Annotated in this window: 73 protein-coding genes, 2 tRNA genes, 1 pseudogene and 1 riboswitch (2 of these 77 cut by a window edge); of the genes and pseudogenes, 61 read left to right on the top strand and 15 right to left on the bottom strand. The window is 37.3% G+C overall.

Annotation, left to right across the window (positions count from 1 at the left end):
* On the bottom strand, positions 1-46 hold the 5' portion of the coding sequence (locus FHR85_RS02510; protein ID WP_167260745.1) for a hypothetical protein. Its footprint begins 515 nt before the window's first position; only the first 46 of its 561 coding nucleotides appear in the window; it begins with the start codon at positions 44-46; its stop codon lies beyond the left edge, outside the window.
* 313 nt (positions 47-359) lie between these two features.
* Between FHR85_RS02510 and FHR85_RS02515 the strand changes: the two genes are divergently transcribed.
* Entirely contained in the window at positions 360-761 is a 402-nt protein-coding gene (locus FHR85_RS02515; RefSeq protein ID WP_167260747.1) for a DUF3888 domain-containing protein, read from the top strand.
* 47 nt (positions 762-808) lie between these two features.
* Here FHR85_RS02515 and FHR85_RS02520 read toward each other — a convergent pair whose 3' ends face one another.
* On the bottom strand, positions 809-1609 hold the full coding sequence (locus tag FHR85_RS02520; protein WP_167260749.1) for a helix-turn-helix domain-containing protein: 801 nt from the start codon (positions 1607-1609) through the stop codon (positions 809-811).
* A 141-nt stretch (positions 1610-1750) separates the two neighbouring features.
* On the bottom strand, positions 1751-2728 hold the full coding sequence (locus FHR85_RS02525) for a tyrosine-type recombinase/integrase (protein ID WP_167260751.1): 978 nt from the start codon (positions 2726-2728) through the stop codon (positions 1751-1753).
* 476 nt (positions 2729-3204) lie between these two features.
* Between FHR85_RS02525 and FHR85_RS02530 the strand changes: the two genes are divergently transcribed.
* Entirely contained in the window at positions 3205-3777 is a 573-nt protein-coding gene (locus FHR85_RS02530; RefSeq protein ID WP_167260753.1) for a sce7726 family protein, read from the top strand.
* On the opposite strand, the gene FHR85_RS02535 is transcribed toward FHR85_RS02530, so the two are convergent.
* On the bottom strand, positions 3772-4794 hold the full coding sequence (locus tag FHR85_RS02535; protein ID WP_167260755.1) for a beta family protein: 1023 nt from the start codon (positions 4792-4794) through the stop codon (positions 3772-3774). The genes FHR85_RS02530 and FHR85_RS02535 overlap by 6 nt on opposite strands.
* A 111-nt stretch (positions 4795-4905) precedes the next feature.
* Entirely contained in the window at positions 4906-5625 is a 720-nt protein-coding gene (locus FHR85_RS02540; RefSeq protein WP_167260757.1) for a DUF4352 domain-containing protein, read from the bottom strand.
* Between the two features lie 195 nt (positions 5626-5820).
* Between FHR85_RS02540 and FHR85_RS02545 the strand changes: the two genes are divergently transcribed.
* Positions 5821-6009 carry a hypothetical protein gene (locus tag FHR85_RS02545; RefSeq protein WP_167260759.1) on the top strand — a complete coding sequence of 63 codons (189 nt, stop codon included), beginning with the start codon at positions 5821-5823 and terminating at the stop codon, positions 6007-6009.
* On the opposite strand, the gene FHR85_RS02550 is transcribed toward FHR85_RS02545, so the two are convergent.
* Genes FHR85_RS02550 through FHR85_RS02560 form a run of 3 tightly spaced genes read right to left on the bottom strand, consistent with a single transcriptional unit; the run spans position 5998 to position 7273 of the window.
* Positions 5998-6399 carry a FlgT C-terminal domain-containing protein gene (locus FHR85_RS02550; protein ID WP_167260761.1) on the bottom strand — a complete coding sequence of 134 codons (402 nt, stop codon included), beginning with the start codon at positions 6397-6399 and terminating at the stop codon, positions 5998-6000. The two genes, FHR85_RS02545 and FHR85_RS02550, sit on opposite strands and share 12 nt — an antisense overlap.
* On the bottom strand, positions 6374-6823 hold the full coding sequence (locus FHR85_RS02555) for a hypothetical protein (protein ID WP_167260763.1): 450 nt from the start codon (positions 6821-6823) through the stop codon (positions 6374-6376). Before FHR85_RS02555 ends, FHR85_RS02550 begins: the two co-directional genes overlap by 26 nt.
* A 39-nt stretch (positions 6824-6862) precedes the next feature.
* Positions 6863-7273: a helix-turn-helix domain-containing protein gene (locus FHR85_RS02560; protein WP_167261108.1), complete on the bottom strand. Its 411-nt coding sequence runs from the start codon at positions 7271-7273 to the stop codon at positions 6863-6865.
* Between the two features lie 151 nt (positions 7274-7424).
* On the opposite strand from FHR85_RS02560, the gene FHR85_RS02565 reads away from it, so the two are divergent.
* The 15 genes from FHR85_RS02565 to ssb all read left to right on the top strand — a co-directional run bounded on the left by FHR85_RS02565 (position 7425) and on the right by ssb (position 14764).
* A complete protein-coding gene (locus tag FHR85_RS02565; protein ID WP_167260765.1) occupies positions 7425-7667 on the top strand; it encodes a helix-turn-helix transcriptional regulator in 243 nt (80 codons plus the stop codon).
* Positions 7668-7693: 26 nt separating this feature from the next.
* Positions 7694-7885, top strand: a complete 192-nt coding sequence (locus FHR85_RS02570) for a helix-turn-helix domain-containing protein (protein WP_167260767.1) — start codon at positions 7694-7696, stop codon at positions 7883-7885.
* Between the two features lie 54 nt (positions 7886-7939).
* Positions 7940-8464, top strand: coding sequence for a helix-turn-helix transcriptional regulator (locus tag FHR85_RS02575; protein ID WP_167260769.1), 525 nt, complete (start codon positions 7940-7942; stop codon positions 8462-8464).
* A 13-nt stretch (positions 8465-8477) separates the two neighbouring features.
* Positions 8478-8672, top strand: coding sequence for a hypothetical protein (locus FHR85_RS02580; protein ID WP_167260771.1), 195 nt, complete (start codon positions 8478-8480; stop codon positions 8670-8672).
* A complete protein-coding gene (locus FHR85_RS02585; protein ID WP_167260773.1) occupies positions 8672-8932 on the top strand; it encodes a hypothetical protein in 261 nt (86 codons plus the stop codon). Before FHR85_RS02580 ends, FHR85_RS02585 begins: the two co-directional genes overlap by 1 nt.
* A gap of 96 nt (positions 8933-9028) precedes the next feature.
* Complete coding sequence (locus FHR85_RS02590) at positions 9029-9223, top strand: hypothetical protein (protein ID WP_167260775.1); 195 nt, start codon at positions 9029-9031, stop codon at positions 9221-9223.
* On the top strand, positions 9223-10164 hold the full coding sequence (locus tag FHR85_RS02595) for a YqaJ viral recombinase family nuclease (RefSeq protein ID WP_167260777.1): 942 nt from the start codon (positions 9223-9225) through the stop codon (positions 10162-10164). The genes FHR85_RS02590 and FHR85_RS02595 overlap by 1 nt, the downstream gene beginning before the upstream one ends.
* A gap of 1 nt (position 10165) precedes the next feature.
* Positions 10166-11032, top strand: coding sequence for a recombination protein RecT (gene recT / locus FHR85_RS02600; RefSeq protein WP_167260779.1), 867 nt, complete (start codon positions 10166-10168; stop codon positions 11030-11032).
* A complete protein-coding gene (locus FHR85_RS02605; protein ID WP_167260781.1) occupies positions 11025-11201 on the top strand; it encodes a hypothetical protein in 177 nt (58 codons plus the stop codon). Before recT ends, FHR85_RS02605 begins: the two co-directional genes overlap by 8 nt.
* Positions 11198-11980 (top strand): hypothetical protein, encoded by a 783-nt coding sequence (locus FHR85_RS02610; RefSeq protein ID WP_167260783.1) that lies wholly within the window; start codon positions 11198-11200, stop codon positions 11978-11980. Before FHR85_RS02605 ends, FHR85_RS02610 begins: the two co-directional genes overlap by 4 nt.
* A 12-nt stretch (positions 11981-11992) precedes the next feature.
* Positions 11993-12802 (top strand): ATP-binding protein, encoded by an 810-nt coding sequence (locus FHR85_RS02615; protein WP_167260785.1) that lies wholly within the window; start codon positions 11993-11995, stop codon positions 12800-12802.
* Position 12803: 1 nt separating this feature from the next.
* On the top strand, positions 12804-12980 hold the full coding sequence (locus FHR85_RS02620; protein WP_167260787.1) for a hypothetical protein: 177 nt from the start codon (positions 12804-12806) through the stop codon (positions 12978-12980).
* The gene (locus FHR85_RS02625; protein WP_167260789.1) at positions 12981-13505 is read left to right on the top strand and encodes a RuvC family protein; all 525 of its coding nucleotides are present in this window, start codon (positions 12981-12983) and stop codon (positions 13503-13505) included.
* Positions 13506-13768: 263 nt separating this feature from the next.
* Positions 13769-14107, top strand: a complete 339-nt coding sequence (locus tag FHR85_RS02630; RefSeq protein ID WP_167260791.1) for a MazG-like family protein — start codon at positions 13769-13771, stop codon at positions 14105-14107.
* Between the two features lie 204 nt (positions 14108-14311).
* Entirely contained in the window at positions 14312-14764 is a 453-nt protein-coding gene (gene ssb, locus FHR85_RS02635) for a single-stranded DNA-binding protein (protein ID WP_167260801.1), read from the top strand.
* Positions 14765-14951: 187 nt separating this feature from the next.
* On the opposite strand, the gene FHR85_RS02640 is transcribed toward ssb, so the two are convergent.
* Entirely contained in the window at positions 14952-15314 is a 363-nt protein-coding gene (locus FHR85_RS02640) for a response regulator (RefSeq protein ID WP_167260803.1), read from the bottom strand.
* A gap of 35 nt (positions 15315-15349) precedes the next feature.
* Positions 15350-15432, bottom strand: a riboswitch (cyclic di-GMP riboswitch).
* A 93-nt stretch (positions 15433-15525) separates the two neighbouring features.
* Between FHR85_RS02640 and FHR85_RS02645 the strand changes: the two genes are divergently transcribed.
* The 26 genes and pseudogenes from FHR85_RS02645 (at position 15526) to FHR85_RS02775 (ending at position 36662) form a co-directional block, all read left to right on the top strand.
* Entirely contained in the window at positions 15526-15723 is a 198-nt protein-coding gene (locus FHR85_RS02645) for an XtrA/YqaO family protein (RefSeq protein ID WP_167260805.1), read from the top strand.
* Positions 15720-16247, top strand: a complete 528-nt coding sequence (locus FHR85_RS02650) for a hypothetical protein (protein ID WP_167260807.1) — start codon at positions 15720-15722, stop codon at positions 16245-16247. Before FHR85_RS02645 ends, FHR85_RS02650 begins: the two co-directional genes overlap by 4 nt.
* A gap of 94 nt (positions 16248-16341) precedes the next feature.
* The gene (locus tag FHR85_RS02655; protein ID WP_167260809.1) at positions 16342-16500 is read left to right on the top strand and encodes a hypothetical protein; all 159 of its coding nucleotides are present in this window, start codon (positions 16342-16344) and stop codon (positions 16498-16500) included.
* On the top strand, positions 16481-16942 hold the full coding sequence (locus FHR85_RS02660) for a helix-turn-helix domain-containing protein (RefSeq protein ID WP_167260811.1): 462 nt from the start codon (positions 16481-16483) through the stop codon (positions 16940-16942). Before FHR85_RS02655 ends, FHR85_RS02660 begins: the two co-directional genes overlap by 20 nt.
* Positions 16943-17123: 181 nt before the next feature.
* A complete protein-coding gene (locus FHR85_RS02665) occupies positions 17124-17480 on the top strand; it encodes a hypothetical protein (protein WP_167260813.1) in 357 nt (118 codons plus the stop codon).
* A 259-nt stretch (positions 17481-17739) separates the two neighbouring features.
* Positions 17740-17973: a hypothetical protein gene (locus FHR85_RS02670; protein ID WP_167260815.1), complete on the top strand. Its 234-nt coding sequence runs from the start codon at positions 17740-17742 to the stop codon at positions 17971-17973.
* A gap of 61 nt (positions 17974-18034) precedes the next feature.
* Positions 18035-18370 carry an HNH endonuclease gene (locus tag FHR85_RS02675; protein WP_167260817.1) on the top strand — a complete coding sequence of 112 codons (336 nt, stop codon included), beginning with the start codon at positions 18035-18037 and terminating at the stop codon, positions 18368-18370.
* 107 nt (positions 18371-18477) lie between these two features.
* On the top strand, positions 18478-18807 hold the full coding sequence (locus tag FHR85_RS02680; protein ID WP_167260819.1) for a P27 family phage terminase small subunit: 330 nt from the start codon (positions 18478-18480) through the stop codon (positions 18805-18807).
* The gene (locus FHR85_RS02685; protein ID WP_167260821.1) at positions 18808-20454 is read left to right on the top strand and encodes a terminase TerL endonuclease subunit; all 1647 of its coding nucleotides are present in this window, start codon (positions 18808-18810) and stop codon (positions 20452-20454) included.
* 3 nt (positions 20455-20457) lie between these two features.
* A complete protein-coding gene (locus FHR85_RS02690; protein WP_341770919.1) occupies positions 20458-21606 on the top strand; it encodes a phage portal protein in 1149 nt (382 codons plus the stop codon).
* Positions 21603-22355 carry a head maturation protease, ClpP-related gene (locus FHR85_RS02695; protein WP_243864132.1) on the top strand — a complete coding sequence of 251 codons (753 nt, stop codon included), beginning with the start codon at positions 21603-21605 and terminating at the stop codon, positions 22353-22355. Before FHR85_RS02690 ends, FHR85_RS02695 begins: the two co-directional genes overlap by 4 nt.
* A 19-nt stretch (positions 22356-22374) precedes the next feature.
* Positions 22375-23548: pseudogene (locus tag FHR85_RS02700) on the top strand (phage major capsid protein).
* 58 nt (positions 23549-23606) lie between these two features.
* Positions 23607-23870: a phage gp6-like head-tail connector protein gene (locus FHR85_RS02705; protein ID WP_167261114.1), complete on the top strand. Its 264-nt coding sequence runs from the start codon at positions 23607-23609 to the stop codon at positions 23868-23870.
* Between the two features lie 4 nt (positions 23871-23874).
* Complete coding sequence (locus FHR85_RS02710) at positions 23875-24243, top strand: phage head-tail adapter protein (RefSeq protein ID WP_167260823.1); 369 nt, start codon at positions 23875-23877, stop codon at positions 24241-24243.
* Positions 24240-24632, top strand: a complete 393-nt coding sequence (locus FHR85_RS02715) for a hypothetical protein (RefSeq protein ID WP_167260825.1) — start codon at positions 24240-24242, stop codon at positions 24630-24632. The genes FHR85_RS02710 and FHR85_RS02715 overlap by 4 nt, the downstream gene beginning before the upstream one ends.
* Positions 24632-25000: a hypothetical protein gene (locus FHR85_RS02720; protein WP_167260827.1), complete on the top strand. Its 369-nt coding sequence runs from the start codon at positions 24632-24634 to the stop codon at positions 24998-25000. The genes FHR85_RS02715 and FHR85_RS02720 overlap by 1 nt, the downstream gene beginning before the upstream one ends.
* A gap of 12 nt (positions 25001-25012) precedes the next feature.
* Complete coding sequence (locus FHR85_RS02725) at positions 25013-25648, top strand: major tail protein (protein WP_167260829.1); 636 nt, start codon at positions 25013-25015, stop codon at positions 25646-25648.
* Between the two features lie 894 nt (positions 25649-26542).
* Positions 26543-26722, top strand: a complete 180-nt coding sequence (locus FHR85_RS02735) for a hypothetical protein (protein ID WP_167261116.1) — start codon at positions 26543-26545, stop codon at positions 26720-26722.
* 10 nt (positions 26723-26732) lie between these two features.
* Positions 26733-27089 (top strand): phage tail assembly chaperone G, encoded by a 357-nt coding sequence (gpG, locus tag FHR85_RS02740; RefSeq protein WP_167260831.1) that lies wholly within the window; start codon positions 26733-26735, stop codon positions 27087-27089.
* Between the two features lie 44 nt (positions 27090-27133).
* The gene (gene gpGT / locus FHR85_RS02745; RefSeq protein ID WP_167260833.1) at positions 27134-27271 is read left to right on the top strand and encodes a phage tail assembly chaperone GT; all 138 of its coding nucleotides are present in this window, start codon (positions 27134-27136) and stop codon (positions 27269-27271) included.
* A 15-nt stretch (positions 27272-27286) separates the two neighbouring features.
* Positions 27287-30676, top strand: a complete 3390-nt coding sequence (locus tag FHR85_RS02750) for a phage tail tape measure protein (RefSeq protein ID WP_167260835.1) — start codon at positions 27287-27289, stop codon at positions 30674-30676.
* Between the two features lie 16 nt (positions 30677-30692).
* Positions 30693-32123 carry a distal tail protein Dit gene (locus FHR85_RS02755; protein WP_167260837.1) on the top strand — a complete coding sequence of 477 codons (1431 nt, stop codon included), beginning with the start codon at positions 30693-30695 and terminating at the stop codon, positions 32121-32123.
* Positions 32124-32143: 20 nt separating this feature from the next.
* Positions 32144-35575 carry a phage tail spike protein gene (locus FHR85_RS02760; RefSeq protein WP_243864141.1) on the top strand — a complete coding sequence of 1144 codons (3432 nt, stop codon included), beginning with the start codon at positions 32144-32146 and terminating at the stop codon, positions 35573-35575.
* Between the two features lies 1 nt (position 35576).
* Positions 35577-35999: a DUF1617 family protein gene (locus FHR85_RS02765; protein ID WP_167260841.1), complete on the top strand. Its 423-nt coding sequence runs from the start codon at positions 35577-35579 to the stop codon at positions 35997-35999.
* Positions 35992-36207 carry a hypothetical protein gene (locus FHR85_RS02770; protein WP_167260843.1) on the top strand — a complete coding sequence of 72 codons (216 nt, stop codon included), beginning with the start codon at positions 35992-35994 and terminating at the stop codon, positions 36205-36207. Before FHR85_RS02765 ends, FHR85_RS02770 begins: the two co-directional genes overlap by 8 nt.
* Positions 36208-36239: 32 nt before the next feature.
* Entirely contained in the window at positions 36240-36662 is a 423-nt protein-coding gene (locus FHR85_RS02775; RefSeq protein WP_341770920.1) for a phage holin family protein, read from the top strand.
* 166 nt (positions 36663-36828) lie between these two features.
* Here the strand turns inward: FHR85_RS02775 and FHR85_RS02780 are convergent, their stop codons facing one another.
* On the bottom strand, positions 36829-37032 hold the full coding sequence (locus FHR85_RS02780) for a hypothetical protein (RefSeq protein WP_167260845.1): 204 nt from the start codon (positions 37030-37032) through the stop codon (positions 36829-36831).
* A gap of 76 nt (positions 37033-37108) precedes the next feature.
* Between FHR85_RS02780 and FHR85_RS02785 the strand changes: the two genes are divergently transcribed.
* Genes FHR85_RS02785 through FHR85_RS02795 form a run of 4 tightly spaced genes read left to right on the top strand, consistent with a single transcriptional unit; the run spans position 37109 to position 38783 of the window.
* A complete protein-coding gene (locus FHR85_RS02785) occupies positions 37109-38014 on the top strand; it encodes a peptidoglycan recognition protein family protein (RefSeq protein ID WP_167260847.1) in 906 nt (301 codons plus the stop codon).
* Positions 38014-38259: a phage holin family protein gene (locus FHR85_RS02790; protein ID WP_167260849.1), complete on the top strand. Its 246-nt coding sequence runs from the start codon at positions 38014-38016 to the stop codon at positions 38257-38259. The genes FHR85_RS02785 and FHR85_RS02790 overlap by 1 nt, the downstream gene beginning before the upstream one ends.
* Before the next feature lie 18 nt (positions 38260-38277).
* Positions 38278-38412 carry a hypothetical protein gene (locus FHR85_RS14475; protein ID WP_279588340.1) on the top strand — a complete coding sequence of 45 codons (135 nt, stop codon included), beginning with the start codon at positions 38278-38280 and terminating at the stop codon, positions 38410-38412.
* 53 nt (positions 38413-38465) lie between these two features.
* Positions 38466-38783, top strand: a complete 318-nt coding sequence (locus FHR85_RS02795) for a hypothetical protein (RefSeq protein WP_167260851.1) — start codon at positions 38466-38468, stop codon at positions 38781-38783.
* Between the two features lie 139 nt (positions 38784-38922).
* Here FHR85_RS02795 and FHR85_RS02800 read toward each other — a convergent pair whose 3' ends face one another.
* Complete coding sequence (locus tag FHR85_RS02800; RefSeq protein ID WP_167260853.1) at positions 38923-39666, bottom strand: DUF5677 domain-containing protein; 744 nt, start codon at positions 39664-39666, stop codon at positions 38923-38925.
* Positions 39667-39767: 101 nt separating this feature from the next.
* On the bottom strand, positions 39768-40028 hold the full coding sequence (locus FHR85_RS02805) for a hypothetical protein (protein ID WP_167260855.1): 261 nt from the start codon (positions 40026-40028) through the stop codon (positions 39768-39770).
* A gap of 171 nt (positions 40029-40199) precedes the next feature.
* On the opposite strand from FHR85_RS02805, the gene FHR85_RS02810 reads away from it, so the two are divergent.
* Both FHR85_RS02810 and FHR85_RS02815 read left to right on the top strand, forming a co-directional pair.
* Complete coding sequence (locus FHR85_RS02810) at positions 40200-40703, top strand: ImmA/IrrE family metallo-endopeptidase (RefSeq protein WP_167260857.1); 504 nt, start codon at positions 40200-40202, stop codon at positions 40701-40703.
* Between the two features lie 15 nt (positions 40704-40718).
* Positions 40719-41894, top strand: coding sequence for a tyrosine-type recombinase/integrase (locus tag FHR85_RS02815; protein ID WP_167260859.1), 1176 nt, complete (start codon positions 40719-40721; stop codon positions 41892-41894).
* 120 nt (positions 41895-42014) lie between these two features.
* Here the strand turns inward: FHR85_RS02815 and FHR85_RS02820 are convergent.
* Together FHR85_RS02820 and FHR85_RS02825 are read right to left on the bottom strand one after the other, a co-directional pair.
* Positions 42015-42087: transfer RNA gene (locus tag FHR85_RS02820), tRNA-Arg, on the bottom strand.
* A gap of 13 nt (positions 42088-42100) precedes the next feature.
* Positions 42101-42174: transfer RNA gene (locus tag FHR85_RS02825), tRNA-Gly, on the bottom strand.
* Between the two features lie 278 nt (positions 42175-42452).
* On the opposite strand from FHR85_RS02825, the gene FHR85_RS02830 reads away from it, so the two are divergent.
* The 10 genes from FHR85_RS02830 to FHR85_RS02875 all read left to right on the top strand — a co-directional run bounded on the left by FHR85_RS02830 (position 42453) and on the right by FHR85_RS02875 (position 55423).
* Positions 42453-43286: a lipoate--protein ligase family protein gene (locus tag FHR85_RS02830; protein ID WP_167260861.1), complete on the top strand. Its 834-nt coding sequence runs from the start codon at positions 42453-42455 to the stop codon at positions 43284-43286.
* 4 nt (positions 43287-43290) lie between these two features.
* A complete protein-coding gene (gene lipA, locus FHR85_RS02835; RefSeq protein ID WP_167260864.1) occupies positions 43291-44223 on the top strand; it encodes a lipoyl synthase in 933 nt (310 codons plus the stop codon).
* 385 nt (positions 44224-44608) lie between these two features.
* Positions 44609-45883: a C40 family peptidase gene (locus tag FHR85_RS02840; RefSeq protein WP_167260866.1), complete on the top strand. Its 1275-nt coding sequence runs from the start codon at positions 44609-44611 to the stop codon at positions 45881-45883.
* Positions 45884-46054: 171 nt separating this feature from the next.
* A complete protein-coding gene (locus tag FHR85_RS02845; RefSeq protein WP_167260868.1) occupies positions 46055-46912 on the top strand; it encodes a fructosamine kinase family protein in 858 nt (285 codons plus the stop codon).
* Between the two features lie 108 nt (positions 46913-47020).
* Positions 47021-48016, top strand: a complete 996-nt coding sequence (locus FHR85_RS02850; protein ID WP_167260870.1) for a tetratricopeptide repeat protein — start codon at positions 47021-47023, stop codon at positions 48014-48016.
* Positions 48017-48146: 130 nt separating this feature from the next.
* Complete coding sequence (gene tig / locus FHR85_RS02855) at positions 48147-49433, top strand: trigger factor (protein ID WP_167260872.1); 1287 nt, start codon at positions 48147-48149, stop codon at positions 49431-49433.
* A 316-nt stretch (positions 49434-49749) separates the two neighbouring features.
* Positions 49750-51027, top strand: a complete 1278-nt coding sequence (gene clpX / locus FHR85_RS02860) for an ATP-dependent protease ATP-binding subunit ClpX (protein WP_167260874.1) — start codon at positions 49750-49752, stop codon at positions 51025-51027.
* 204 nt (positions 51028-51231) lie between these two features.
* Positions 51232-53562 carry an endopeptidase La gene (lon, locus tag FHR85_RS02865; protein ID WP_167260876.1) on the top strand — a complete coding sequence of 777 codons (2331 nt, stop codon included), beginning with the start codon at positions 51232-51234 and terminating at the stop codon, positions 53560-53562.
* Positions 53559-54140 (top strand): ribosome biogenesis GTP-binding protein YihA/YsxC, encoded by a 582-nt coding sequence (gene yihA, locus FHR85_RS02870; RefSeq protein ID WP_167260879.1) that lies wholly within the window; start codon positions 53559-53561, stop codon positions 54138-54140. Before lon ends, yihA begins: the two co-directional genes overlap by 4 nt.
* A gap of 158 nt (positions 54141-54298) precedes the next feature.
* Entirely contained in the window at positions 54299-55423 is a 1125-nt protein-coding gene (locus tag FHR85_RS02875) for an MFS transporter (protein ID WP_167260880.1), read from the top strand.
* Between the two features lie 222 nt (positions 55424-55645).
* Here FHR85_RS02875 and FHR85_RS02880 read toward each other — a convergent pair whose 3' ends face one another.
* On the bottom strand, positions 55646-56125 hold the full coding sequence (locus FHR85_RS02880; protein WP_167260882.1) for a LiaI-LiaF-like domain-containing protein: 480 nt from the start codon (positions 56123-56125) through the stop codon (positions 55646-55648).
* A 197-nt stretch (positions 56126-56322) separates the two neighbouring features.
* Here FHR85_RS02880 and hemA point away from each other — a divergent pair, with 197 nt between their 5' ends.
* Positions 56323-56383: the start of a glutamyl-tRNA reductase gene (gene hemA / locus FHR85_RS02885; RefSeq protein ID WP_167260884.1), read on the top strand. 1304 nt of this gene lie beyond the right edge of the window; only the first 61 of its 1365 coding nucleotides appear in the window; it begins with the start codon at positions 56323-56325; its stop codon lies beyond the right edge, outside the window.

Genomic DNA, 56383 nt, shown 5'->3' on the forward strand with positions numbered 1-56383 from the left:
CAAGAGAAATGAGTAGGACTAATGTCACAATGCTTAACTTTTTCATTTAATCATCCTTCTATAATATTTTTGTTGTATTATTTTGTCCATTATATTCTTTTTTATAAAAAAGAAAATTAGGTCTTCGGCCAACACGAGCAATATATTACTTCTGAAACACAAAGGATATTTACATTGGGGTGACTAAGTTTGAAATTTGTTCTGATACGGCCTTTTTTCTTCAACTAAAAGCGTTAATTTAACAAGCAAATACATAAGCTGGGCGAGTTTAACGACTTGTCCAGCTTTTTACGCAGAGGACCGTGTAAAGTATTGAATATTATCAGTTTAGGATCAAACACTAAACTGAGGTGAAATACATGAAAAAACTAATTATTATTCTTATTATCGTGATGTTTTTAGCAGGCTATGAACCACCATTATTATCACAAACCAAAAATGAAGCGGATACTGAAATATGTGAAACCTTTAAATATGCACTAATAAATAGCTTGCGAGAACCAATTGATAAAGCAATACATGAAATTTATAAAGATGATGAAAATGCACCAAAAAACCTTATGTGGGCTCCATATAATACAGAACTATTAAATATTAGGCAGTTGCACGGTGTTGGTGGATCATATGAAATTAAATTGGAAATAAAGCCTTATTATCGCGCCCATATTACTTATGGTGAAGATATTGTTGTAATAAGCACAGATGGTACGTTAATTAGTTATGAACATTTAAAAACGTATCCAAGAGTAGATTTTAACTAGCTGATAAGCTGGGCAAGTTTAACAACCTGCCCGGCTTTTTTCGTCTACTATTCAGCCAGCCAATCGAAATAGACGTCACTCACTTTGTCGCCGTTGACCGCCAGTTCACGGTCTATTTCTACCGTTAGATCGCGCCAGCTTGCGTAAAGTATGCCTGTTAAACTTCTCACTTCACCACGTTTGTACTTCCTTATGACATTCTGAAATACTTCCGCATATCGTTCGCCGTGATCTTCAAGCATAATATTGCGATTTATTTGCGCCTTAGCACGTAATAGCACACCATACACTTCGTAAAGTTCATTCGCATTAAAAAAGGGTTTGAACGCTTTGAAAATTGGCGCAGGGATAGCCCGAGCCAGTGCGCTAGCAGGTGGTGGCGCCGTTTCTAGTACGTGATTATTATGAGTATTGCTAGGAGTATTTGCAGGAGTTTCTTCGGTGTGACATTCCGGTGTGACAACACGGTGTGACACTACGTTTTCGTCCGCCTTTTCGTCCGTTTCTTTAACCGGTTTAATTACGATCGCGTTCGCTGATTGTCTACGGTCGCCTGCTGGTCGGTGTAACTCATATTGCTCGATCATGTCCGCTTCTTCTAAATGCTTACATAAACGAATAATCGTTCGCCTAGTCACGCCAAGCATTGACGCAAGCTGGTTTTTACGCAAATAGCATACGCCGAGATATTTAGCCGCATAACGACTAATGACGTCTAATAGTTCGCGAGCGTTGCCTGTTAAGTTTTCTTTGCGTTCGCTAACAGTTTCATTAAGTGTTTCGAGCGTATCGAATGTACTTAATTGTTGATACGTTTTTTCATTTGCAAATCGTTTTGTCGTTTCCATACAGTTGGTTTCTCCTCTCGGTTTAACCAACCGCAAAAACGCTACACTTGCTGAATTTAATTCTCTACGTTATAATGAACGTACCTTATGAGAGTGGTCAGCCGTGGTTTTTTGCGGTTGGCTACTTTTTTATGGTTTAATTTAATCCAAGTAACCGCGCAAAGCGGCTGCCACTTCTTCTTTATCCATTTGTAAATAACGCGTTGTCACGCTTAAATCCTTATGCCCCAACGCCTTACTAATTAAGTCCACACTTGCGCCTTTTCTCATCAATCGTTTTGCAAAAGCGCGGCGGATTGCGTGCGCCGATAGATTTTCCAGTCCAAATTCGTTTGAGTACTTGACTAAACGTTTGCCGATCGTGTTATTCGTTGGCGTTGTGTCTAAGTTGCGCCCACGCCGAGATATAAACAAGTAGTCATTTTCAGCATTCGCCACGCGACGTACTTTATCATTTTGCTTGATTAAAGCGTCTAGTAGGCGATTAGTTATGTCGTCAAACGGTAACATCATAGACTCATGGTTCTTAATTAAACCACCGTCAATTTCGAGTTGGTTGTGCGTTAAATCAACGTGACTTTCTTTGAGTTGGCATAACGTACGCAACCGAATACCTGTCCGATACATAACCATAACAGCAGCGGCGTCACGCAACTGAACAAAGTCTGATAAATCAAGCATACGCAACAAGACGTGTATATCGTTTTCCGCTGTGCCTTTCTTAATTGGCGTGTCCACTTTGACGTTAATGTCGCGCCAAAAATTGTGCGATAACCAGCCGTTTCGATAACACTTGTTTAAAAACGCTTTGAGGCACTTTAAGCGCGTTAATTTCGTTTGATTACTGACGTCCATACTCGATAACCACGCGTAAATGTGGTCGTTTTTAAGATCGGCCAGCCTTTTCACGTCAATAAATTCCGCAAATTTACTTACATAATGCTCATAATCGACTATCGTACGTTCGCGGTAGTTGCTGATTTCCATTTGACGCTTAACTCGAGCCAGCGCTTGTTCAATCGTCAGTGCATGCGTTTCTCGATCGTTAACCGGCTCGGATTGCGTAAATATATCGTTTAGTTGATCGGTAACATCTAGGTGTCCTTTACGTTTAGTCATAAAAAAGACGCCTCCCATAACGGAATGTTTGACCGGTTCAATGACCGAGATCAATTTCCGCTATGAGAGGCGTCATGATGCGATTTTAGAGTGTCCCGAGCAGGAATCGAACCTGCGACCGACAGCTTAGAAGGCTGTTTAACAGGGGTTATTGCTTAATACTAAAGGCAACCTAGGCCTTGTTTATATGCGGGTTTGCGAATTGATAAGATACACTATAATACTTAACCATATTACAAAATGCTAAAATTCTGCCCCATTTCTGCCCCAAATTATTTCGACATTGGTTACAAAGTCTTCAAGTGCCGTGGTTTGATAATTGATCATTTTATCACTCTTCCTTAACGACGTCATACGAACAAATGTTCTAATTAGCAACTTGTTTTTTTATAAAAAAGGGTTTAATATTCTTTTTGTGGAATATAGCACTTGAAAAGCAGGCTTTAATATTAAATAATATTGTTTAGGTGATAATTATGTTATTAAATGAAGCAGAAGTAAGGAACTTATTGCTTGAGGATCTTAATAATGAGTTGAAAGAAGATGAATATACTAGAATAATCAATGAGTTGGGTATTGATTATGGAGCATCAAGAGTTGATGTAGCAGTGGTGAACGGGATAATTCATGGCTATGAAATCAAGAGTGACTTAGATACTCTCGATCGCTTACCAAATCAAATTTCTTATTATAATAGAGTTTTTGAACGAATGACTATTGTTTCATCTAGAAAGTATTATGAGAAAGTAAATGAATTAGTCCCAAAATGGTGGGGAATAAAAATTATAAGTGCTGATGGTAGCCGTTTGATTTGTAAAAGAACAGGAAGAAGAAAAAACAAAAACCAAGATAAAAGTTTATTATTAAAATTACTTTGGAAAAAGGATTTAGAAAATTTTGTAGACATAATGGGGTTTGATAAAAAGATTAAAAAATTGCGAAAAAAACAGCTTCTTGAATTATTTCTTCAAGAAGCTGAAATTGATCTTGTTAGAAATTACGTTTACGAAGTTCTAAAAAATCGAGAGTTTTGGAGAGAAGAATCATAATTCATCAACTGTGAATTCCAAATGGTGATTTATAGATAGCTCTATGGCTTTTTTGTGATCGGTAACTTCTTCGTTTCTATTTGAGAGGCTGTCTATAAATTCATCCCCAAAACTGTAATTTTTTCCGGAATATAGAGGAGAACTAACTATTATCTTACATAAGTCTTGAAAGTTTTCTGGCTCATTGTCGTCGAACCTTTTTGATAGACCAAGAAAATAACCCTCTTTAGTAGTATAAAGAATTTTTAGATAAGAGTTATTCATATTAAAACCCTCTTTTACATCAGGCTCAGGAGTTAATCTGGTGGTATAATCTGAAAACAGAATACTAGGCTCCTCCGCTTGGATTTTCTTAAAGAACTGGATCTCATTTCTATTAGATTTTTTCTCGAATTTCATTTGTCTCTTAGTATCTACCGTCTCGTCTACTGAGCTTGTTGCCAATATACAGGTGTAATTCGAAAAATATTTAACACACTTAATTGCCTCATCTTGATTAAGTTCATCAAGGAAATCTAAGATGATTATAACTTCCTTATCTTTAAAATAATCATTAATAATTTCTTCAACACGGGTGTTCATAAGATGATATATGGTGCTTTCAACTTTATGGTATTCAATCCTTATGGCAACTTTATTTTTATCAATAGAAGAAATTGTATTAATAATCCAGTCTGGAGCATCGCTACTCAGACATGGAATAAAGTTTAGTGACGATTCTTCAAACTTAGAACATAAAAATTCAATTTGATTCTTTCCGTCTTTTTTCTCTTCAGTTTTCGATTTCATATTAGCAAAAATGTAGTCAAAACAATATATGAATTCGTTACTTCCAATTCTCTGTTTTAAATAATTACCAGCAGAATTAAAATTCTCATACCATGCCTTTTTTGCTGATTTCTTTACCGATATTCTTTTTCCTTCAATAATCGGTATTATTTTCTTCTTGGTTTCCTCAGATGTCTCTTGAAATGCATTCATTTCTGAATCCGAATGTCTAAGTATTGGATAATACATATACTCTCTCCCTTTAAAATATTTATGTTAATCGAAATCAACATCAAGTTCCTGAAAATTTTGCTACATGATTAAAAATAAAAGACACACTAATCCTAGTGTGCCTCAAAACTATTCTTTCTTAAGTTCAATCTCGAAGTCCAATTCTTCGCCAATCGCCTCAAAATCTTGGTCCGTTGGTGCACTGAAAACTAAGCGAGCAGATTCAACATCTTCAGCATTTGAATTTTCTAATACATAGAAGAATGTTCCACTAGCCTTAGTGTTTGCCATCATTTCACCCTCAATATGATCACTCATGAACATGTCAGGATCTAACTGCTCACCAGTGCTCGTAGCCATTTTACCTTGTGAAGAATAGAAAGTAATATCTTCTTCAGATGTATTTTCAACAGAAAGGTCGACTTGGATGTAATCAATTTCATCCGTTTCCATCATTGTAGCTAATTCTTCATTCAATTCACCTGAAGCAGCAACAACTTTCTCAATTGTAAGCTTAACAGGACCTGTTTCAAATGTTTGCGCTTCTTGATTGCGTGAATGGAGGGTGAATGTTCCACCTTCATTTTCAACCGTTGCTCCTACTTCGGTTTCAGTTGTTCCTTCAGAAGCTTCTTCTGAATCGCTATTACCTTCTTCATCAGATGATTCATCATTACTAGAATCGTCACTAGAACCATCTTCAGATTCTTCATCGCTTTGCGTTTCTTCTTCTTGTTGTTCTTCTGAACCTTCACCATTACTTTCGCTGTCAGCATCTGATTCTTCGCCACACGCTGATAAGAAAGCGACCATTGCTATGATCCCCAACATAATTAAGAACCTTTTCATTTAATTCTCCCCTTATAATAGATTAGTCTATGTAAATTGGTACAATCACCAATTAACAACAAAATTTGCCACAGATTTAATAATTAAAACGCACAGTATCTAAGTGCGCTTTTACACAACATATTTATTGGAACGCATGTTCCTCTTAAGTTATAATAAAATTATATATTATCTTTATAATAATGAGGTGTTCCTATGAACTGTGATAAAGCAATAGAAGAGCTTGCTGAAAAAAGAACTAAAGAACTCCTTGGATTAAAAGACCAAGAAGTAAATTTAGCGAAATTATTTGAAACGACAAAGCAGTGTGAAATTATTGAAATAAAAAGAGAGCAAAAACGGTATAACAAAGAATATAGTGTTTTACGATCTCTATTCTTCTGACGTTTTGATTAAATTAACTTCGTCTCCAATTTTTATTTTTTCATCAGATTTTCTTAATCCGCCAGTTACTTCATTTAAATCGATGTTTAGCTTTTGTTGTTCTATAAATTGATCTTTTAAATAAAGAGGTGCATTGAGTATGTTGTTTTGTTTAATAACAGATTTGCTACTACAGACTGACATTTTCTCATAAACTTCAGTTACAGTAACAGTATCTTTTATTAAGTCTAATTTTCCTATTACTTCTTTTGTATCTGGATCTATAACTTTGTTACCTTTTTTATCTAATATCTGAAATTTATCATCGATATTAACACCATCATTCGAACCAGCGTTGATAATTAATGTATATTCATCAATAATTTTAACTATCTTGAATGTGTTTGACAATTTCCTCCACCTCGCTATCATTCTCTGCACTCATAGTTTTTCTCACTATTTCTTTATCGTTTTTCCCTTTTTCAACCTGCATATTCAGAAGGAGATTCTGAATATGTGTGATTAGTCTAAATCTATCATTTTTATAAAACTCTAATTCTTTACTATTTTCCTCATACATGGTACGTAATGTGTTTCTATTATCTGCAACCACTTCATACGCATCTAATAACTTTCGGTATTTCATAATAGTATAAGCAAGTATTACTGCTATTACCAATAAGCTCAATGATAAGATCGCAACTACCAATTCTATCCCATTAAAAATAGAGAAAACTTGATATATGGTAAAAAAACTAGCAACAAGACCAAAGGTGTAACTTATAACTGTACCGATATTTAAATCAAATTCTTCTTTAGGCGACTCATTCCTCAAAATTAACACCAACCAATAACATTAGCTGTACGACTTCAACTATTCATCATTATTCTTCTTCTGAGATTGCTCATATATAAATTGAAAGTAACTCTCAAGCTGTTTAAGTTCCTCAGGACCCATCTGCTTCCACTTCTCAATATCAAAAAATCCCGAATCCTCAATGCCGTACTTTTCAAGTAATCGGTTATGTTCTGCTATGGGATCGAAGTCGTCCTCGTTTTCATCGTGAGGGTTGTTAGTTCGTCCTAATAAGTAATCGACCTTCACATTGAAGTAATCAGCTAGTTTTCGTATAAGTTCTATATCAGGCTCGACATGATTATTTTCGTAATGAGAATACCTAGCTCTAGATATACCAACACCACTCGCTACATCTTCTTGATTCCGACCTTGTTTTTTCCTTAATAACTTCAAACGATCTCCGAAAATTTCTTCTTGAGATTCCATTAACAACACCTCTATAACCTCCATTATAAATTATATCCGATAAAATTGTTATCATTGTTAAGTTTTTTATCATAAAACTGTTGACGATAAAAAGTTTATCGTGTAGTATTAAAAATGTGATAAAAAACTTATCAAAAAGGCGGTGAAATAAATGGTACGTAAACTTCTTTTAGAATTACGAAACGAAAAAGATTTAACCCAACAACAACTAGCTGAGAATTTGGATTTATCAACTGTTTATGTTCGAAAGCTTGAAAAAGGGGTTGTTAACCCTGGACGAGAAACAATGCTTAAATATGAGAGTTATTTCAATCGAGACATGAGAGAGTTGTTTCCAGATCTTTTTTTTAACCACAATGATAAAAAATTTATCAAAGAACAAGAAGTATCCTGACTTAATCTTTTGAAGGAGGTGATCAAATGCAAGACCGCATGACTGCTCAACAAACAGCTGAATATTTAGGTTTGAATCGAGAGACTGTCTATCGTATGGCTCGTCGAAAGGAAATTCCACACTTCAAACTTGGCAATCGCATTCTATTTTCAAAATCATCAATCGAAGAATGGATCCGAGAACAAGAAGAAGCCAACATGTCTGCAAGTTCTTACTAAATTCATCTTATCAATCAAATCAATCAAAAAAGGTATAAAGGGAGAGGAAAAATTGTGACAAACGGTAGAGGACGTACCTCAAAACGACTCAGGGAAGCAAGGAAAGCGAAAGGTCAGACTCAATTACAGCTATCACTAGATACTTATCAATCGAGAGAGTCAGTCACTAAGCAGGAAAATGAAGAATTTAGGGTTCAACCACATTTAGCAAAACACTTCACTGAAGAATTCAATGATCCAAGGGTTGCCATGGAAGCAGCATATGAGTACACAGGTTGGGGATCACCTTGGTTAGATGGCGCAGCGTTTGATGAACACAGAGCATCAGTTCTGTTACAAACCAAACGAGAAGTTCAAGAAGCACTAGACAAAATAGATGATGTGAATGTTGCTAAGAATCCGAACACAATTGCTGAATACGAAAGAAGTGAAATAAGAGATTTACTAGTCGAGTCAGCTGAGGCTATGACATTTATCAAGCAAGAAATAGCAATCATGTGTAAGGACTATCGATTTGACTGGATGGAGCTTTGGAACGAGGTCAACAACCGTCTTAAGTCACGCCAGTATATTAAATAAAGGAGGCATTCAAATGAGTTTAGGTGAGTTGTCGAAATGGGAGAAGCGATTAGAAGAGGCGTTGAAAAGTCCATTTAAGATTTATCGATTAGATAACATTTTGAGAGATATGAGAGACGCTTACGATTTGCAGAATCCAAAGAATCATCGTGAATTGAAATTCTATCGCAAGGCTGAACAACACTTACTAGATGCGGAGGTAGCTTAATGGAGCGTGAACAACAATTAGAAGCAGAGATCAAAAAAGAAGAAAGCTGCATTGACTATTTATTTAGCCGATTAGATATCGAACTTGACCATCGGAATTACGATAACGCATTAGCGCTTAATGAGGACCTAATCAAATCTATGAGACGTGCTCGTAAGTTAAAACATGAATATAACTACATGAAGCATTTGCAAATTGTAGCACAACAAATGCAAGCCGATGGGATTAACGCACAAATGATTTTTTGGCCAAAAAAATAGACCGCTTGGCAGAGCGGTCATTAGAAAGTCTGAATAAAAAACTTCTATCACGTTTATTATAAGCTTTTTGCGTGATGGGAGCAAGGAGGAATTGACGTGGAAAATCGTATGGTACTTGAAATGGAACGTCACTTATCAAGACAGCCTGTTGCCGAATGTTCGAATTGTCACACGGAATTTTACCAAGGGGATGCAGAAATAGTCATTTATGACAGTGAACACTTCTGTGATCGCCAGTGCTTATCTGAGCACTTACTAGAAAACGCTGATTTCTGGGAGGTTGATTTGTAATGGCAGAAGTATTAGCGAGTACAAAAGATATGAGTCGAGAAGAGTGGTTACATTGGCGTCAAAAAGGCATTGGTGGTTCAGACATTGCTGCCATTGCTGGCTTAAATAAATGGAAGTCACCAGCTCAAGTTTTTATGGAAAAAATCGATGAAGCGCCTGAAATTACCAATAACGAGGAAGCGATGTATTGGGGCAATGTGATGGAAGATGTTGTTTTGAAAGAGTTTGCCAATCGAAGTGGACTCAAAACACGTAAGCGAAACGCGATTATTCAACATCCACAATATCCTTATATGTTGGCTAACGTTGACAGCTTGGTTGTTGGTAAACATGAAGGTGTTGAAGCTAAAACAGCAAGTGAGTACGTGAAGGATCAATGGGAAGGTGACGAGATTCCAACACCTTATTTATTGCAGTGCCAATGGTATATGGCAGTGCTCAATTATGATGCATGGTGGATTGCGGTTCTAATCGGGGGCAACAAATTCGTTTATAAGAAGATTGAACGAGACGAGGAACTTATTGAGCGGCTCATCGAGATTGCTAAAGACTTCTGGAACAATCATGTTTTAGCGGACAACCCACCTGAAATTGACGGTACAGACGCATCAACGAACTTACTCAAAGCGATGTATCCTGAATCAACTAGCGATGAAGAAGTTGACTTAGAGAATGAATTGAATGGTTACTTTGATGCTTTGCAAGTGATTAAGTCAGAAATGGACGATTTAACGCAGCGCAAGAAAGAATATGAAAACAAGATTAAAGAGCAATTAGGTGAACATGAAGAAGGCTCGAGCGATCGTTTTATAGCTAAATGGAAAACAGTCAACTCCACGAACTTTGATAAGAAGAAACTGAAACAGGATTATCCTGATCTATACGAACAATACACGAAAGAGTCGAGTTATCGACGCTTTACATTCAAGGAGGTTAATTAATATGGCGACAAATGAAGCGGTTAAAAACCAATTAAATCAGAAGAAACAAAGTGAAGTGGAAGGGCAAAACAATAGCCCGAAAACGATTGAGGATTATTTGAAAAAGATGGCTCCAGCTATGGAGCAAGCACTACCTAAACACATGGATGCCGATCGTTTAATGCGATTGGCAACGACAACGATTCGAACAACTCCCGAATTGAAACAAGCTGAAGTTGGCAGTTTGCTAGGTGCGGTTATGCAAGCAGCGCAATTAGGACTTGAACCAGGATTGATTGGTCATTGCTACTTGCTTCCATTCAAGAACAATAAAAAAGGTACAACTGAGGTTCAATTCATTATAGGTTACAAAGGCATGATTGACTTAGCACGACGTTCTGGCCAAATTCAAAATATTTACGCTCACGCTGTTTATGAAAACGACACATTCGATTATGAACTAGGTTTAGAACCGCGATTAGAACACAAGCCTACAATGGATAGTGATAAAGGGGCCTTTGTTGGCGCTTATGCTGTAGCCCACTTCAAAGATGGTGGTTATCAATTCGAGTTTATGCCAAAGGCGGACATTGAGAGACGCAAGCAACGTTCTAAAGCAGCTAATTCTAAGTATAGCCCTTGGGCTACCGATTACGAAGAAATGGCAAAGAAAACGGTTATCCGTCACATGTGGAAGTACCTACCGATTTCTGTCGAGATTCAAAAAGCAGCATCAGAAGATGAAACGACACGACAAGATATCACAGACGAAGCAAAATCCGTCTACGATCAAGACTATATTGATGTAAATATTAACGAATCCGTTCAAGAGGAAGCACAACAAGCTTTAGATGATGCAAACCAAGCGGACGAGGATAGCAATGAGTAGAATCATAGACATTCCACATGATTACAAGTGGATGGCTAAACAAGCTAAAGAACCTGGAGCGTTTTTTAAACGGTATGTGGCGGCTTACGTCCGTCACAACCATCCAGGTTATGAGTTAGTCAAGATTAACAAAATGAAGGCTGAAATCAAGAAGGTGAATAACGAATGAATTACCTTAAAGAGCTTAATACGTTTCATGAGTGGCTTGATACGAATCCTTTACCCAGTGGGGCTATTGTTTTGTGGTACGCATTGATGGCTATAAACAATAAAACTAACTGGCAGGATGAGTTCACGGTTGCGAATGCAACGTTGCAAGCTAAAACGGGTTTATCAAGACAACAATTACATCGTGCAAGAACAGATTTAATTAACGTAGGTCGTATTCAATACAAAAAATCAAATCGTGTGAATCAAGCTGGAAAATATTCGATTGTGAGTTTTGATACACGAGCCGAGCACAAAGCGGACACAAAAGAATACACGAGCCGAGCACAAAGCGGACAAGAATTGAACACATTAGTTAGACATAAACAAGACGTAAACGAGACTAATTATCCGCCGCATAACGTGCGCGGGGAAAACGACACATCGAACGACACTAAAACCGAACGTGAATTCGAGCCAACCATCTTGGAGAAGTATATGCAATTCCGTGCTCAATATTTCCAAAAGGGCGGTTTTCAGACGAGCCCTACTGATCAACAAGCAGCTAAGGAACTTTACGAAAGTGGTATTCCGTTAGACGACGCCCTGTACTGGCTTGAAAAGCGGTTCGAAACCTACACACCTAAACATTCAAGAGACTCGATCAATTCGTTAGGCTACTGCGTTGGGTTTATATTAGATCGCTATCACGAAGAACAAGAGAAGCAAAGCAAAGTCACTCAGATATCCCAAGCACAAGATAAACAAAGCGATCAACAGCAATACAATTACGGTTTTTAAGGCGGTGAAGACATGAAGTCAGCTGAAAAGATTCTAAACGTAGATACGCAACCTCAGCTTTTGAACGACTATATGTGTGACGGTTGCGGTGAGCAAGTGCAAGAGAAGTCAGTTGTGATACCAGTTGGCCCCAAAAAAGGTGAGCGAACAACGGTTCATGACGGTTGCCGATGCGAAGATAGAGAATTGGCTAAAAAAGCAATTCAGAATCGACAACAAGCCATTGAGCGCAAAAACCAAACGATATTTAAGCAGCAATCATTGCTCAACCAGTCGCTTTGGAACGCAGCATTTGAAAACTATGAAGCTACTAACGACGATCTAGCCAAGGCGAAAGAGAGATTACAAGATTTTGCTGAAACGTTTACGCGAGATAATCCGCAGAGTTTTATTATCAATGGCAATTATGGCACTGGTAAAAGCCATTTATCCGTTGCCGTGACAAAACGTTTGATGGAAAGAGGTTATAGCTGTTTATTCCTGTCTGTTCCCAAACTACTAAGCAAGATTAAGGAAACGTATAACCGCAACTCTGATTTTTCCGAGTATGAAGTCATGGAGTTTGTTCAGTCTGTTGACTTACTTGTCTTAGACGATCTGGGAGCAGAATATACGAACTTACGAAAAGAAAATGACAACTGGACCCAAACAAAGTTATTTGAAGTGATCGATAGTCGAGCAGGCAAGAGCACGATCTACACGACGAACTTAGATAGCGAGGAACTCGTGAAAAAAATTAACGAACGGAATCTATCACGCGTTATGGATAATGTCGAAGTTGTAAAGATGTTCGGCAAGGATTACCGACGGAAGGAGTTTTAATATGTGTAACGGAAATGGCGTTGTCTGGGTGGAAGTGCTTCCAGGCGCCTATGATTTACAAAGATGCGACTGTGAAAATTGCGAAGGCGTTCAGCTGCGGAAAGAACCAATTGAGCAGACATTCAAAAAGTGGGACGCATACATCGAACAAGAACAACGAATGAAGGGGGTTGTTTAAATGCGATACATCGGTTTAGATCCAAGCACTAAAACAGGATTTGTCGTGATGGACGAGCAAGGGGAAGTGCTCGATATGAAAGAAATTAAGCCAAAATCAAAACAGGATCCTGAGCGTTTCGGTGAACTAGCTGAATTAGTTGGCATGGAGATTGAACAAGGTGACAAAGTCATTATCGAAGGCTTTTCTTATGGTTCGAAAGGTGCTGCGGTGTCAACGCAATACGGTATCGGTTGGCTGATACGTTCGAAGCTCGTTGAACTAAGCAACTTAGACGTGATTAATCGTTACGTGGAAGTGACTCCCAATGGACTTAAAAAGTTCGCAACCGGTAAAGGCAACACGAAAAAAGAGGACATGATTTTGCCGATTAATGATCGCTGGGGATTTAGAAATCCATCTGACAACATTCGAGATGCTTATGTGCTTGCTCAAATCGGACGGTATTTAGATGGTCGTGAAAAGCCAACAGCGTTTCAGAGAGATGTTTTAGATAAGCTTCATGAAAATGAGGTAGCGTTATGAAAAAGCTATACGTTCGAGAAGAGAAATGGCGCAATTCTGAAGGGGAGCATTTGGTTGATGTTAAGACGTTCTTTAGTCAGCCGAAGCGGTTTGATTATATTGTCTTTGTTTGAAAATGAAAAATTTAGAAAGAGGGGTAAACATGAAATTAAAATGTTTTTTCAAAGGTCACTATTGGGCCTGGAGCTTAACCAGAACAAGTAAGTATAAATGTTTACGTTGCGGAAAACGAAAGAAGATTGTGAGATAGAAAGGGTGATTGAATGCGTAAGGGTGTCGAACAATTAGAAACAGAAAACTTAAACATAATAACATCAAAAATTCAGCAGTGGGCTAAAGATCGCAACTTACACACAGCTGATCCAAACAAGCAAATGTTGAAACTCATGGAAGAGGTTGGTGAATTAGCGCAAGGTTTAGCTAAAACTAATGAAAAGCAGATTGTTGATGCAATAGGTGACGTCTATGTTGTATTAACAATCTTATCCATGCAGCTTGAATTTGATATCAGTGAGTGCATTGAATACGCCTATGATGAAATCAAAGATAGAAAAGGCCAGATGGTGAATGGCGTGTTTGTGAAAGAAAGTGATTTAATGTGAAACAGAAAGGTGACAAGTACAGACCAATCGTCAAAGTTGCTAAAGTCAAAAAGGCTATTCCTACTGTGATTTATGTAAGCGGCAGACGGTATGTGTATGATCCTAAAAACGAGGAGGCTAATCCATAGACATTAGCTTTATTGTGGCGCTGCTCCTGGTTTGGGTAATAGGTGGAATTTATATTTTAAGTAAGGAGAGATAGACATGTTGAATCGGTCAGTGCTAACTGGACGCCTTACGAAGGATCCAGATCTAAGGTATACCAATAATGGTGTGGCGGTCGCCAATTTTACGATAGCTGTCAATCGTCCATTTCAAAATCAAAATGGCGAACAGGAAGCCGACTTTATTAACTGCGTGATTTGGCGTAAACCGGCTGAAAACCTGGCGCAATACATGGGGAAAGGTAGCATGGTCGGTGTTGATGGACGTATTCAAACCCGCAGCTATGACAATCAAGAGGGCAAGCGCATCTTCATAACAGAAGTGGTAGCAGAAAGTGTACAGTTTCTCGAAACAAAGCAAAGTAATCAAAATCAGGGCAATAACCCTCAACAATCAAAACAAAACACACAGAGCCAAAGTGAAAGCTCTAAACAGTCGTTAGAAGATGTAGGCGAGCCAGTAGATTTACAGGATGATGATTTACCATTTTGAAGGAGTGATAGAAATGAGATTTAACTGGGCATGGTTGATGCTAGGTGCTTATGCGTTATCGATTATTGGACTAGCGTTATTGATTTATTCGCTTTTTGCAATTGCAGTATAAGTGTTATTCAATAAATGAAGAAATAATCCAGTTAAGTTGGAAGGGAATGAGTTCCCTTCCTCTTGGACTGTTATGTCAAATGACAGGGATACTGTTAAGAGTGTGGATTAAAGAGTCAAAATGTGGTTTTATGATATAGCCTTTAGCACCAAATGTCATGGCAAGGTTTATGGTGTGATCTTGGCCAATTGAGCTACAAATAATGACGTTGGCTTTTGGGTCTTCTTGTATAATTTCTTTGAGGACGTCAAGGCCATTCAGGTCACCCATATTCAAATCTAGAATTACGAAGTCGGGAAGGTATTGCAGATATTGGTTTAAAGCACCAGCTCCACAAGAAGCTTCTGCAATGACTGTATATTGGTTTGATTCATTCAAAATTGAAGTGATCCATTTTCGCATAAATTTTGAATCGTCTGCTAATAAAACAGTATTCATTTTATTCTCTCCTTTAGCATCTTTGGCAATTTAGGAAAGGCAGCCCGGCTATCATAGTTTAAACCTTAGACCCGTGGCTTTGCGTCTTTTACTTTCGTAAAATTTGCCATATATAGAATAGTACCATAATTAAACAAAGTTTTACATGTTTCGACAAAAGTTTACGGAATTGAAGGTTGGGGTTACATAGATTAAAATAGGAGTGATTAATATGCGCGCGAAAAATGTACCAGTAGATATGGATAATCGACAAATATCTGTCGATATAGAAGGTGATGAGCCTTTCTGTATTGTATATTCAGATGGGAAGGCCAAAATCACCAAGCTACCTACTCATGGTGAAACGAAGGTTATCACGCATCAAGGTAAGGTGAAGCGGGTAAAATTTGATGAGGGGGAAGAGTTTTGAATAAGTATCTTAATACTTTAATTACTGACCCTAGTTTTGTTGGGTCACTTATTGGATCTCTGATTACTGGAACAGTTGCTGTAATCATTTTAGGTATCCAAATAAGAGATAAAAATAAGACTATTAGAAGTGAAGAGAATAAAAAATTTGTAATTGCTGTAGAATTAATTAAAACACATATTCATTATACTCTATTGCAAATAGATGATATTTTAAAAACTGATGGGAATAATGTATCTTCGTTGGTTTTAACGCTTGATAAACATTTAATTGATACCAATAAATTGGTACACGAGGTTGATATCACAACTATTAAAGATTCTGTGTTTAAAGAATTTCAAATGGTGAGGGAGTGTATTAAAAGTCTGAATGACTTAACTCACGAATTAATTTCAGATCAATCAAATGATATAATATTAGATGAGAGTGACCTAGATTATATTAGTAATATTTATCAAAAATTAGAATCAGCTAATAAAATTTTAATAAATGAAGCCGAAAAATCTAAAGAAAAAATTAAATAGTTCTACCAGCCAACTGGAGGACACTGATTAAGTAAGTTGCTAGATGCAGCTGCTTGATTGGTGTCCTCTTTTTTATTCAAAAGGGGTGAAGATATTGCGAAAGATGAAATACACAATTAAGCATACAGTGCATCCACATCGAAGAGACAAACGAACAGGTCCTTTGAATCCAGTTAAGCCTAGTGAGTATTTTAAGTATTTAGCAGGTGAGTTTAATCGAAAGGATGATCAATATGAATCTAAAAACGATTGAAAACATGATTAGTGATTACCATTGGATGATTCGTGAAGTTGATCGTTTAGCTCAAGTTTTATGGGGTTCAACGCAACATCGTAGTGAAGGAGTATCACAATATGGTTTAGCGTCTGTTATGCCAAATGGATCTCCAGGGAAGAGTCAAGTGGAATTAGATGCTATGGATCGTCAAGATAGAAAACGTTATGAACGTTATGTGCGCTTTAAACAAATGACATCAGCTGTTGAACATGATATTGAATTGCTAGATGACGAGTTTTTAAGAACAATCTATGACTGTATGATGGAAGGCATGAGTTATCGCGCTATAGGCATGCACCTAGGGATTGCACGTCGAACTCTTTACAACAAAAAATATACCATTTTGCACACTTTGCACACATTAGACCAAAGTAGCCAGATTATACACTTTTTGCAAAGCCAAAAAAATGCTGTTTAAAATAAGTTAACGCGTATGTTAATAATTAATATTCGTGACATAACATGCCTAGCCTTCGATACGTTGTTTAGCACTCTCCCTTTATGATACGTAATCGTTGGCTGGGTGTTTTTGATGAATAAATTTTGTGCAGGATTTTCCTCTTAATTGTCGAATGTTGGGAATTAAGAGGGGGGTAAAAATGAGTTTGTACAGTTTTGCGAAAGATGCTGCTAAAGTAGCAAAAGACGCTGGTAATATAGAGTTGTATTCACAGATTTTAGAGATTCAAGAAAGGGCATTAGAGTTACAAAGTGAAAATGAGATACTAAAAAAAGAAATTGAGGAATTGAAAGATAAAGCTCAAATCGAAAATTCGTTGTATATAAAGGGGCATTTTTATTACAGAGAAATGCACGGGGAAATATATGGCCCTTATTGTACAGTTTGTTGGGATAATAATAATAAACTTATTAGAGCTCATGTGAGAACGAACTTACACGGAAGAAATATTGCACATTGTCACGTGTGTAACTTTTCTTCAACGTATTTAGGTTAATGTTTAAGCACCCATAGCGGTGCTTTTTATTTTGATTATAATAGAAGTTAAGCTTTATGTGGTAGGTTGATGGCTAGAAAATAACCTTTGATCATCATTAATACAAAGCATATTCTTATATGGAGATACAATCCAATTAGTGATAAAATCCTAGGTATAGTTAGCAGTACATAGGGAGGATTTAATTATGAAGGTACAACCTAAGATGACGTTCGCCATTATTATGGGAGGAATTTTTATACTTATTGGAGTTATAGGAATGATAGTAATCGTTGCTTCATTTGATTATGGAACATACAACGAATTGAACAGTGAATCTTCATACTGGTTGACTGAAGAAGATAAGCAACAGTTAAACGTATTAAAGAATGAATTAATGACAACGTGGGTTCTTGGTATTGGTACTTTGGTTGTCAATTTAGCTATAGGCTCAGTTTTAATCACGTTAGATCGAATATCAAAATTACTTGAAAATATAAGAGATCAGAAATAAGTAAATAAAAAGGAAGAAGAGGCATCCTGATACGGGGTGTCTTTTTTATGTGGTGATAAACATGCAATACCAAACTGATGCAGAACGCATGAAGTTTTACAAATCTAAACCTTGGCGAAAGCTTAGACAATCTATTTTAGAACGAGATAATTACGAATGCCAGGAATGTAAACGACAAGGTAAAGTATTCACAAAGCACAGTAAGCCTGGTAAACACAAAGTATTTGATGTTGATCATATCAAAGAGTTAGAAGATCATCCGGAATTAGCAATGGAACCGGACAACTTAGAAACGCTTTGCATCAGATGTCACAACCATAAGCACGGTAGATACGTTTGGAACGCTTTTCAATTTAAACGCAAGCCAACGAAATGGGATGATGACGAAAAATGGTAGCCCCCCCTTAAAAATTTCGAGAAATAAATGGCTCGGGGAAACGGTGCAGGGGGTAGGCTACTTTCTAGATTTATAACCCAAATTACGCGTAAGGGGGGTGGGATAATGTGCAGACTAAATTAAGAACCGACGTAGGCATTGATAAAATCAAGGATCAGCTGATGTCGAAGGTCGATACAACGGACCCTATTGAGGTTGAGAAAGTTGGTAGGTACTTAAGGAATATTGAGATGTATCGCAGAATGGAACGTACTGTCAAAGAAGAAGGTGTTTCCGTAACAGTTGAAAACGGTAATCAGTCATATATTAAATCCCATCCGTTGCTTGCGGAAATGAATAAGGTTAATGCAGCTATCATTAATATCGAAAAAACGTTCAACTTCATCGGTGGGGACGATGGTGATAAACCAAATCATACAGCAGAAGATTTGATATAAATGAAAATGAATAAGCATGTTAGTTTTTATATGAACCAATACGAGGCTGGCGAGATTAAAGTCAGTAAGTATGTGGTTCTTTTATTTTCTTATTTAAAAAACCATATCCTTAACCGAGATGATATCTATTTTGATGAAGATACCCATGAACGATATATCAAGTTTACCGAAAAGAATTACTTTCAATTGGAGCCTTTTCAAAAGTTTAAGACCGCCTTTGTTTTTTTATATTACAAAGATGGTGGACATCCTTTCTTTGATCAATTCTTCTTTTATGAAGCGAGAGGAGCTGGTAAAAATGGTTTGATATCATCGCTCGCAAACTTTTTCATCAGTGATCTACACGGGATTGATAATTACAATGTCTCGATCGTGGCCAATAGTGAGGAGCAAGCAAAGACTAGCCCTGACGAGATATACAACAAGATTGACCAAGCGGGCAAAGGTAGTGTTCTGCAATCTTTGTTTAAACATACAAAATCTGAAATCATCAGCAAAAATGGCAAAGGAAAGGTTAAATACCATACGTCAAATGCCAAGACAAAGGACAGTTTGCGAGACGGATGTGTTATCTATGATGAAGTTCATGAGTATGAGAACTCTGATATTGTTGATGTGTTTCAGTCAGGTCTAGGAAAAGTAAGGCATTCGCGAGAGTTCTTTATAACCACAGACGGTTTTGTTCGTGGTGGCTATTTGGATGATTTAAAAGAGCGCGCTGTCAAAGTATTAAATGGCGAGGCGCCTGAAGATCATTTATTTGTCTTTATGGCCACACTTGACGATGAAAAAGAAATGGACGACGAATCAAACTGGCAGAAAGCGAACCCCATGTTCCACCCGCCATTGAGTAATTATGCGCAAGAATTATTTAGAGTAGTCAAAAGACAATATATTACCTTAGGAAACTCTAAGCCATCAGCACGTATCAAGTTTATGACGAAACGAATGAACCACCCTGCAACTGATTTAACAACGTCTGTTGCGACATGGGAAGAGATAGAAGCTACTGATAGACCATTCCCTGAACTTGAACATCGTGTTGCTGTTGGCGGCCTTGATTTTGCGAGTATAAGAGACTTCGCATCTGTCGGGTTGCTATTTAAGGTTGGTGAGGATTATATTTGGAAAACACATTCGTTTGTAAGAAAAGGTTTCTTAGATGCTGTTGATCTGAAACCACCTATCCACGACTGGGAAAAAGAAGGCTTGCTGACTATTGTTGACGAGCCGGTTATTAACATCAGCCATATTGTGGATTGGTTTGTCGAAATGAGGGAGTTATATGGTGTGACTAGAATTGTTGCTGATACTTTCAGACTGGATATAGTGAAAGCAGCATTAGAAGATGCTGGGTTTGAATTGATTTATATACGGAATCCGAAAGCAATACACAGTAAATTAGCGCCAAGAGTGGAGAGTATATTCGCTAATCGGCAAGTTATTTATGGTGGCAATCCTCTAATGAAGTGGTTCACGAATAACGTGTACGTCAAGATTAAGAAAGATGGTAACAAAGAGTATTTGAAAAAGGACGAAGTGAGACGTAAAACAGATGGTTTTCAGGCGTTTATTCATGCGTTGTTTGAAGCGGATAATGTTCTTGAAGATGACGGAGAATTCTATCTTGTCGATATAGACTTTTAGGGGGTGATTAAATTAGGACTGCTAGACTTATTCAAAAAGAACAGTGAACTGGACCAAATGTATGACTTAGATTTGCTAGAAAATACATCAGAGCGTGCTCACCTCAAACGGTTAGCGATCGAAACGTGTGTGAATATGATTGCCAGGACGATAAGTCAATCTGAATTCAGAATCAAGAAAGGTGGAGAAGTGCAATATGATGAATTTTATTATCACTTAAACGTAAGACCGAATCGAAACCAGTCTGCTAGTCAGTTTTGGCAAACAGTTGTTCATAAACTTATTCACGATAACGAATGCTTAATCGTCAAATCAGACAGTGATGATTTATTGATAGCTGATGATTTTTATCGGGTGGAATACGGTCTTGTAGAAGATACATTCAAGTCTGTGACGGTTAAAAACTTCATGTTTAAAAGAACGTTTTCAGCGAGTGATGTTATTTATCTTCAGTACAGTAATGAGGATTTATCGCGTTTGATTAATAGTATATTTGAAGATTACGGCGAGCTGTTCGGTAGAATGATTGAATACCAAAAATACAAAAACCAAGTGCGTGCTACCGTGGATTTAGAAAACGTCAATTCAAAAGATCCAAATACTCAACAAAGATTGCAAAACTTTATTGATCGAATGTATGAATCGGTTAAAAAAAGAACGTTTGCTATTGTGCCACAACAAAAAGGCTTCGTTTATAACGAACGAACAGCATCAGCTCAAGGTACCAGTAATGTAGATGAAATTAATAAAGTCACAAATGGTTTCTTGGATCATATCGCTAAAGCTCTTGGCATTCCCGTTGCCTTGATTCACGGGGATATGGCAGATGTTGAGAAAAACACACGTAACTACATGACGTTTTGTATCGATCCTTTACTACAAAAAATTAAAGATGAACTTGCTGGTAAGTTCATTGATAAGAAAGATTTTTTGAATGGTGAACGGATTGATATTAGACGGGTTTCTTATCGTGATTTATTCGATCTAGCTTCAGCTGTTGATAAACTTGTTTCTTCATCTGCATTTACTGGAAATGAAGTAAGGGAGGCTGCGGGATATGAACGATCAAATGATGAGTTGCTGGACAAACATATTATCACCAAGAACTACACTGAATTAGCAGATTTACTTGAAGGGGGTGATGAAGAATGAATTGGAAAGATGAAATCAAAAACATGAAGAACAAAAAGGCTGATATTCGTTTTGAAGCTGATGGCGATAGCAAAGAAGCAAAGCTTTATATTTATGGCCCAATTGGCGGTTTTTTATTTAGTGAAAATAGTGCGCAAGGTATTAAGCGTCGTTTACAAGAAACGGATGCTAATACGATTCATGTGCATATCAATTCACCAGGCGGATCCGCGTTTGATGGCGTAGCCATTGCGAATCAATTAAAGGCGCATAACGCTGAGATAAATGTTCATGTAGATGGTTTAGCTGCATCAGCAGCGAGTGTTATCGCTATGTCCGGTGATAAAATTATCATGCCTGAAAACACCATGATGATGATCCACCGAGCCGCAACGATTGAAATGGGAGACGCTAAAGTGTTTGAAAAAACAGCGAAAGACTTGCGGAAGATTGATACGGCTTTAGCAGCGTCTTATAAAGATCGTTTCGTTGGTGAAACGGAAGAGCTCAATCAATTGCTTGATGATGAGACATTTTTAACAGCTGATGAAGCTGTTGCTTTTGGTCTTGCTGATGTTGTTGGAGAAGAAATCGAAATCCCATCTCTTGAAGATGTAGATGAAGATAAAGAAGACAGTGAAGAATATGATAATTTCAAAGAGAAGCTTGTTGCCAAGTACGCAGCACAATCGAATTCACAACCAAATCAAGAACCACCTAAACCGGAGCCTACTCAAAACAATATGAGTAAGCTCTTTTTAAATTTATAACCAAAATGGAGGAATGAAAATGCCAATCAAATTTAACAATTTTGAAGAAAAGAAAGAGGCGTTCGCAAAAGCGACGAAAGAGGGTACTGAGGAAGAACAGTCAGAAGCGCTGAATAACATGTTGGAGTCGCTTGCTAATGATGTGCAGAATGATATTCTGAGCCAAGTTAATACAGAGATGGCGGATAACGTGGCTCTGCAATCCCGCGGTCAAAATGTATTAACTAGTGAGGAAAACAAGTTTTTCAATGCGGTTATTGAAGAGGGTGGATTCAAGGAGACGGAAACCCTTCCCGAAACAACACAGGAACGCATCTTTGAAGACATCGTGAAGGACCATCCTTTGCTAAGCGCTATCGGCATTCAAAACTTGGGCGCCGTTACTGAGTTTATCTATTCTAATGATCCAAGTGGTCAAGCAGTATGGGGGGCCGTTGTTTGATGAAATCAAAGGTCAGTTGAATGCTACGTTCCGCAAAGAGAAAATCGAACAGTTGAAACTTACAGCTTTTGTTCCAATTGCTAAAGATATGTTAAAACTCGGACCTGCATGGGTTGAGCGTTATGTCCGCACAATTATTTCAGAAGCGATGAAAGCTGGTTTGGAAAGAGGATATGTTGCCGGAAATGGTATGAATCAAAACGAACCGACTGGATTGCTTAAGTCGGTAAATAAAGATACAGGTGCTGTGACTGATAAAGCATCTGCTGGTAAGTTAACCTTCGAGCCTGGTCGTACAACGATCAATGAAATGAGAGATGTTGTTAAGAAACTGGCTGAAAAACTAGATAAAGACGGAAATGTGGCAGACCGTCCTCGTAAAGTTGCAGGCAAAATTGTGATGGTGACCAATCCGTTTGATACGTTCGATATCCAAGCGAACGCTACAATCCAAAACGCAAATGGTACTTATGTGACGAACCTACCATTTAATCCGACTATGACAGAATCTGTGTTCGTCCCTGAAGGTAAGGTTCTGTTCTTTGTTCGGGGTGAGTACATTGCTGCTGTTGGTGGCGGTATAGAAACGAATCGTTACCGAGAGACACTTGCTCTGGAAGATGCAGATGTATTTATTGCGAAACGCTTTGCGACTGGTAAACCAAAAGATAATAATGCCGCGCAAGTTTATGATTTGGACATTGACACAACAACAACGACTAGCACGACTTCAACAACAACTAGCGCGTAATGAGGTGATGTGATTGGAGCAAATCACAGATGACGTATTAAAACAATTCAAAGATCGCATGCGGATAACGCATAGTGCAGAGGACGACAATCTCAAACGATTGTTGTCCTTTTCTATTTCCGCGATTAGAAGCAGTTGTGGTCCGTTTGATATTAATGGAACTGAAGAAATGGATCAGCGTGCTAAGGAATTAGTCTTTGAGCGTACACGATACGCTTACAATGATGCGGTTGAATATTTTGAAGATAACTTTTTGAGTGATTTAACGAGTTTAGGTATATCACTCATCACGACAACAACGACAACAACGTCAGAAGGGTGAGGCTATGCGAGAGTATGAATACAAACCGCCTCGCGTGCATTCGGGTGAACTGAGAACGCCCGTGATTTTTTATGAGTATGTGGCCTATGATGGACCTGAACCTGGCACAGAAAAGAAGCAATTGTTATTTAATTCATGGGCCAAAATTGATGAAGTGTGGTTACGTGATGCGGAACTGGCCAAATCAAATGGAACGCTATCGGATATCACAATCATCATTCGGGATCCGCAAGGCGATTATATTCCAACGAATAAGCACTATGTTGAGATTGATGCACCTGAATACAGGGATAAACATTACAACATAAAGGAAGCGCAACCGGATATGCAGAACAAAGATTTCATAAATGTGATTGCGGAGTTGAGATCATGAGTGTAGAAGTAACTGGAATGGATAAAGTCCTCAGAAGTTTGGAAGAAGAATTAGGCGAAAAGGCAGTACAACAAATAAGTGATGCGGCTTTAAACGATGCGGCTCAACTATTTCTTGCTGAGTTAAAAAGGCAATTTGAGCCCTGGTCTGACAAAGGTCATTCCATCCTAGAAATGACCTTGTCAAAACCTTATTGGGAAGGCAATGCACGAACAATAAAGGTTTACTGGCAAGGGCCTCATGATCGTTACCGCATTATTCATTTAAATGAATTTGGAACGGTTAAAAATCCTAACCCTGCAGGTAAAGGTGCAATCGCACGTGCTTTGCGTAATTCTGAAAAAGCTTATCATAATGCGATTCGCCGAGCGGTCGAAAGGGGGCTGTGATGTTAGATCAAATTTATGATGCTTTAATTGAGGATAGTTTGATTAATGACAAAGCAAGTGGTCGTATCAAATATTATCAATATCCAGAAACAAGTACGCTACAGGAAACCCACATTATTATTGATCCTATTGACTCACCGGTTCCGAGCGAATATGCAAGCAATCAATGGTTGATGGAAGATTTCATGTATCAGGTTGAAGTTTGGTCTAAAAACAGATCAGATCGTGACGTGGTTGCTAATCGAATCCAGCAAATTATGTGGGATTTAAGTTTCTATAATTATGGTGGCGGTATCGATGAATGGGATAAAGATTTAGATATTTATCGTGATGCAAGGCGTTATCGCGGTAAAAAATATGTTATTTAAGGAGTGATTGAAATGCCAGAAGAAAAAAATTATAAAGCATCAACAGGTGTTGAGGAACTTTATTATGCTGTTCTAGATGATAGCATTGCAAGTATTATCAAAGATGATGTGGATTATGTCGATTTTGTTCAAACGATTACGGTTGAAATGCCACAAGAAGCCGTGCGCGCTTATGGTAGTAATAAGACAGCAGAGATCGCTGTGTCTAACGGTAACGTCAGCGTGACAGGTGCTTTTCATAAATTACCGTTCCAAGTTAAACAAGTGATTCTTGGGTTAGAAACTGTAGAAGGCCTTTCGTCTTATGGTGCTGGTGACAACCCACCATATGTTGCTTGTGTGTTTGCAAAGACGCATGAAGATGGTTCGAAAGAGTGGGTCGGTTTAACGAAAGGGATATTTATGCGACCGAACATTAATGCGGAAACGAAGAATGACTCAACATCTTTTAGTTCAGAAGAAATCACGGGTCAATTTATGGAACGTGAAGTCGAAGGGTTTGAAAAAGATAAAACGGTCGTGTTTGGATATGATGAATCAGGTGAAACGACAAATCGAGATGCGTTATTCCAAAAAATCTTTGGTGTAGCTTATCCGGGTACGACAACCACAACCTCTAGTACAACAACGACAACTACTAGCGCGTGATAGTGTATGAAGTACATTCTATGTCAGCCAGCTATTAAACGGTTTGAGTGGGAACTCGAAGTTTGTATCTATCGAATGCAGCAGTTAGGAATTCACGATATCGTCTTGTTGTTTGCGCAGCAGGACGATCGTGTTCCTCAATTTTTGCGCGAGAACTATGGTGTTGAAACACATGTTTATTCTGATAATCGACAAGACAAATCGTATATTCCATCTATTAAGCCTTATCTATGGATGTGTTATTTAGAAGAAGATTCATCTCGAGAAGATGAGTCTTATTTTTATTTAGATAGTGATGTTTTGTTAAGAGAAATTCCAGATGTTAATCCCACAAAAGATACGTGGTACGCATCTTATTGCGAGAGTTATTTAAGTGTTGATTACATCGATAGTAAAGGTGATGACTTACTAGATCGTATGTGTGGTGTAATTGGTGTGGATACCAAACTCATCCGTGAAGAAAACCCAATAGGTGGAGCACAATGGGTCATTAAAAATCCTACTCATGCCTATTGGAAAAAGGTATATGAAGATTCGGTTAATTTATATAACTTTTTATCATCGGTCGAACGTGAATATGCACGCAAACATGATTCCAATTACACACCAATCCAAAAGTGGACAGCTGAAATGTGGGCTCAACTTTGGAATGTGTATTATTTCAACAAGGATGTTATCGTCTCGAGCGAACTTGATTTCAGTTGGCCAACGGATGATGTGAGTGAATACTATCAAAAGAAAATTTATCATAATGCTGGTGTTCTTAATGATCACCAGCAATTATTTTTTAAAGGCAAGTATACGCATAAAAAACCATTTCAAGATTCTTTTAACCACGTTGATTCAACCAAAGCGTCGATTAAATATGTCGAGGCAATTCAGGAGGTGGCACAAATGGCTAAGCAAAAATATGAAGTGATTGAAAGCTTTCGTGATTTAGAAGAAGATAAAGAATACTTTAAAGGGGATCGTTTTCCTAAACCTGCGAATAAGAAAGTAAGTCAAGAGAGATTAGACGAACTGTCGTCTTCGGATAATAAAGCAGGACGACCGCTTATCCAACAATCAGAATAGGAGGAAGAACATGGCTGACTTAAAACGAAATATGATTGAAATTGTTACAGATGTTAAGCAAGGTGAACTGGTGACCGAAAAATACTTAACACCGTTATTCATTCCACTTGAAAAAGTTTATGAAGCTGTGGATCTTTTAGAATATATTGAAATGTATGCTGGGACTGCAGAAGGTGAACGTGATTGTATTAAACGTATGCTGACATTTGTAGTTGATGTTTATGGTAATCAATTTACAGAAGAACAGCTGTATAACGGATTACATGCGCCAGAAGCACTGACGGATTTGCAAAAGCAAGTGATGTTTATTGCGCGTGGTTTCCAAGATGATGATAAAAAAAAGCAAGTCGAACAGATGACGAAGTAAATAGCGATTACACATTCAAAGATATCAAAGATGACTTAGATCAGATGATCGTGAAAATGATGAAAAATGGTAAAGACATCAATGAGATTTTAAAAATGCCATATCACTTTGTGGTTGAACTGTTTAAAGAAGAACGCAAACCATCTGAAACGACGTCGCTTATTTCAGCTTTCGGTGGTTAGAAAGGAGGGTAATTCGTGGCCAAACGTGTTGAAGGATTATCCATTGATTTAGATTTAAATACGCAAGCTTTAAATCGTGGATTGAAAGGCGCAAAAGACCAACTCAAGACGGTTAATAGTGAAATGAAATCCAACATGTCTGCTTTCGATCGTGGCGATCGTTCCGTTGAAAAATACGAAAGACGGTTGCAAGGTTTAAACAAGAAGTTACAAGCGCAAGAAAAAGTTACATCAGAAGCGCGCAAAGAGTACGATCGTATGGTTGAACAACATGGTGAAGGTTCTAAAGAAGCGGAGAAAGCAGCAAGAGAATATAATAATCAAGCCGCTGCGCTCAACAATCTTGATCGATACGTGAATGATGCAACGCAAGAATTAGAAGATATGCGTGAAGAACAGGAACGTGCTAATTCTAAATGGGGTAATCTATCATCAAACCTGGATAATTTTGCGGGTCAATTAGATACAGCTCAAGGTAAAATGAATGAATTTGGCGACACGATGTCATCACGCGTTACAGCCCCAATTGTTGGTATGGGAGCCTTGGCAGTTGAGTCCACACGTGAATTTCGCGAACAGATGGCACGTTTAGAAACGAACGCTAAAGATGCAGGTGTTGGCATTGATACTACGCGTGAAGCTATGCGTGATTTAAGCGGTGTCTCGAAAGAAACCGATTCAAACGTTGAAGCTTTATCGAACCTACTAGCAACAGATATGAATGAGAGCCAAATGCAACAAACCATTGATAATCTATCAGGTGCTATCGTTAAATTCCCAGACACACTTAAAATTGAAAGTTTAGCTGATGGTTTACAAGAAACCGTTGCTGCAGGCAAAGCGGTTGGACCATTCGCTGAACTCTTAGAACGAATGGGTGTTGATCTGGAAACATTTGAGGAAGGTTTAGCCGAAGCGAAAGAAGACGGTGACGAACTTAACTACACCTTAGATACATTAAATGATCTGGACTTATCAAAAATGAATAAAGAGTTCAGAGATTCTAACAAAGAATTAGTTGAGCATCGTGAAGCGCAATATGATTTTCAAGAGTCGTTTGCGGAACTAGGCGAAAAACTAGAACCGATCGCGACTGATATTACAGAACGAGTCATTGAAGTAGTCGAAGCATTTAATGACTTAGAACCAGCTACCCAAAATAACATCATTAAATTTGCAGGTTTAGCTGCAGCAGTTGGACCAGCCTCTAAAGTTTTAGGTGGTTTGACTGGTGGTGTTAAAGGTGTCGTTAAACAAGGCGGTAAACTAGCATCGGTTATGGGCAAAAAAGGTGGAACAGGTCTTCTTGGTAGCCTTGGCATGTTAGGGAAAACTGGCGTTGCTGGTTTAGCTGTTGCGGGTGTTGGTGCGCTTGGTTATGGCATATATGAATTAGTCGAGAACAGCAGAGAAGCGAAAGAGGTTAATCTCGATTTAGCTCAATCGTTTAGTGATCAAGCCTCGAATCTCCAAGATAACGTTGAAACGTTTGAAAACCTAACAGAAAAATCGAAATTGAGTAATGATGAACTTGCTCGATTAAATGATCTTAATCAACGCATTTCAGAATCCAGTAATCCAGGCAAAATTGATGAATTGCAAAAACAATATGACAACCTTGCACGTGAATCAGGTTTATCGAAACAAGAAATAGAGAATCTTTTTGATGCTAACAAAGAAATCATCGATCAAACGCCAGATGTTGAAAAAAGTGTTTCGAAACAAGGTAATGCTTTTGTTGATAACACAGAGAAAGTAAAAGAGCACATCGATGAATTAAGGAATTTATCGGAAATTCAATTAAAAGGTGAAAGAGCTAAGTTACTGGAACAAGAGGAAGAAGCGCGTAAAGAAATCAACGAACAAACCGATAGATTAGAATTTAAAGAAAAGCGACTATCTTTTCTTTACGAAAACCGAAACTTGTCTACGGAAGAATTAAAAGATCGACTATCTGAAGTAAATGAAGAACTAGATGGAGTTAACCGTAATTCAGAAAAAGGTATAGAGCTTGACCGAAAACAAACAGATTTGCGAAAAATTATGCAAGAAGAAGTCGGAAAAACCGTAGAACAACTGCAAAATGAGAGTGACGAGATTCAAAACAATATTGATAAAGAGCAAGAAAAGATTGATAAGTTAAAAGCGACAAACCAACAAATTGCAAACATTTATTTGAAAAACGTTGATATCAATAAAGAAGGCGAAAAAGGTCTTAAAGCTCTTGATAAAACCCTGGAGAAAAACAAACAAGAAATTGACGATTTACAAACGAAAATAGAAGAAGGCGGAAAGCTTACTCAAGAAGAACAAGATAGATTAGGTAAATTACAAGAAACAGTGACAGAACAAGAAAATGCTAAGTTAAAGATTTTCGAAGAGTTAGGTTTGTACAAAGACATTAACTCAATTCTTGAAACGAAACTAACGAAACTGTCCAGAGAAGAACAACAGAAGATCATGAACCTTGCCAAAACTAGAGATATTGATGTTGAGGAAGGTAATATTCTTGGAAAGATTCAACAGAAAAACCAAGAACTTATCGAAGAAAGAATAAATCTTGAAAAAAATTTACAAAAGCAAGGTGCTAATAAAGATGAAATCAACAAACAGATAGAAGCTATAGATCGGAAAATATTAAAAAACGATCAAGTTATCCAGGACATACTAAAAGAAGCTGGTCTGTGGGACCAAGTTAAAGACGAAATAAATTTAGGAAAACAAGCTATAGATGGCCAAGGTGAACAAATAGATCAGAATAATCGTAAAACGGAGCGAGGTGTTCAAAAGGAAAAAGAACGTACCAAAGAAGCTTCAAAAGACGTTGATAAAGATGTAAACGTGGATGACAACGGAACAGCTGATCAAGTTCATGGCGAAGCCACAAAAACAGGAACCAAAGATGTTGGTGTTGATTGGTTTGATTGGAAAGGGTCTAGTGTTTGGGATTTAGTGCCTAACGTTGTCAGCGTGGGTGTTAATTGGATAGGTAATGCACTTGGATTCGGAAGGAATGCAGATGGCACAAATTACTTCAACCATCCTACCGGCATGTCTTGGTTAGGTGAAGAAGGACCAGAACTTGTTAAGCATAAAAATAACTGGGCATTAGCCGATTTCGGCCTATACGACGTACCTAGAGGTGCGCAGATATTTACGAATGAGGAATCAAAAAGCATCATGAATGCAATGAATAGTATTCCTGCTTATGCAAGTGGGATTAGTGCTCCGGGTGAAGCGAATCGTGTGGTTAATCAATTAAACAATCAATCTATGCAAGGTGAAGCGGTTGTCTATACAACTGTTATTAATCAAATGGATAGTGAAGAGTTAAGTAGACACACATATAAACAAATCACCGAACTACAAATGCTTGATCAAGAAATAGAGGACAGTTTTAAGTAGAAGGGAGGTATTTAAGATGACAACAATGACTTTTAATGGTGTGACAAAACCTTGGTTAATTATCCGTGATGGAAGACAAAAATCACCATTCCCGCCCATCAACAATAATTTACTGAGTGTGCAAGGAATGCCTGGAGCTTATCTTGAATCTACAGAAGTTGATGTTTTGTATATTACACAACCAATCGGTTTTATTGCAGAAGATGATGATGACGCACAAGCCAAAACGGATGAACTTTCAGGCTGGTTGTTAACAAGTGAACCAGTTCCTCTCCAATTCAGTGATGAACCTGGACGAACTTATTACGCCAAAATTGATGGGGATATGTCTGACTTTAATAAGTTTGCTCGATTGAGAAGAGGGACGATTACTTTTGTTTGTCCTAATCCCTTTGCACATGGGCCAGAAAAATCTTATACATTTTCCTCTGATGAAGAAGCTATAGAAAATGAAGGAACAGCCGAAGCAGAACCAATTTTTGAAATGGAAGTGACACAATCAGTCACATTTGCGATGATTCAAAATCACCTAAATGAATATATGATGATTGGCCAACCTGTTGATGTTGAGTCAATTGAATTTCAGGAGAAGGAATTAATTTTGCAAGATACAATGGATTCTTTGACCGGATGGACTGAAGGCACACAATTAGATAACGGAACGCCTTCTGGTTCTATGACTGTCGATAATTCGAGACTTGTTGTGGGTGATTGGGGGACTGAAGCAGGAACAGCTAAGTGGTACGGTCCTGCTATTAAGAAAAGTTTATCTGAGCAATTGCAAGATTTTAGAGCTGAAATGCGTATTGAGAACATTGATGATGCGAGCGAAGTAGGAAAAGTCGAAATGTATTTTTTAGATGTGAATGATCAAATTATTGGTCGCATTACTTTGAAAGATGCGTGGCAAGGTTATCAACGTAATCGCGGTGAAGCAAGAGCTGGTAATGCTAGCAATGGACACTACTTATTAGACGAAAGTTACGCTGGAGCATGGCACGATTTTATCGGCATTTTAAGATTAGAAAGAAGAGGCAACGAATGGACATCTTATATTTGTAAAGTAAGAGAAAACGGGGAGCATCACGCAAGGGAAACAAGACATTTTTCAGATGACGAATATCTTTATATGGATCAATTAGCACAAATCCAGATAGCGATTACAAAGTTTGGTGATTATGAGCCGACACAAGCGGCAGTTCGTGATTTAAAAGTATGGAAACTGAATGATCCATCGGATTTTGAAATTCCCTATATTGCTAACCAAGGTGATCGAATAACATTTGATCATACAAATAATGGGGAAGTCAGAATCAATGGTGAACCATTTGAAAACATCATAATGGGTTCATCTTTTTTTTCGTTGAAGCCAAAGACTAATCAGTTAGTGGTGCAGCCGAATAATAGCTTTAATACAAGTCTTAAGTACCGTCCACCTTATAAGTAGGGAGGTGATGAAACGTGAGCATGATTTATATCGTAGACGGTCAAAATGATCGTATTTTAAGTCATATTAGATACAAATATCTTTTAGAAAATGATCATACAAAATCAAAAGAGGATTGGCTTGAAACATTTCAATTTACGACTTTTGCAGACCAACCTTTTTCTGAACATTTGACCAAGCGTAATAAGATTTTAATACCAGGTGAAGATGATGAACTTATCGAATTCACCTTATTCAGAGTTAATAAAGTACGCAGAAAAGGTCGCTTGGTCATTAAATGTTATAGTCGTGCAAGTTACTTAGACTTAAAAAAATCTAAGTCTATTGACGTAGGAGAAACTGATGCAAATAGTGCAGAATTGCATACTATCAATGCTTTAGCCAACACCCCATATCAAGCTGGGCAAATCGCCTTTAAAGGTGTCGGTACTATAATGTTTGATGATGCAATCAAACCATTCAATTATATAAAGCGTATTGCCAGTGAATTTGAATTAGAGCCTCGATTTCGTGCTCAAACATCTGGTGGAAAAATCATTGGTCGATACGTCGATTTAGTTGATCGAGTAGGTGAATTTCGAGGTAGAACAGCTGAATTTGGCTCAGATATTGAAACGTTAAAACGAAAAGAAAACACAAAAGATGTGGTTACTGCATTACGTTGTTTCGGTCCAGAAAGAGAGGATGGAACAAGGCTGATTGTAGAAGTGACAGATGAAGAAGCTTTGCAACGTTGGGGGATGAATGGCCAACATTTATGGGACGACTATGAGCCTCGATCAACTATTCAAGAAATGACAGAAGAAGAGTTGATGGGATATGGTCGCACAGAACTAGACAAACGAATTAATGCTGCAGTTGATTACGAAATTGACATCATAGATTTAGAACATGTTCCTGGACTAGAAAATAAAAAGACGCGTTTCGGTGACACAATTCACATTAAAGACACAGGATTTACCCCTCCTTTATATGTGGAAGCGCGTATTTTTAAATTTAGTAGAGATATCAAAAATAAAGCTAGAAAAAGAATTACGCTTGGAGACTTCAAAGAATTCACAGAAGAAGAAGTCGATGCTGCCTGGAAACAACTGCAATCTGAAATCGCTAAAAAAATTGACGCTGCTCAAACGTATGATAAAACGACGATTGATAGTAAAGACCAAACGGTTTTCGAAGATGGTAAGACGTTTGCAGAAGTGCAAGCTAGCTCTGCTGAGGACAATGCCAAGGCGCATGCAAACACGGTCGCAAATACGGCTGAATCAAACGCAAAGAGCCATGCTGACACAGTAGCTAGTAACGCCGAAAATAACGCTAAAGATTATGCTGTTGCTCAAGAAGATTATGATAGTAAGATGACTGAAATCGCGAATGATTTAAGCGATAAAGCAGGCATTGAGTATGTGGACGGTGAATTGCAGTTAAAGCAAGGCGAGATTCCACAGCAAGACACCGCGCCAAGTAGTCCGAACACCGGTATGTTATGGCTTGATACGTCGAAGACAGTAAACGTCATGAAACGTTATGACGGTTCGGGCTGGGTTAAAGCCACGCCAACGGACGCAAGCGAAGTCGGTTCTTATACGATAGCCGAAGTTGATAATGCGCTATCAAACAAAGTCAGTGTAACGCAATATGACTCGGATATGGACGGCGTGATTAGCGACATTAATAGCAACAGCACATTAATCGGTCAAAACGAGGACGCTATCGCATTGAAAGCGGATAGTAGCCGGGTTGATACACTTGAGGGTACGGTTAGCAACCATAGCACTGAATTATCAGTTATGAGTGATGAAATCGAATTAAAAGCTGAAAGTAGTCGTGTTGACACACTAGAAGGTACTGTCGATAATCATACAGCCGAATTAAGTGTCATGTCTGACGAAATCGACTTACGAGTCGAAAAAGATGGCGTAATAGGTTCTATTAATCTCTCAGAAGAAGATCTAAAAATTGACGTCGAACAAATCGCTATACAAGGTGACTTAGCAGTAAGTGAAGGTAATCTCGTTTTGAAAGATGGTTCGGTTACAGCACCTAAAATTTCATCCAGAGAAATAACATCTGAAAAGTTACTGCTTGGTAATTTTGATAACATGTTAGAAAATCCTAACTTCTTGAATAACATAAGCCCACACGATTTACAGAGAGGTTCATGGACGTTGGATAATAACAAGAGCCATACAGGGAAAACATCATTAAAATGTACAGGCGTTGATACAGGTGATGAGGCTAGGGTTTATTTAGGTGGTGCTGACGCGATTGTTGTACAAGAAGGCGAAGAATATCAGTTTTCAACTCATGTTATCAAAACAGGGAACAGCCCACACAATGACATGGTTGTTTCGTTGCGTTTCGCGGATGAGGATCTCAACTTTGTTGGTTATGAAGGTACAACGTGGTTTTACTCAAATGATTTTAGCCACAATGAATGGACACAAATCAACGTGACGGGCAGAGTGCCTGACGGTGCCTTTTATGTACAACCAACGATACGGATCATGGATGATGGAAACAACCCAAGTTATCAAATTGATTCGGTCAAGCTCAAAAGTCTAGTTGATGGGAAGTTAGTAGCAGGCACTATTGAAAGTGTTGATATTAATGGTTCGACGTTTACAGCTCAAAGTGGTGAAGATGGTTATGTGCGTATTAACGATCAGGGTTGGTATGTCGTTGATGCTAATGACAATATCCGAATTGGCATAAATACAACAAGTCAATCATGGTCGCAACCAGCGCCTTCGACAATATGGTTTTTCCAACCTGACGGTGAATATGTTAATGAATCATATGTGGGGTACGGTAGTGATGATGTTTTTGCAATGTATTCAGATAGTAAAATCATCATAACAGCACCAGATATACAAATGAGCCCTATAACAAGCGATTTAGATGTCCAAGCTAAATTAACAATTGAACGAAGTGGTTCAAGCTTTAATCTTAAATCAGAAGGAACGGGCACGTCAGCAACCACTTATGTTGACTTTATTGATGCAAACAGTGATCGGTTAGGTTATTTTGGCTATGGTTCAACGGGCAATACCGTTTTCTATATATCGAATAACATTGGTGATGAGGTTCGCATTGTCGGCGATATGAACGCAACAGGCTCAAAGTCGGCGATTGTTGATACCGAAAACTATGGTAGTCGTAAGATGTATGCAGTGGAAGCGCCAGATGTACGTTTTATGGATGTGATTGAGGTCACACTTAGTCAAGGCGAACATTGGGTTAATTTAGATCCAATATTTGCTGAAACCATTAACGGCTACTCAGTATTTCCGATCGTTCAGAATGGTGGTCAAGTTCGAATTTTAGAGCGTGAAAATCAACGCTTTAAAGTTTATGTAGCAGACAATAATACAGAAGTTGCTTGCTGGGTTTACGGCAAGCGAGAAGGTTATGAGGATATTTATTTAGAACAAGTTGAGGAGGTTGCATAATATGCAAGTCAAAATTAAAAACGCGACATTAGGGCAGGCCATTGACCTGCTCTTTAATTTGTCTTTAAGAGGTAAAGAATCGAGGCATCGCACTAAATTCATTAAGAAGTTAGGGGAGCGTGTGAAAGAAGTTGAAGAGCAACGTAAGCAGCTTGCTAAAGAACATTCCCATTTAGATGATGAAGGCAACCCGATCATGAAGGAAGACGGTAAAAAATACGACATCAAAGACTTTGACGCTTTTCAAAAAGATATTGATGAGCTTTATAACGAAGAAATGGTGATCGATGGCGGTGATAACCAGGACATGTTGAAAACGGTTAAAAAGGTATTAGAAGAATGTAATGTTGCGTTTAGTGGCAATGAAGCTGTGATCTATGATTATTTATGTGATCAATTTGAGGAGGCTGAAAACCATGATTAATAATATGGAGATTAAAGTAAACAACATTCAATTTGTTTCTTCTGGTGAAGAGGAAAAGGTTCATATTCATTTTAGAGGGAAGGATCCAGAAAACGAATTAAATTTAAGTGGTTATGTACCCGTTACCGTTACGGAATACGAAAATAATTCGTCTATTGATGACATGCAGCAACTGGTTAAAGATAAGGTGTTGGAGCGTCTTGCATAAGGCGCTTTTTATTATGTCTTAGGGGGTAAATTGTGGATGTTGTAAACAACGCAAAAATGACGACAGCTGGGGTGGCAGTTGTGTTTTCGTGGTTATTTGGTGAGTGGTCCGTTTTATTAGGCGCACTCATCTTTTTTGTAACATTTGATTTTCTAACAGGCATCTTGGCATCTGGCTATGAAGGCAAGCTGAAAGCGGATATTGCATTTTGGGGTATTCCTAAGAAGATTATGATCTTTGGTTTGGTTGCAGCAGCACAGATCATTGACCAAGTGTATTTATTTCAAATAGGAAATCCAATCGTTGTTGGCCAAATGGAATTAAGCGTCATGGCTGCGACGATTTTTTATTATCTGGTGACTGAGTTCATTAGCATCAGTGAGAACTTAGGGAGATTAAATGTGCCAGTGCCACCGCCGTTAAGAAAGTCTATTGAGTTTTTTAAACAAAGATAAGGAGTGATTGAAATGATTGATGAAATGAAAAAGAACGGCGAAGAACGCCGTTCAATCACCTCTGAAATAGGTGATACGAAGATTAAACAAACTTCAGATCAAATTACTATAACAGCGAAAAAAATGTGATCGACCAGGGTGATTAATAGTTTATCCTATTCGCTTCTTAATCAATAATTTTCACGGTTTCACCATCTTCTTGAAGTTCAAGAGTTTTGTTACAATCAATTTTTATATTACCACCTTCTTGGTGATATTTAATGATTGTTCCGTCGTCATATTCGCTTGACGAAATTAATTTTCCAGGTTTAGACTCATGAATTTTGGAATTAACAAGTTTCCGACCTTCAGGTAGTATATTCATTTTCATAATTTTCACCTCCCTTCCTACGCGGACTTTCGACAAGAAGGGAGGAAATTCCTACTAAATATAAGGAGTGATTTAAATGCAAGATTTAAGAGGTAAAACAATGGGCGGTCACAGTAAACGCTCATTAAATCAAGTTAACTTTATTGTGCGTCACCATTCAGCAACACAGAGTGGTGACGTTTTTAAGTTCGAGGACTATTGGAAGTCAAAAGGTTGGCAAACAGGTGGCTATCATGAAGTCATTTTACGTGATGGCGATTTTCAGCTTAACTATGATGAAAACGTGATCACAAATGGTGTAGGTGGCCATAACACTGAAAGCTATCATATTTGTTTGGTGGGTAATGGTGACTTTACTGAAGCGCAAGAACAGACATTTAAAGAACGTGCTAAACGTGCAATGGATGTATTTGAATTGAGCGTCAATGATGTGATTGGACACAATGAATTTTCTAGTGCTAATACATCTTGCCCAGGTATCAATATGGATGATGTGCGAGCTGATCTAAAAGGTTCTTCTAATCAATCGTCTGATAATGACTTATTGCGTAAAGGCGATGATGGAAAAGAAGTTAAGCAGCTGCAGCAAGAATTACTAGATGCAGGAGAAGAACTACCGCAATATGGCGCGGATGGCCATTTTGGTGACGAAACAGAAAAAGCTGTTAAGAGCCTGCAGAGAAAAGCAAGTATTACGATTGATGGGATCGTTGGGCCAAATACTCGTGATGCCCTAAATAATCAACCATCTAGCAACCACAATTTGCCGAATGGCATTTATCGTGAGGGAAATCGAAGTGGAGCGGTTAAGAAAATCCAAGAAGCATTAAACGCTGCTAACTTTAAAGTTGGTCCGGTTGATGGCATTTATGGTCCAAAAACAAAAGATGCTGTAGAGCGTTTCCAGAAGGTCTACTTACCATATGAAGTAGACGGTATTTATGGACCAAATACGAAAGATAAATTAGAGGAGGTTCTATAATGGAGGTTATGGATTATGTAGTTGAGAAAGCGCTGATTTTGATTCCAGTGCTCATGGTCTTAGGCAAAATGATTAAGAACATGGAAGTCGTACCAAACAAATTCATACCGGGCATTTTATTAGCGATTGGCTTAGGCCTGTCGCTACTTTTATTTGGTTTGAATGTTGATGCTGTGGTGCAAGGTGTATTGGTTACAGGCGCATCTGTTTATTTCCATCAGGTCATTAAACAAAAAGATAAATAAAAAGAAAGGGTGTTGGTTGTGGAGGGTTATTCTAAAGTTGAAGTTGATAAAAAATTAGAAGAACTAAAAAAATATGTTGATCACCGGATTAAATCGAATGACGAGCAGAAAGAAAAAGAATCAAGAATCGCTTCGTCTTTTTCAATGAAATAAAGGTTTTTCCTTCCCAATGTCGAAAAATGGTATTGGGAAGGGAGGTGTTACATATGAAAACGGAAAAAGAAATGTATGAGACGTGGCTGCAGAGAACGAAGGAAAATATCGATAAAAATAATGAAGAACTTCAAAAACTTGAGGATGAAAAGGACCACTTTGAGCAGTATAGGAAGTTGCAATATAACAGCCTATCAAAATGGATTGAAGAGGACGAATTGGATCCATCTTTAGAAGAGGAGCTACGCTACTCTAAAGAATTCTTGGATAAATCAATAGATGATAATATCAAAAAAATTGATAAATTAAAAATGTCGATAAGACACGGAGAATTCATCAAGATGAAAATCGAGCAAGAATTAAATAAATAAAGGCCCCACAATCGTGAGGCCTTGGCTCGGAGTCATATCAAGGTGTATTTCATTGGCCCATTTTATATAGTTTTCAATAAACATTAGAATATACAAAAACCCTCGCTATTGCGGGGGCTTTTATTACTTATGTTAATTATCATACTTTATAATGTGATGATAAATCAGTAGCTAATCCTTCCATTAAGCTTATCATTGTACGCATAAGTATATTAACTTCTTCTATTATTTCATCAGTTTTCGGATACCAAATTAACTCTGATATATCATGGTTTTCATCAAAGTTAAAAAACTTACTAATTTCTTTGACGCCAGTATGAGTGGATCCGCTGAAGATTCTAAAAAGATAAGAATATATGTCATGGCTGTCGGTTTTTTTAGCCATTTCTTCTACATCTGGTAGTGGTGTAACATTTTCATCTTCTATCTCTTTTTTAATACTATCTAAATCTATTTCTTTTATTTGAGTTACTAGTTCATCTGTGAAAGCCCCTAGTTCATTTGAGCGAATGACATTAACCCATTTCTTTCTTTTTATTAAATCTTGCTTAATAATTTGGTCAGCGGAAGAATCTGATAAAGCGGCATACCGCAGCTTTATAAATGTTTCTGTAAAAGATCTGATAATACGCTTAGCATCATCTACTAGACCATAAGAACATAAATAATAAATAGATGAGATAGAGTTTAGTAGTGAAATAAAGAACCCGGCGATTATCACATCTTGAGAATCTCTATTTTTAATAGTAATTTTAAATTTTAACTCATGAAGTTTTTGGTTTTGTTTCTTGTAGCTGGAGAATAAATCTTTGTTAGATTCCATGACCTCATTCCTTAAACCATTCGCATCCTCCGATAAAAAACCTTCATCATTAAAACTCATAACACACGCTCCTTTGTAATAAGTTTTTAAATTCCAAATTTCATTAGAGATTTAATTATTATTCTTCCAATATTTATCCAACCTGAAAGCATTATCTAATGTTAAAGCCCTCTTAATTGAGGGCTATTTTTATTGTGAACAGACCACGATCCATCTGGATAATAATGAAACCATTCCCCGTTCAAATACCGAACATCAACACAGTATTCATCCATATTTCTAGTAACTTCCACTATATTATTCACATCAAAATCATTATGTTTATCTGAATTCAATTTGATGAAATGTGCACGTTGCGCTTTTAGTAAAAATTGATATTCACCATCGGACAAATCTTCGGCTGCAGGTAAACGATAAAGCATTAGTAATCATCTCCTATTTAGTTTTCTGCTATATAATAGCATAAGGTTTTATAAATGGTTGATTTTCGACAAAAGATGCTAATTAAAACAGCAAGAATTTACCTAAAAACAAAATCTAACTTGCAAACACGAACGTATGTTCTTATAATGTGAGCAAGGGAGAGTGATAAAATGATAGATTATCAGAGCACGGCACTTGAAGACTTTGTAACAAACATTTATCTACGCCACAAGATTATTACACCACAAGATTTGAACATCGACCGAATCGGTCGCATTTTTTATATCCACACTCACCGCAAACCTATGCTACCTCGTTTTGATGTGATTGTGCGTTATCGAGGAATCATTATTGATTCAAGAGAGCCCGAGTCTATCCAACGCGAGCAATTCTTTCACGAACTATGCCACATCTTAAGACATGCAGGGCATCAATCATTAATGCCCAAAGCGTTCAGAGAGCTTCAAGAAAATGATGCTCAAGCCTTCACGATGTATGCTGCATTACCATATCACATGATTAAACACTATGATTTTAATGATCCATTCATTGTCGGTATATTAGCTGAATCCTTTTGTATTAGGAAGTCATTAGTATTTGATCGACTTGAACAGATCTATCGTAATCAAAAATCTACCCATTTATATAGTGATTATGATGTAAGCTACCTATGAGGAGGGCTGTTAAATATGGGAAGTGTTGAAAAACGAGGGAAAAACAAATTTAGACTATCGATTGTAACCGGCTATAATGAGAGAGGTAACCCAATAAGAACTAGAAAAACGATTACAGCCAAAAATAAAACAGAAGCTAGAAAGATATTATCTCAGCTGGAATCTGATTACTTGCAAGATCAATTGATAGAAACGACTGATTTAAAATTGAGAGATTTCTATGCCATGTGGCTGGATAAGCATGCGCATGATTACTACTCACCAGATACTAAGCAAAATGTTATTCGTATTATTGAAGCTCGCATTTTACCTAAATATGGTCATATTAAATTGCAAGACTTTAAAACGATCCACATAGTGGATTTTGTTAATGATTTGAAAACGAATGGAAGACGGTTGGATGGTAAAGAAGGAAATCTATCTGCCTCTAGTATTCGTAATTGCTACAAAGCATTTAATGCTCTGTTGAAAAAAGCACATGATTGGCAATTGATTAAGTCTAATCCAGCTGAAGGAGTCGAGCTACCGTCAGCTAATCATAAACACGAAGTAGATTATTCATCTGATTTAATTTGGAAAATGATTGAGTTGATCAGCCATCAACCAAAAGATAAACAGTTAATCTTTTGGACAGCTTTTATAACGGGATGTAGACAAGGAGAGTTGTCAGCGCTAGAGGATAAACATTTGGTTAAGAAAGATGGTAAGTATGCTATTCATATTGAACAATCAATAACAGAAGCAGACGGTGAAGGTTTAGTTATTAAGAATATCAAAAACAATGTTTCAGGATATGTAGCAATCCCTAAGGATCTAGCGGAAATGTTAGAAGAGCGCATTAAGATGAAGCGGCTACAAAAATTTAAAGCTCAAAATTTATGGTACGATCCTGAGCGGGTTTTTATATTCTCAGATGATCTTGGAAAACCAATGCGGCCTGATTCAATCAGCCAATGGTGGAGAAGATTCCGTATTAAAAATGATTTAGGCAATGTGCGCTTTCATGATTTAAGGCATCTATCAGTGACTTATTTAATTCATAAAGGCATGCCGATTAAAACCATCAGTGACCGAGCGCGTCATACAAACATCGGAACAACCATGAATATATACGGCCATAATATAGTAGAGATTGATGAATTAGCAGCGGATCATTTTAGTGAATTTTTTAAGCAAAAAGACGTTAATTAAAAATCCTGCCCCAATTCTGCCCCAAAAAGTTAATTTCTTTATTCAGATAAAGTGAAATGCTGATAAACAAAAAACGCTCAATCCCTCGTCATATAAAGGGTTGAGCGTTTTAAAATTGAGTGTCCCGAGCAGGAATCGAACCTGCGACCGACAGCTTAGAAGGCTGTTGCTCTATCCCCTGAGCTACCGGGACAACGTCAAAAAAATGGAGCGGGTGATGGGAATCGAACCCACAACATCAGCTTGGAAGGCTGAGGTTTTACCATTAAACTACACCCGCATCACACATATGAAATTATTTTAATCATATTAAACAACATTTTTGTTGCGACAAGTTTTATTATATAAAGCAAGGCTGTAGTTGTCAATATTGTAACCCTAAATTTAATTAAAACAATCGCAGAATCTCATATTTACTTTACTATTTTAAATTGTTACAATTTTTTGTAAGTAATTTATATGTCCATCCAATAACGAAAATGAATTGCTATTAATATGAATTTGAAGAACGATCGTAAGCTAACTAACAATTTAATGAATGCATACAGAGGTGATGAGATGGCGGAAGAGTGGTTTGTGATTGAACATGGACTATTAGATGCTGATGTGAATATGGCTGTTGATGAATGTTTATTAAATTGGCAGAAGGAAGGTAAAATGAAACCAACACTACGCTTTTATGGTTGGACCGAGCCGAGTTTGTCAGTCGGTCAATTTCAATCTGTTGAACAAAGCATTGATTTTGAATCAGTTGAGGCCTATCATTGTCAATTTGTAAGACGATTAACAGGTGGAAGTGCTGTATTACATGATGATGAATTGACTTATAGTATCGTTCTTCCTGAAGACCATCAAATGATTTCATCGTCTATTAAAGATGCTTATTATACGTTGTCTCAGGGTCTAGTGAAAGGCTTTGAGCAGTTAGGAATTAGAGTAGAGCATGCAACGCCAAGTGAACAAAGTGCTTCAAATAGAAGCGATGTTTGTTTTGAGCGTCCTGCTTATTATGAGTTGCTTGCTCAGGAAAAGAAATTATCCGGGAATGCTCAGATCAGAAAAGATGGTGTTTTATTGCAGCATGGTTCAATTCCATTGACGCTTGATACGACAATGCTTTTTGATTTATTTCGATTTCCAAATGAGGAATTTAAAAACCATAGACGCCAGTTGTTTAAAGAGAAAGCAACAACAATTAATCAGTTGAATCATGATGAATTCAATTATGATGATGTAAAAAATGCTCTTAAGAAAGGATTTGATGAAGCATTTGATGTTAAGTTAGTACCTTATGAATTAACGAAGGAACAGTGGGATGAAGTTTACCAGTTAGTAAAATTTAAATATGGAAATGATAACTGGAATTTTAAACGAAATAGACAGGAGGCATAATGTTATGGCAGATCAAACGACTTATGTTAGAAAACCTGAATGGCTTAAAACACGATTGAACACGAATAAATCTTATAAAAGTTTAAAGAAATTAATGCGTGATAATCGGCTTAATACGGTATGTGAAGAAGCGAAATGTCCAAATATTCATGAGTGCTGGAGTGAGCGTCAGACAGCTACCTTTATGATTTTAGGTGATACTTGCACGCGCGGGTGCAGGTTTTGTGCAGTTAAAACGGGTCTTCCGAATGAATTGGACTGGAATGAACCACAACGCGTTGCAGACTCTGTTAAAGTTATGGGATTAAAACATGTTGTTGTTACTTCTGTTGCACGGGATGATTTAAATGATGGTGGCGCGGCTGTTTTTGCTGAGACAGTTAATGCAATTCGTCGTGAAAATCCAGGGTGTAGTATCGAGATATTACCTTCAGATATGAAAGGTGATTACGAAAGTTTACATACGTTGATGGACAGTGGACCTGATATATTTAACCATAACATTGAAACAGTTCGTCGACTAACTAAAAAGGTAAGGGCTATTGCTCGTTACGAAAGATCATTAGAATTATTAAGGCGTGTTAAAGAAATTGCACCTAATACACCGACAAAGTCAAGTATCATGGTTGGTTTGGGTGAGACAAAAGAAGAATTAATAGAAGCATTGGATGATTTACGCGCACATAACGTTGATATTGTGACTATTGGGCAATATTTACAACCAACCCGTAAACATTTAAATGTGGAACGTTACTACCATCCAGACGAGTTCGAGGAATTAAAACAGATTGCGTTAGAAAAAGGATTCTCACATTGTGAGTCTGGACCTTTAGTGCGTTCTTCTTATCATGCTGATGAACAAGTGAATGCATCGACTCAAAATCGAATTAAGTATATGCAAGGGGTCGAGGAACAAGAAGGTAAATCAGTATTTTAATTAACAATGGGGCTAGTTTGAATAATATTATTTTATATTCAAACTAGCTTTTTTAGTTAATGTACTGGTTATGACTCTAGTAGATGATTATAGAGTTTTCCTGAATTCAACCTGTTATATCAGGGTGAATATACATAATTATTGAAAAATACAGTTCAATAAAATAGAACATTTAGTTTTAAAGGTCATTACAGATCATTTCTATTAATCTAGCAAAACACATAAATTTGGTGAGTAATTAAAGTTTGTCGAAATAAATCGAATGCAATAATTTTAATAGTAATATAATAATTTGAAATATAATTGTAAAATTCATAAGGTGACACATGTGTTATACTAAGCAACAGAGTATAAAAGTAGAGTAAATTTAGAGGTGACTGAATCCATGAGGAAAATTATTTTTTTAACGATATTGTTTGTTTCATTCAGCAGTTTGATCGCCATAAATACATATGCTGAACCGAGTTTAGAAGAACGTGAAGATGAAGTTAGTGAAGAACGAGCTCAATTACAAGAGGAATTATCAGGTGCTGAGCAAGAGTTAGCTGATGTTGTGACAGAATTAGAAACATTAGATCAAGAGATTGAAAGATTAAATGGAGCAATTGAGAAAAACGAAGAAAAGTTAAAGGACACAAAAGATGAAATCCAAACTAAAGAAGAAGAAGCGAAAAAACTAGAACAAGAGATTGAAAAAATTCAAGAAAGAATTGATACGAGAAAAGATGTCTTAAAAAATCGATTATCATCACTACAAAAAAATGGTGGTAGTGTTGACTATATCGAAGTTGTTCTAGGTGCTAGTAGCTTTGGAGACTTTGTCTCTCGTGTTTCAACAGTCAATAAAGTGATGGATTCTGATAAAAAGTTGGTTGAACAGCATATTTCAGACCAAAAAGAACTAGAAGAAAAAGAACTGGCATTAAAAGATCGTATGAGTGAACTTAAGAGTAAAAAAGAAGAAATTGTTGGCATTAACGACCTTTTAGAAACTCAAAAGGAAGAAACAGAAAACAAAGCTCAAACATTAGAAGATAAAGAAAGTGAACTAGTAGCCTTACAAGAAGAATTACAGGTAGAAGATAGTCGTTTAGCTTCTATTCAAAACAGTATAGAACAAGAAATTGAAGAACAAAATCAACCTGTTTCATTAGCATCACAAGAAACATCTAATAACAGTTCAAATAGTAGTTCATCTAATAATTCTAGTAGTTCATCTAGTAATTCTAGCGATTCTAATGATTCATCTAGTCAATCCAGCAATCAATCAAGCTCGGCTCCAAGTGGTAACGGCAGCATGGAAAGTGTTATCCAAGCAGGTATGTCACAACGAGGAACTCCTTATGTTTGGGGTGGCTTATCAACATCAGGTTTTGATTGTTCAGGATTTTTAACTTGGGCATTTCAACAAGGTGGATTGAATGTTGACGGTCGTAGCACCTCTGATTTTGTCCATGTAGGAACTCGTGTTTCTGCTAGTCAAATGCAACGTGGTGACCTAGTATTCTTTGATACAAATGGACGAAATGGTCATGTTGGTATTTACTTAGGAAACGGACGATTCTTAGGTGCGCAAAGTTCAACGGGAGTAGCTATTGCTAATATGAATTCAGGCTACTGGGCTAACAACTTTAGCGGTCACGTTCGTCGTTTACAGTAAGTTAAGTCTGATCTCTACTTTATAAAATACGGATAGTTAACAGGTACCCGAACTAACTGTTTATTAAACAGCTAGTTCGGTTTTTTTTACTCAAATTTTTAAACTAGCAACTAATACTCATTGGCTGTTAGGATAAAACTAGTTAAATCATATGCAAGGGAGACGAAACTTATGTCAAATCGTTTAGATAAGATTATTTCAGACGTAACGGGTGAATCCATTAATCAACTGAAGGCAGTTTCTGGTGGGGACATAAACGATAGCTACTATGTTCAAACAATGAACCAAGAGTATTTTGTAAAAGTGAATAAGCAAGGTCCAGAAGCATTTTTCAATCGAGAAGTAGAAGGACTTCATAAAATTAATGAAACTAATACGATCAATGTTCCGAGCGTGATCGATGTGAATGATCATGATGATTTAAGTTATTTAATATTAGAATGGATTGACGCACAAAATCATGGTGATGAACGACAACTTGGCGAACAGATTGGTCAATTACATAAACAAACGCATGATTACTTTGGTTATCCGCATTTCACATATGTCGGAACGCTTAAGCAACCTAACGATTTATACGAGTCTTGGAATAAATATTATCGAGATCAACGTTTGTTGAACCAGATTCAAATTGGTGAATCTCTTGGTGTAATTAAAGATGAGCGACAAAGGAAGGCATATCAATTGTTAGAACGGATTGAGTACTTAACTCCTGAAAAACCCGATGCTTCATATTTACACGGGGATTTATGGAGTGGGAATTGGATGTTTTCAAAAGATGGGGATCCTTATGTCTTAGATCCATCATTTTTATTTGGGGATCGTCATTTTGAATTAGCGTTTACAGAACTGTTTGGTGGATTTTCAAACAAATTTTATGAAGGTTATCGATCAACCAATCAAATCGAACCTTATTATTCTGATGTTAAGCCACTTTATCAACTTTTTTACCTGCTTGTACATTTAAATATATTTGGTGAGGTGTATGGTGCATCAGTAGATCGCATTGTAAACTATTATGTAGGTTGAAAATAATATTAATTAAATCATCGATTTCTGCTACACTAGGTGTGTACTTAAATGTTTTGAAATAATTAAAATGGGTAAACTATAGATACGCTAGAAGGAGGTGAGATTATGAGTGATGATAAGCAAGATGTAGTCATGTTTCCTCGATGGCGAAAGGAATTAGAAAATAAAACGTATGAAGCTATTCAGAAGAAATATTATGAAGAAGCATTATTACATATTAAAAAGTTAGAAGATTTTAATGAAGCCTCCCATGACATTATCACAGCAAAAGTAATCGCATACGTCGAGTTAGCTCGTTATGATGAAGCGATTAGTTTGTGCAGAAGGTTAATGCGGGAAGATCAAGATCATTATTATAAGTATTTACATATTTACTTAACCATTCTATTTCAGACGAGCCAGTACCAAGATTTAATTGAATTACTGGATGAGATATTTGAAACAGAAACGGTTCCGTTTGAATATCAAGATGCATTTCAACAATTATACGATGTGAGTGCAGATATGCGTGCTTCTGCATCTGAGACAGAATCAGTAGAACATATCAATCATTTTATTGAGGCACTGGAGAATGGAAACTTTCAAGAACAATGGAAGTTACTGTCTTATCACCGAAAACACGAAGTTGATCCTTATTTAGAAATGGTCAAGCCCTATCTAAGTGATACGAGGTTGAATCCAGTGATTAAAACAGGAATCCTTCAATGGTTTATGGAAGAAAAGGTAGAAGAAGCCGTTGAGGTCGAAAAGTTTGGTGAATCTGATCACGTTAGGCCAGTTGAGTTAAGTGATGTTTTAGATACGTCATTTGCCAAAAGTGTGATTCATTACTTAGAGGATGTTGAGCAAAATGATCCTACCTTATTTGAATTTCTGAAACAAATTCTGTATCGCTATTTATACATAAAGTTTCCGTTCGTACCTCAGCCAACGCAAAATAATGTGACCGATTTAGGCGAAGCAGTTTTATTGTTGGCTCAGCAGTACTTACAATTAAATGAAGGTGTGGATAAACATCAAGAAGCTACTCCTGAACAACAGGAATGGATGAAGGATATAGAGCGATTAGAGAAAATATATTTCTCTCAAATTGGTGAATAAAATTCGTTAAACATGTGTGTTGAACGTCTAAGTTTCTATGTTATAATATATGAGTTGCATTATGCATGAATAGTGATTGCATGAACCAAACGACAATAAAGTAGATGAATAGATGTTGGAGGGAAGAATTATGTCAGCAAAATGGGAAAAGAAAGAAGGTAATGAAGGCGTCCTAACGGTAGAAGTGGATGCGAAGGAATTCGACCAAGCGCTAGACCAAGCCTTTAGAAAAGTTGTCAAAGATGTTCAGGTGCCAGGATTCCGTAAAGGTAAGGTGCCTCGTGGTATTTTTGAACAACGCTTTGGTGTTGAGTCTCTTTATCAAGATGCAGCTGATATTGTACTACCTGATGCTTATATGAAAGCAGTGGAGGAAACAGGGATCACACCTGTTGATCGTCCTGATGTTGACGTTGAACAAATTGAAAAAGGTCAACCTTTTATTTTCAAAGCGACTGTCACAGTAAAACCTGAAGTTGAGCTAGGCGAATATAAAGGCTTAGAGGTAGAAGAGCAAGATACAACTGTTACAGATGAAGAAGTAGAAGAAGAACTGAAATCATTACAAGAAAAACATGCTGAACTTGTCGTTAAAGAAGAAGGACAAGTTGAGAATGGCGATACAGTTGTTATTGACTTTGAAGGTTTCTTAGATGGTGAAGCATTCGAAGGTGGTTCAGCAGAAAACCACACATTAGAAGTAGGTGCTGGTCAGTTTATTCCAGGATTCGAAGAACAATTAGTTGGTAAATCTGCTGGAGAAGAAACAGAAATTCAAGTAACATTCCCAGAAGATTATCAAGCAGAAGAATTAGCTGGTAAAGAAACAACATTTAAAGTTAAAATTCATGAAGTGAAAACAAAAGAAGTACCAGAACTTGATGATGAACTTGCAAAAGATGCTGAAGAAGAAGTTGAAACACTAGATGAACTTCGCGAAAATACTAAGCAGCGCTTACAAGAACAAAAAGTACAAAATGCTGATCAAGAAAAGCGTGAAACATTAGTCGAAAAAGCTTCTGATAACGCTACAGTTGAAGTTCCTGATGCAATGGTTGATTCTGAACTTGATCGTATGTTGCAAGAATTTGAACAACGTCTACAAATGCAAGGCATGACGCTAGATATGTATTATCAATTCTCTGGTCAAAGTGAAGATGATCTTAAAGAGCAAATGCGTGAAGATGCACAGAAACGTGTTCGCACTAACTTAACGCTAGAAGCAATCGCAGCAGAAGAAAACTTAGAAGTTACAGAACAAGATATTGAAGATCAATTACAAGAAATGGCTTCAATGTATCAAACAGATATAGAACAGCTAAAACAAATGCTTGGTGGCAACACTGAAGCACTTAATGAAGACTTGAAGCTTAAGAAATCAATTGACTTCTTGGCTGAACATGCCAAAACGGTATAAATATAATATAAAACAAGGCGCGTTTTTAACGTGCCTTGTTTTACAATCATCATAATGTTTTGTTTTGCAGGCATATGGTGTTAATAATAAAGGTTTAATTGTACACACCTTGGTAAGAATAGACATAATGTTATATATAAGTTTTTCTTTTGACTTAAACGTCTGAGAAGTACATAATGGAATGTGTAAAATGAATGAGGTTCTAATATCTTCATTTGTGAATTAAAAAGTATTTCAATTAGAATGTTAAGTAGTATGAATGAATGTTTTGTCAAACATATCATGGTTAACTACAGATAATTTATGGGGTGAAAGTATGTTTAAATTTAGTGATGAAAAAGGCCAATTAAAATGCTCGTTTTGTGGTAAAACACAAGATCAAGTCCGCAAATTAGTAGCTGGACCTGGCGTTTATATATGCGATGAATGTATTGATTTATGTACAGAAATTGTTGAGGAAGAGTTAGGCTCAACAGAACAAGAGGAAATGACAGAGCTTCCTAAGCCTAAAGAGATCTGTGATATCTTAGATGATTATGTCATTGGGCAAGAAGAAGCGAAGAAATCTCTATCTGTTGCTGTTTATAATCATTACAAGCGTATTAATTCAAGCAGCAAAGAAGATGATGTTGAGTTATCAAAAAGTAACATTTTACTACTAGGTCCAACAGGTAGTGGTAAAACATTACTCGCACAAACAATGGCACGTATCTTAAATGTGCCTTTTGCGATTGCTGATGCAACATCACTAACTGAAGCTGGTTATGTTGGTGAAGATGTTGAGAACATCTTACTCAAATTAATTCAAGCCGCTGACTATGATGTTGAAAAAGCAGAAAAAGGTATTATCTATATTGATGAGATCGATAAAGTAGCACGTAAATCAGAGAACGCTTCAATTACACGTGATGTTTCAGGTGAAGGTGTCCAGCAAGCATTGCTTAAGATTTTAGAAGGAACACAAGCAAGTGTACCTCCACAAGGTGGACGTAAGCATCCTCATCAAGAATTTATCCAAATCGATACGACGAATGTGTTGTTTATTGTAGGTGGCGCATTCGATGGCATTGACCAAACAGTTAAACGTCGTCTTGGTGAACGTGTGATTGGGTTTGGCTCAGAATCAACTGGCGAACAACTTGAAGAGTCAGAACTGTTGACACAAGTATTACCAGAAGACTTACTGCGTTATGGATTAATTCCGGAGTTTATCGGCCGTCTACCAGTAATTGGTAGCCTAACACCATTAGATGAAGATGCTTTAGTCGATATCTTAACTCAACCGAAAAACGCTCTATCAAAACAATATGAAAAACTATTCGAAATTGATGACGTTGAGTTAGAATTGCAAGATGATGCGCTTCGTGCGATTGCTAATAAAGCAATTGAACGAAACACTGGTGCGCGTGGTTTACGCTCAATTATTGAGGATATCATGCTTGATGTGATGTTCGAATTACCATCTCGTGATGATATTGAGAAATGTATTATCACACGCGAAACAGTCGAGGGCGAAAATGGTAAGCCAACGTTAGTCCTAAGTGACGGAACAGTGGTTGATCAAAACAAAGAAACACCCAGAGAAAGCGCATAAAAACGAATCGTGATGATTGGCTAGCTTTGAGGGTACTCTCCTCGTTTAGGTGAGAGTACCCTCTTTGTGTATGACCTATTATGAAATGAACATGAAACGTGTAAACTACAGTTATAATCGTGGCTTCTATAAGTATTGTTTAAACTTAATAAGTTAACATAGCTTCCAGTATAGAAGTTGCGACCGTATTCGGAGGTGCAAACAATGAATCAAGATCATGAAACGATTATTCCATTACTACCACTTAGGGGCGTGATTATTTACCCTTCAATGGTTCAACATCTAGATGTAGGACGAGAGCATTCTGTCAAAGCGTTAGAGGATGCCATGATGTATGATCAAAAATTATTACTCGTAGCTCAACGCGATACATCTGTTCAAACACCAACTCAAGATGACCTGTTTGAAGTTGGAACAATCGCTTATATTAAACAAATGGTTAAATTACCGAATGGGACAAGCCGTATTTTAATTGAAGGTTTAGAACGAGCAACACTTAAGGAAATCAAACAGGCAGAACCGTTCTTTACAGTGACATACGAATCCATTCATGATGAACATGGTGATGACACTGAAGAACAAGCTCAGATGCGTATGTTAATTAACCAATTTAGTGAGTATACAAAGGTCTCTAAAAAGACAAAAAGTGAAACTTATGACACTGTAAAAGACATTGATGAATCCAGTCGCCTTGCTGATATAGTGACTTCACATTTGTCCCTTAAAATTGAACAAAAACAACATATCTTAGAGACAGCTTATGTTCCTGATCGACTCGACTATATTATCCAAACCATCCAAAATGAAAAAGAAGTTCTTTCGATGGAGAAGAAAATTGGTCAACGCGTTAAACGGTCGATGGAGCGAACTCAAAAAGAGTATTATTTGCGAGAACAATTGAAAGCCATTCAAAAAGAGCTAGGGGAACGAGATGGTAAAACAAGCGAGATTGATGAGCTAAAAGAAAAAATCGAAGAAGCTGAAATGCCTGAGCGTATCGAGGAAATAGCCCATAAAGAATTAAATCGTTATGAGAAAGTTCCTCAAAGTTCTGCAGAAAGTTCAGTTATTCGTAATTATATTGAATGGTTGGTTGCTTTACCATGGACGAATGAAACAGAAGATAATTTAGATGTAAAACGAGCAGAGAATGTACTAGATGAAGATCATTATGGATTAGATCGTGTGAAAGAACGTGTCTTAGAATATCTTGCGGTTCAACAATTGACGGATTCAGCTAGTGGTCCGATATTATGTTTGGTTGGACCACCAGGAGTTGGTAAGACGTCGTTAGCTCAATCAGTCGCTCGTTCAGTTGGCCGGGAATTTGTTAGAGCCTCACTTGGAGGTGTCCGTGACGAAGCAGAGATAAGAGGGCACCGCAGAACCTATGTTGGAGCAATGCCAGGGCGAATTATGCAAAGCATGAAATCAGCTGGCACCGTTAATCCAGTCTTTTTATTAGATGAAATTGATAAAATGGCCAGTGATTTCCGTGGGGACCCATCTTCAGCCATGTTAGAAGTGTTAGATCCTGAGCAAAATGATAAATTTAGCGACCACTTTATAGAAGAGCCTTATGATCTATCGAAGGTTATGTTTATAGCAACTGCTAACAATTTATCCACTATTCCTGCACCCTTGTTAGATCGTATGGAAGTAATCTCTATTGCGGGTTATACGGAATTGGAGAAGTTGCATATTGCTAAAGAACATTTAATCATGAAACAACTCGAGGAAAATGGTTTAACAAAGTCACAATTACAATTCCGTGATGATGCTATTTTAAAACTTGTCCGGATGTATACGCGTGAAGCGGGTGTGCGTAATCTTGAACGTGAAATAGCTTCGGTTTGTCGTAAAGCAGCTAAGAAAATTGTTTCAGAAGAGAAGAAGCGAGTAGTTGTGACTGAAAATCAACTTGAGACATTACTAGGCAAACCGAAATTCCGGTACGGACAAGCTGAACGTGAGAATCAAATTGGAACAGCGACAGGTTTAGCTTATACACAAGCTGGCGGCGATACGTTAGCGATTGAAGTGTCGATTGTACAAGGAACTGGGAAATTAACCTTAACTGGTAAACTTGGTGATGTCATGCAAGAATCAGCTCAGGCTGCCTTCAGCTATGTTCGAGCAAGAGCAGATGAATTCGAGTTAGAAAAAGATTTTTATGAAAAGTATGATGTCCATATTCATATTCCAGAAGGGGCTACACCGAAAGACGGCCCATCTGCAGGGATCACGATTGCCACTGCCTTAGTGTCAGCTTTGACTAATCGTCCCGTACGAAAAGAAGTAGGGATGACTGGTGAAATTACTTTACGTGGACGTGTTTTACCAATTGGCGGCTTAAAAGAAAAATCTTTAAGCGCCCATCGTGCAGGGTTAACTACGATTTTAATGCCTGCTCAGAATGAAAAAGATTTAGAAGATATTCCAGAAAGTGTCCGTGAACAGCTGACATTTATTCAAGTGAGTCACTTAGATGAGGTCTTAGACCATGCGTTACTCGCTAAGGAGGCGATACGATGAAAGTCAATCATGCAGAAATCGTCATAAGTGCTGCTAGTAAAGCTCAATACCCTGAAGATGAAAAACCTGAAATTGCATTATCTGGTCGGTCGAATGTAGGGAAATCATCATTTATAAATAAAATGATTCAACGTAAAAACTTAGCTCGTACGTCAGGTAAGCCTGGCAAAACACAGACGCTTAATTTTTATAATATTAATGATGCATTTTATTTTGTAGACGTACCTGGCTATGGTTATGCTAAAGTTTCTAAACGTGAAAGAGAAGCTTGGGGTCGTATGATGGAAGAATATTTTCAGACGCGCGAAACGCTTCAAGCGACCGTATTAATTGTAGATTTTCGTCATCCACCAACTGAAGATGATTTAATTATGTATGATTATTTGAAGTACTTTGACTTACCAGTGATTGTGATCGCGACGAAATTAGATAAGGTGAAGAAATCTCAGCGTGATAAACATCTTAAAACGGTAAAAGAAGAATTAGAGCTGGAACCAGAAGATGTTGTGATTCCATTTTCAGCGGAAACTGGAGAAGGAAAAGATCAAGCTTGGCAGACATTGAAACAGTATTTATAAGTGAAGATCCCGATGAATGAGTCGGGATCTTTTCGTGTTTTCATTGGTTTGTCACAAAATTAATACTGAATTGTGATATAGCTCAAATTATTAGTCACGATTAGCTTTTATAATGGATGTAAGAGATTAAATAGTCGATAGGGTAGGTGTTGAATGGTATGAGGTTCTTATATGTCGTTGTGGTGATCGCTTTTATTGATACTTTTATTCAACTACCTATTATGACGCCTTATGCATTAAGTTTGGGGGCAAGTGAAACACTGGCGGGAGTCATTGTCGCGATGTATTCCTTATCAAATGTTTTAGGTAATATAATCGGTGGTTATTGGGTGGACCGGATCGGAAGAAAACCCATTATAATCATAGGTATGGTTTTGGTAAGTTTCACTCTATTCTTCTATCCCTTAGCTGTAACAGGTGAGCAGTTATTATGGATTCGTTTTGTTCATGGACTTTTCGGTGGTGTGTTAGTGCCTGCAGCTTTTGCATTAATTGGTGATTGGGCGAAGGATACTGGAAACAAAAAAGTGATGGCTTTTGCTGGGGGTTCAATAGGAATTGCGGCGATTGTTGGACCTGCACTAGGTGGTGCTTTAGCGGCAGCGGGTCAAATCATTTATGTATTTATTTTAGTGGCGTTTGTGTTTCTTATAACAGCTGTTTTAAGTATTCGTTATATTAAATCTATGTCCCCTGTTCAGGACAAGACACCTGTAGACCGTCAGACATTAAATGCAATTTTAACTAACCGTGGAGTTCTGAAGGCATCTACAGTTGCGTTCACGTTAATGTTAAGTAATGGGACACTTGCATTTGCTTTACCAATTTTGGTTGATCAACTTCAATTAACGACGGTCGCTACTGGTTTATTATTGAGTTTATTCGGTATTTCAGCTTTATTCATTTTTATGACAAGATTAAATGTGGTATTTGTTCGATTCACCCCATTCACCCTTGTCTTCGCAGGGCTAGGTATCATTGCATTTTCTATGGGGATTTTGCACTTTGCCTTTAATTTATCGATGCTTATAGTTGCTATGATTGTTTATGGAATAGGGTTTGCTTTCATCTTTCCATCAATGAACCAAATGATCACCAATAGTACGGATGAAACCTTACGCGGAAAAGCATATGGATTATTTTATAGCTGCTTTTCACTTGGCGTAGTGGCTGGCTCAAGTGTATCAGGCATTGTACAACAATCATGGGGCATACCATTCATCTTCTGTGTAGGCCTAATCATAATTAATTTGATCATCCTAAGACAATTGAACAAAAAATAATTTGTTTTATTTCTTTGTTCTGTTAAAGTCTAGTGTTGATTTTCAAATAGTATAGCAGTGAGTTGTTGAATTGTGAGTAGCGAAGGCGGCGACTCCTGTGGAAACAGCACGTGTCTCGAGACCCCGCAGGCCATGCATTTGGGCCGAGGAGGCTCGAGCCGTGCCCACGGAAAGCGTCCGCCGAGAGCAGATCACAATATCAACAACGGACTTTATTAGACCTTATTTCTTAAACAACATAACAAACCCAATAATGATTAAAAGAATTGGCCAAAATTGTTCAATCATATTGAAGACAACATCTAACCAGCCGAGCCATGTAGGCATAGCGAACGCAGATAAAGCTAAAAACGAAATCACAATAAAAATAATACCGATAATCGTACCTTGGCGCTTTTTCTGTGCTCGTAAAATGAATGCAATACCAATGATTAACGTGTACATCCCCCAGTGATCAATCCAATTTACTTGATGCTGTAACAAATGAAAATGAACACCTAAACCAAACAAAATTATCCCAGGTAATATATTGTCATGTTGATTATTACCATATGCACTAAATAAAAACGCAACACCTAAGATCACTAAAATAGAAGGCCAATTGCCAAATTGTGATAAAATAGGTATATCATATTGCTGAATGAGGAAATATAAACCGAAACCAATTAAAGTAATAGCTAAAAATGACTGCGACTGTTTCACGATATAAGTCTCCTTCATAGTTAAATTGCTTGAAGCATCATGTCGAATGTGATAGTCTACAAATAGTTATTAATAATAATTCTAAAGAAATAATAGAACAAAATTTCATAAATTGTTCATCTGCTTTTAGTTTAATTGATATGAGCAGTTGTTACAATGTATTTAGACGTAGAGAAATGAATCAAGGGGTGACATACATGCATTTTCTTGTATTGACAATGAATTATCGAACAGCCCCAATTAACATAAGGGAAAACT

The organism is Alkalibacillus almallahensis (assembly GCF_011761495.1).
Lineage (GTDB): Bacteria > Bacillota > Bacilli > Bacillales > Alkalibacillaceae > Alkalibacillus > Alkalibacillus almallahensis.

Coding starts and splice junctions, on each gene's coding strand:
- lipA (WP_167260864.1), top strand. CDS start 43,291: ATGGCAGATCAAACGACTTATGTTAGAAAACCTGAATGGCTTAAAACA.
- FHR85_RS02790 (WP_167260849.1), top strand. CDS start 38,014: ATGGAGGTTATGGATTATGTAGTTGAGAAAGCGCTGATTTTGATTCCA.
- FHR85_RS02795 (WP_167260851.1), top strand. CDS start 38,466: ATGAAAACGGAAAAAGAAATGTATGAGACGTGGCTGCAGAGAACGAAG.
- FHR85_RS02840 (WP_167260866.1), top strand. CDS start 44,609: ATGAGGAAAATTATTTTTTTAACGATATTGTTTGTTTCATTCAGCAGT.
- FHR85_RS02755 (WP_167260837.1), top strand. CDS start 30,693: ATGACAACAATGACTTTTAATGGTGTGACAAAACCTTGGTTAATTATC.
- FHR85_RS02565 (WP_167260765.1), top strand. CDS start 7,425: ATGGTACGTAAACTTCTTTTAGAATTACGAAACGAAAAAGATTTAACC.
- FHR85_RS02595 (WP_167260777.1), top strand. CDS start 9,223: ATGGCAGAAGTATTAGCGAGTACAAAAGATATGAGTCGAGAAGAGTGG.
- FHR85_RS02685 (WP_167260821.1), top strand. CDS start 18,808: ATGAAAATGAATAAGCATGTTAGTTTTTATATGAACCAATACGAGGCT.
- FHR85_RS02805 (WP_167260855.1), bottom strand. CDS start 40,028: ATGCTTTATCGTTTACCTGCAGCCGAAGATTTGTCCGATGGTGAATAT.
- FHR85_RS02875 (WP_167260880.1), top strand. CDS start 54,299: ATGAGGTTCTTATATGTCGTTGTGGTGATCGCTTTTATTGATACTTTT.
- FHR85_RS02525 (WP_167260751.1), bottom strand. CDS start 2,728: ATGACTAAACGTAAAGGACACCTAGATGTTACCGATCAACTAAACGAT.
- FHR85_RS02815 (WP_167260859.1), top strand. CDS start 40,719: ATGGGAAGTGTTGAAAAACGAGGGAAAAACAAATTTAGACTATCGATT.
- FHR85_RS02720 (WP_167260827.1), top strand. CDS start 24,632: ATGTTAGATCAAATTTATGATGCTTTAATTGAGGATAGTTTGATTAAT.
- yihA (WP_167260879.1), top strand. CDS start 53,559: ATGAAAGTCAATCATGCAGAAATCGTCATAAGTGCTGCTAGTAAAGCT.
- FHR85_RS02845 (WP_167260868.1), top strand. CDS start 46,055: ATGTCAAATCGTTTAGATAAGATTATTTCAGACGTAACGGGTGAATCC.
- FHR85_RS02725 (WP_167260829.1), top strand. CDS start 25,013: ATGCCAGAAGAAAAAAATTATAAAGCATCAACAGGTGTTGAGGAACTT.
- gpG (WP_167260831.1), top strand. CDS start 26,733: ATGGCTGACTTAAAACGAAATATGATTGAAATTGTTACAGATGTTAAG.
- FHR85_RS02810 (WP_167260857.1), top strand. CDS start 40,200: ATGATAGATTATCAGAGCACGGCACTTGAAGACTTTGTAACAAACATT.
- FHR85_RS02560 (WP_167261108.1), bottom strand. CDS start 7,273: ATGGAATCTCAAGAAGAAATTTTCGGAGATCGTTTGAAGTTATTAAGG.
- FHR85_RS02630 (WP_167260791.1), top strand. CDS start 13,769: ATGCGTAAGGGTGTCGAACAATTAGAAACAGAAAACTTAAACATAATA.
- FHR85_RS02570 (WP_167260767.1), top strand. CDS start 7,694: ATGCAAGACCGCATGACTGCTCAACAAACAGCTGAATATTTAGGTTTG.
- FHR85_RS02545 (WP_167260759.1), top strand. CDS start 5,821: ATGAACTGTGATAAAGCAATAGAAGAGCTTGCTGAAAAAAGAACTAAA.
- FHR85_RS02675 (WP_167260817.1), top strand. CDS start 18,035: ATGCAATACCAAACTGATGCAGAACGCATGAAGTTTTACAAATCTAAA.
- FHR85_RS02765 (WP_167260841.1), top strand. CDS start 35,577: ATGCAAGTCAAAATTAAAAACGCGACATTAGGGCAGGCCATTGACCTG.
- FHR85_RS02580 (WP_167260771.1), top strand. CDS start 8,478: ATGAGTTTAGGTGAGTTGTCGAAATGGGAGAAGCGATTAGAAGAGGCG.
- FHR85_RS02830 (WP_167260861.1), top strand. CDS start 42,453: ATGGCGGAAGAGTGGTTTGTGATTGAACATGGACTATTAGATGCTGAT.
- FHR85_RS02645 (WP_167260805.1), top strand. CDS start 15,526: ATGCGCGCGAAAAATGTACCAGTAGATATGGATAATCGACAAATATCT.
- FHR85_RS02610 (WP_167260783.1), top strand. CDS start 11,198: ATGAATTACCTTAAAGAGCTTAATACGTTTCATGAGTGGCTTGATACG.
- FHR85_RS02785 (WP_167260847.1), top strand. CDS start 37,109: ATGCAAGATTTAAGAGGTAAAACAATGGGCGGTCACAGTAAACGCTCA.
- FHR85_RS02705 (WP_167261114.1), top strand. CDS start 23,607: ATGCGGATAACGCATAGTGCAGAGGACGACAATCTCAAACGATTGTTG.
- FHR85_RS02735 (WP_167261116.1), top strand. CDS start 26,543: ATGGCTAAGCAAAAATATGAAGTGATTGAAAGCTTTCGTGATTTAGAA.
- FHR85_RS02760 (WP_243864141.1), top strand. CDS start 32,144: ATGATTTATATCGTAGACGGTCAAAATGATCGTATTTTAAGTCATATT.
- ssb (WP_167260801.1), top strand. CDS start 14,312: ATGTTGAATCGGTCAGTGCTAACTGGACGCCTTACGAAGGATCCAGAT.
- FHR85_RS02695 (WP_243864132.1), top strand. CDS start 21,603: ATGAATTGGAAAGATGAAATCAAAAACATGAAGAACAAAAAGGCTGAT.
- FHR85_RS02530 (WP_167260753.1), top strand. CDS start 3,205: ATGTTATTAAATGAAGCAGAAGTAAGGAACTTATTGCTTGAGGATCTT.
- FHR85_RS02660 (WP_167260811.1), top strand. CDS start 16,481: ATGAATCTAAAAACGATTGAAAACATGATTAGTGATTACCATTGGATG.
- recT (WP_167260779.1), top strand. CDS start 10,166: ATGGCGACAAATGAAGCGGTTAAAAACCAATTAAATCAGAAGAAACAA.
- clpX (WP_167260874.1), top strand. CDS start 49,750: ATGTTTAAATTTAGTGATGAAAAAGGCCAATTAAAATGCTCGTTTTGT.
- FHR85_RS02615 (WP_167260785.1), top strand. CDS start 11,993: ATGAAGTCAGCTGAAAAGATTCTAAACGTAGATACGCAACCTCAGCTT.
- FHR85_RS02625 (WP_167260789.1), top strand. CDS start 12,981: ATGCGATACATCGGTTTAGATCCAAGCACTAAAACAGGATTTGTCGTG.
- FHR85_RS02605 (WP_167260781.1), top strand. CDS start 11,025: ATGAGTAGAATCATAGACATTCCACATGATTACAAGTGGATGGCTAAA.
- FHR85_RS02540 (WP_167260757.1), bottom strand. CDS start 5,625: ATGAAAAGGTTCTTAATTATGTTGGGGATCATAGCAATGGTCGCTTTC.
- FHR85_RS02620 (WP_167260787.1), top strand. CDS start 12,804: ATGTGTAACGGAAATGGCGTTGTCTGGGTGGAAGTGCTTCCAGGCGCC.
- FHR85_RS02520 (WP_167260749.1), bottom strand. CDS start 1,609: ATGGAAACGACAAAACGATTTGCAAATGAAAAAACGTATCAACAATTA.
- FHR85_RS02770 (WP_167260843.1), top strand. CDS start 35,992: ATGATTAATAATATGGAGATTAAAGTAAACAACATTCAATTTGTTTCT.
- FHR85_RS02850 (WP_167260870.1), top strand. CDS start 47,021: ATGAGTGATGATAAGCAAGATGTAGTCATGTTTCCTCGATGGCGAAAG.
- FHR85_RS02710 (WP_167260823.1), top strand. CDS start 23,875: ATGCGAGAGTATGAATACAAACCGCCTCGCGTGCATTCGGGTGAACTG.
- FHR85_RS02715 (WP_167260825.1), top strand. CDS start 24,240: ATGAGTGTAGAAGTAACTGGAATGGATAAAGTCCTCAGAAGTTTGGAA.
- lon (WP_167260876.1), top strand. CDS start 51,232: ATGAATCAAGATCATGAAACGATTATTCCATTACTACCACTTAGGGGC.
- FHR85_RS02535 (WP_167260755.1), bottom strand. CDS start 4,794: ATGTATTATCCAATACTTAGACATTCGGATTCAGAAATGAATGCATTT.
- FHR85_RS02515 (WP_167260747.1), top strand. CDS start 360: ATGAAAAAACTAATTATTATTCTTATTATCGTGATGTTTTTAGCAGGC.
- gpGT (WP_167260833.1), top strand. CDS start 27,134: ATGATCGTGAAAATGATGAAAAATGGTAAAGACATCAATGAGATTTTA.
- FHR85_RS02665 (WP_167260813.1), top strand. CDS start 17,124: ATGAGTTTGTACAGTTTTGCGAAAGATGCTGCTAAAGTAGCAAAAGAC.
- FHR85_RS02585 (WP_167260773.1), top strand. CDS start 8,672: ATGGAGCGTGAACAACAATTAGAAGCAGAGATCAAAAAAGAAGAAAGC.
- FHR85_RS02640 (WP_167260803.1), bottom strand. CDS start 15,314: ATGAATACTGTTTTATTAGCAGACGATTCAAAATTTATGCGAAAATGG.
- FHR85_RS02800 (WP_167260853.1), bottom strand. CDS start 39,666: ATGAGTTTTAATGATGAAGGTTTTTTATCGGAGGATGCGAATGGTTTA.
- tig (WP_167260872.1), top strand. CDS start 48,147: ATGTCAGCAAAATGGGAAAAGAAAGAAGGTAATGAAGGCGTCCTAACG.
- FHR85_RS02670 (WP_167260815.1), top strand. CDS start 17,740: ATGATAGTAATCGTTGCTTCATTTGATTATGGAACATACAACGAATTG.
- FHR85_RS02780 (WP_167260845.1), bottom strand. CDS start 37,032: ATGAAAATGAATATACTACCTGAAGGTCGGAAACTTGTTAATTCCAAA.